Consider the following 57,671-nt stretch of genomic DNA (forward strand, 5'->3'; position numbering starts at 1 on the left):
CCGGTCGGCGTTCTCCCACAGGGTGATCCCGGACCAGTTGTCCTCCAGCACGTTCCGGTAGATGTCGAGCTTGTCCGTCCGGGCCCGGATCCGTGGTTCGCCGCCGGATTCGGAGACGTAGACCGTCGCGAAGGGGAAGGGGTCGCCGCGGTCGGCCGCCCTGCGGCCCTCGACCCAGTTGTTCCGCCGGATGGTGTTGTTCCGGATGACCGCGTTGTAGCTGGTCTCATAGATCAGCGCGGCGCCGTCGTTGGCCTCAAGCAGGTTGTCCTCGATGCGGAAGTCGTTGTTGTTGGTGTCCGCCCACAGCCCGGCTCCGCGGTTGCCGTGCACCCAGTTGCCGCGTACGTCGGCGCCGTCGACGGCCCAGAACTTGATGCCTCCGGTGCAGCCGCAGCCCTCCCGCCGCCGCTCCCAGTCGCCGGTGTTGTTGCCCGCGATCTCGTTGCCCTCGACGACCAGGCCGCTGATCCGGCCGTGGGCCTTGTAGGCGTTCATGCCGTACTGGCCGTTGCCGCGCAGGCAGCTGGCCCGGACCCGCTGGCGGGCGCCGGCCATCAGCCCGGCACCGGAGTTGTCCTGGATCGTCGCGTGCTCGATCACCCACCCGTCGGCCGAGTCGTGGTTGACCACGCCCTCGTCCTGCGGCGCGACGAAACCCTGCACCGTCAGGTAGCGGATCGTGACGTCCCTGGCGGTGCCGCCGAACGCGTACTGGTTCTTCTTCCGGCCGTCCAGCACCGCGCCCGGCGCGCCGAGATAGCGGTTGCCCTCCTTGGGGACGACCTGGGCGTAGCGGTCGGGAGCGAGCCGGTGCCTGCCGGGGCGGAGCCAGAACGTGGTGTGCGCGGGGCTGCTCCTGGTCTTCGCGGCCAGGTCGCCGACCACCGCGGGGTCGACCGGCACCGCGCCCGCCGGCGCCTTCGCCGGGCCTGCCGCGGGCTGGGCGCACACCCGGGCCACGCGCGGGGCGGACGCGCCGGACGGGGACGGCGCGCCGGCCGCGCCCGGCTTCGCCGGGGCGTCCGGCGTGCTCGTACAGCCGGTCGCGGACAGCAGGGCCAGTGCCAGCGGTGCCGCCGGCCAGGCCCAGTGTCGTTTCCTGATCCCCACGCGCCCTCCTAGCCGCGGAACCCGAGGACGGTGGTGAACCCCTGCCGGCCGTCGGTGAACCCGGTGCCGACCAGCGTGGTGGCGGGCTCCTTGCGCCCGAAGCCGGCCGAGTACCAGCCCAGCGGCGGGTCGGTTTCGCCGCGGTGCGCCCGCCAGCTCAGCTGCCCGGGCAGGTCGAGCACGGCGGAGCGGTCCTCGCCGTCCCGGGTCCAGGTGAGCGCGGCCCGGCTGCCCACCAGGTGCGCGGCGATCGCCGGCCCGAGGTGGAACGCCAGCTGCACGGCCCGGCGCGGGCCGCGCACCTCGTCGACCACGCGCACCTCCTGGCCGGCGGCGCTCAGTTCCACCCGGCGGCGGTGCACGCAGGGCCGGTAGCCGTCGTGTTCGGCGCACCAGCGGGCCACCTCCGCGTCGGAGGTGTCGACGGCCAGGACGCGGCTGCGGGCCTGCCGGGTCCACAGGAACGGGCCGCCGGAGACGGACTGGTCCGCGCCGTCCAGCCGCAGGGTGTTGTGCCCGAGGGTCGACCGGAAGTACTGCCGCCACTCGGGCTGCCCGTGGTAGCAGTACGTGCCCGGGTCGGCGAGCACGTCGACCCCGTCGTGCCGGACCTCCACCGACAGCGCGTCGGCGTGGGCGTGCGCGGCGATGGACAGGAAGCCGTGCGGTCCCCCGTCGCAGCGGCACCAGATCTCCCCCGGGCCGCGCAGGATCGTCATGCCCGCGTCCGCGAAATGCGCCGGGCGGTTCTCGGGGCGCGTCACGGACAGTCCACCGGGCTTGATGAGCGCGGCCAGCAGCGGGGTGCGCACATCGGTGCCGTTGACGTCCGGCCACCAGGCGAGCCGGCCGAACACGGCCTCCCCGGTGGCCAGCAGCGAGGCCCAGCGGTCGGTGCCGGCGCCGTCCACGACCAGACCGTGCCCGTCGTCCGCGTCGCCCTGGCGGGGCGGCCGCAGCCGGCTGTCCACGACGGCCGCGAGCGCGTCGGTCATCCGCAGCAGCACCAGTCGGACCGACGCGGGAACCGGCACGCCCGCGGTATCCGCCTCCGCCACCGCGGCCAGGCCGAGCTCCAGCACGAGTCCGTGGTACTCGGTGGCCAGCTCGCGGTTGAGGCCGGAGGCGAAGGTGTTGGCGCTGAGGTGCCGCTGCAGTGACCGCAGCGCGTCGGCGCGCCAGCGCGCCGAGGAGGGGAACCAGCCGAACGCGCAGGCCGCTGCCACCTGACCGGCGGCCTCGGCGATGACGTGGTTGTTCGCGGAGGACCCCCGGCTGGGGAACGCGGCCAGCCAGCGCTGGTGGTGCCAGATCTGCCGCAGCGCCACCGGGTTGTCCTCGAACAGGGCGGCCGCGCCCGGCCAGCCGTCGAGCAGCCGGCGGATCCACACCCAGGACAGCAGCCGGATGCCCAGTTCGATGCCGCTGATCCAGTGCACGCCGTGCAGCGGCGGGTTGGCCGCCCACCACGACCGCAGGTGCCCGGCCACCCGCTCGGCGTACCGGTCGTCCCCGGTGACCGCGTAGGCGGCGGCGAGGACGGTGAGGTACTGGTGCCGGGACGGTTCCCAGATCTGCTTGATGTCCCCGACCGCGTCCTCGCTGCGGTACGGCACGTCGAAGGCGTAGCCCGCCGGGGCCCGGCGCCCGGTCTTCGGGTCGTACCACCAGTCCGGGTCGGCCAGGTCGTCGCGGTGCACCCCGAAGTACTCGGCGTGCCCGGCCATCAGCCGGTCCGCCTCGGCCAGGAGGCGTTTGACGGCGTCCGGGGGCACCGCGGCGATCGTCCCGGCGGGCAGGACCGCGGTGAACCGGGCGCCGGTCACGACCGGGCCGTCGGGCGGCGCCGAGCGCCACCGCCGCCGGCGCACCGCGTCGCCCACCCGGCCGCCGACCTCCCGCGGTCCCATCCGGGACAGCCGCCGCAGGTACCAGCCCGCGCTCATGGTCATCGCGCCTCCGCCAGCGTCACCGGCGCGCCGCCGGCCAGGCCGGCCTGCACGGCGAGGGTGGCCGCCGTGGTGGCCACCAGCGATTGCAGCGGGACGGGCATCGGCCCGCCGGTCCGCACGGCCTTGACGAACGCGGCCAGCTCGGCGTTCTGGCCCTTGTCCCGGGCCTTGGGCAGCCGCGAACTGACCCACCGCTTGCGCCGGCCACCGTAGACGGAGGCGCGGACGAAGTCGTCCAGCCGCAGCACCTTGCCGTCGGCGACGAGGTCCAGCGTCTCCTTGGGGAAGCCGGGCGCGCCGGTGGTGACGTAGCTGAGGGTGGCGGTGGATCCGTCCGGGTAGCGCAGGACGACCTGGAGGTCCTCGTTGCCGGGCGAGGCGACGGCGTACACCGAGACCGGGTCGGCATCGAGCAGCCAGCTCGCCGTGTCGATGAAGTGTCCGCCCTCCCCGGCGAACCGCGAGCCCTCGGTGCCCTGCCGGAGGTACCAGCTGCCCTGCTGGAGCCGGCCCGCGTTGACCAGGTAGCGCAGGCTCGCCGGACCGGTCCGGGCGCCGAAGCGCTGCCGGGCTTCCCGCAGCAGCGGCGCGAAGCGGCGGTTGAAGCCGACCTGGAGCCGGTCGTTGCCGGACTCCTCCACCGCCGCGAGGACGCCGGTGAGTTCCTCCTCGGTGAGGGCCAGGGGCTTCTCGACGAACACCGCCTTGCCGGCGAGGAGGGCCTTGCGGGTCAGGCCGGCGTGCGAGCTGTGCCGGGTGACCACGAACACCGCGTCGATGGACGGGTCGCCGAGCACGGCGTCGAGGTCGGTGGTCGCCTGGGCGAAGCCGAACTTGCGCCGCGCGTTGGCCGCGGACAGCGCCGTGGTGGTGACGACCGTCGACAGCTCGACGCCGTCGCGCTGCGCGAGGTGCGGCAGCAGCATCGACGTCGCGTAGGTGCCCGCGCCGACGAACGCCAGCCGCACCGGTGGCCTGGCGGACCGGACCGGACGGGGCCGCACGGGCACGGTGGGCACGGTCACCACCGGGGCTGCCGCTTCCTGTGGCGTGTGTTCGGGGTAGCGGAACAGGACGGCCACGGCCTTCAGGTCGCCGTCCTTCAGGCTCCGGTACGTCTCCACGGCGTCGTCGAAGTCGGCGATGTGGGAGATCAGGGGCTCCACGTCGACGCTGCCGCGGGAGAGGAGGTCGAGGAAGCACGCCAGGTTGCGGCGCTCGGTCCAGCGCACGTAGCCGATCGGGTAGTCCCGGCCCTCCAGCTCGTACTCCGGGTCGTAGCGCCCGGGGCCGTAGGAGCGGGAGAACCGGACGTCGAGCTCCTTCTCGTAGTACGCGTTCCAGGGCAGGTCCAGGCGGCACTTGCCGATGTCGACGACCCGGCCGCGGTCGCGGCTGAGCTGGGCGGCCAGCTCGACGGGCTGGTTGCTGCCGCCGCCGGCCGCCAGGTACACCTGGTCCACGCCCAGGCCGCCGGTGAGTTCGGCGACGGCGGCCGCCACGGCCGCTGAGGCGGGATCGCCGCAGGCCGCGGCGCCCAGGCGTTCGGCGAGCTCGCAGCGCACCGGGTCGGGGTCGGCTCCGACAACCCGCACGCCCGAGGCGGCCAGCAGCTGCACCACCAGCTGTCCGATCAGCCCGAGGCCGATGACCAGCGCCACTTCGCCGAGCTGCGGCTCGCCCTGGCGGACGCCCTGCAGCGCGATCGAGCCGACGGTGCCGAAGGCGGCGTGCCGGGGCGCGAGGCCGTCCGGCACCGGGGCGTACAGGTTCTTCGGCACCCAGTTCAGCTCGGCGTGCAACGCGTGCTCGTTGCCGGCGCAGGCCACGAGGTCGCCGACCTTCACGTCGTCGATGCCGGCGCCGACCTCCTCGACCACCCCGCACAGCGAGTAGCCCAGCGGCGTGTAGGAGTCCAGCTTGCCCATCACCTTGCGGTAGGTGGCGGGCAGGCCGTTGGTGGCCACGCTCTGCACGACCTTGGCCACCTGGTCCGGGCGGGAGCGGGCCTTGCCGAGCATCGACATGCCGGCCTCGGACACCTTCATCAGCTCGGTCCCGGTGGAGATCAGCGAGTAGGCGCTGCGCACCAGCACCCCGCCCGGCTTGCACCCCGGCACCGGCACGTCGAGCACGGCCAGCTCGCCGCTCTTGTAGTTCTGTACGACCTGCTTCACCCGAACTCCTCAGATTCCTAAGCCGTCAACCGAGCGCTCTGGCCGGACCGGGAGGTCGCGTCGCGGTACCAGTACTCGAGGGTCAGCACGTGCCACAGATGCTTGGAGAAGTCCCGCTGCCCGGCGGCGTCCTCGGCGACCATCCGCGCCAGCGCGTCCCGGCGCAGCAGCCCGGCGCGGACGAGCTCTCCGTCGTTGACCACCTCGCGCACCAGCGGCGCCAGATCCCGGCTCATCCAGGCGCGCAGCGGGGCGCTGAACAGGCCCTTGGGCCGGTACACGATCTCCCGGGGCAGGACCGAGGTGGCCGCCTCCTTCAGGACGGCCTTGCCCTGCCGTCCGACGATCTTGCGGTCGCCGGGTACGGCGAACGCCGCCTCGACCACCTCGACGTCCACGTACGGCACCCGCACCTCGGTCGACGCGGCCATGCTGGAGCGGTCCGTGTACGCGAGGTTCAGGCCCGGCAGGAACATCCGGGCGTCGCCCAGGCACATGCGGTTGACGAAGTCGTCGAGGTCGTTGTCCTGGTAGGTGTCCGCGTGCTCGGTCAGCACGTCGTCGACCGTGTGGGCCAGGTCCGGGGCGATCAGGGCGAGCAGCTCGTCCTGGTCGTACAGGGTGTAGCTGCGCCGGAACGCGGTCTCCTCCGGCAGATCGGCGAAGGAGAGGAACCGCTTGGCGAAGCGCACCGAGCGGTAGCCGCGGCGGGCCGTGGCGACGGGCAGCCGGTCCACGGCCGCGGACAGGCCGCGCCGCAGGGGCCGCGGGACGCGCTGGTAGCGCAGCGCGAGCAGGTTGGCCAGGTGCTTGCGGTACCCGGCGAACAGCTCGTCGGCGCCCATCCCGGAGAGCATCACCTTCACCCCGGCCTCGCGGGCGGCCGTACAGATCAGGTACGTGTTGATCGCGGCGGGATCGCCGATCGGCTCGTCCAGGTGGTACGTCATCCGCGGCAGCAGGTCGAGCACGTCCGGGGCGATCTCGATCTCGTGCAGGTCGACGCCGAACCGTTCGGCGACCTGCCGGGCGTAGCGCAGGTCGTCCGGCATCGCCTCGAACCTGGCGTCCTCGGCGCGGAATCCGATCGTGTAGGCGGAGATGCCGGGCTGGTGACGGGCCGCCAGCGCGGTCAGGTAGCTGGAGTCGAGGCCGCCGGAGAGGAAGGTCGCCACGGGCACGTCGGAGAGCAGGTGGCGCCGGGTCGACTCCTCGACGACGGCGGCGATGTCCGGCCCCTCGCCGGCCCGGGCCCGCTCCCGGCCCTGCGCGGCGACGTCCTTCAGGTGCCAGAACCGGCCGCGCTCCACCCGGCCGTCGGGCCGGCACCTCAGCCAGCTCCCCGGCGGCAGTTTCTCCGCCTCGCGCAACGCGCACCGCGAGTCCGGCACCCAGTAGTACAGCAGCGAGGCCACCAGCGCCGCGTGGTCCACCTCCAGCGGTCCGCCGGTCGCGGCGGCGAGCGCCTTGAGCTCGGAGGCGAACACCAGGCCCTCGCCGCGCCGCAGCACGAACAGCGGTTTGATGCCCAACTGGTCGCGGACCAGCACCAGTTCGCCGGTGCGCTGGTCGAAGACGCCGAACGCGAACATGCCGCGCAGCCGGGGCAGGCAGTCGGTGCCCCAGCGCCGCCAGGCCTGCAGGAGTACCTCGGTGTCGGAGGTGCCGCGGAAGCGCACGCCGGCCGCCGCCAGTTCGGCGCGCAGCTCGGGCGCGTTGTACAGCTCGCCGTTGTAGGTCAGGGCGAGGCCGTCCGAGACCATCGGCTGCGCGCCGGTGTCGGACAGGTCGATGATGGCGAGCCGGCGGTGCCCGAGGTGTACGTCGCCGTCGCCGACGGGGTGGCTGAAGTGGCCCGCCCCGTCCGGGCCGCGGTGGGCGAGGGTGTCGGTGAGCCGGTCGGTGACGGCCTTCCCGTCCGGCCATCGGTACGTGCCCGCGATGCCACACATGTCCTACCGCACCTCCTGGTCGTTGTCCGCAACCGGTGCGGCCCACAGCGGCACCCGCTCCGCCCGCGGCGCGCCCTCCCCCACTGCCTGAACGGCCTGGGAGGTGCCCCCACCGTTGTGCCGGGCCGTCCGCTCCCTGTGGCCGCGCAGCGCGATGTGCAGCCCGTCCCACAGCGTGCCGTCGGTGCGGTCCCGCGGGTCGGGGTCGATCAGCACCACACCGATCACCGGTATGCGCTGGTCCGCTAGCTGGCGCGCCACGGTGTGCAGCCATGCGGCGCCGGCGTGCCCGGCCCGTACGACGAGCACGGTGCGGGTGCCCAGGTACCGCAGGTCGGTCCACGCGGTGCCGGGTGCCACCGAACCGACCCCCAGCCGGCGTTCCTGAGCCGCCACGGCCACGGTCCGCTCGCCGCCGACCACGGGCGGGTCTCCCGGCTGCGGGCGGCGGTGTGCGAGCTCCGGGCCGGGCAGGGCGTCGATGACGGTCACCGGCCCGTCCGCCGCCAGGGCCCTGGCGAGCTCCAGGGCGATCTGGCTCGTCGTGCGCGCACAGCCCAGTTCCAGCAGCGACACCGGTTCCGCGCAGCCGCGCACGGTCCGGGCGAGGGTCGCGGTGAGCCGTTCGCGTGCCACCCGGGTCCGCCGGCGCCGCCCCGGCCCGCGCGTCGTCAGGGCGGTGCGGGGCAGTTCCGCGATGACGGAGGCGCCCAGGTTCGCCGCGATGTCCCGGCGCAGCACGGGGCGGTCCGCCACCACCGTGCCGACCGCGGCCAGCGCGAGCCCGAGCACGAGTCCGAGGACGAGTCCGATCGCGGCATCGGTGGCGACGGCCTTGGGCAGGGAGTGCCGCACCGCGCGCGGGGCGTCCACGATCTGCGTACCGGCGACGACCTCGGGCGTGCCGGTGCGTGCCTCCGCGGCGCGCTGGTCGAAGTCGGCGATGCGGGAGTTGAGTTCGGCCCGGCGGGCGAAGAGCGACTCGATGCTCGCCGCCGCCTCCGGGTCGTCGTCCGGCGACCGGTCCCCGATCTCCTCGTTGACCTGGGCGAGCTCCTTGCGCATGCGGTCGCGCTGGTCGAGCAGGGCTTTGGCCTCGGCCCGCGCGGTGTCCCGCATGCGCCTGACGTGGTCGGTGACGAACGCGTCGGCCAGCGCCTGGGCCCGGGCCACCGCTTGCGCGTCGCTGTCGCCGGTGACGTCGATCTGCAGCACGTTGTTGGTCAGGCCGGTGCCCCGGTAGTCCCGCAGGAAGTCCTCGGGCTTCTCTGGGGAGCCGAGGGCCCGCAGGGCCATGCCGGCGACCCGGGTGGTCTGCAGCACCGCGACGTCGGTGCGGATCAGCGTCCCGGTGTCGTTCGGCTGGTCCTGCTCGTGCGCCACCAGCACCTTGGCCACCGCGCTCGGCGGCGGCGGCAGCAGCACCGCCACCGCCACGCCGGCCAGCAGGCCGAGGAGTGCCAGGCCGCCCCACAGGCGGCGGCGTCTGCGCACCGCCGCCACCAGCGCCTGCAGGTCGAGGAGCCCAGCGTCGGCCGGCGCCTGCGGCGTCGTGGTCGTCGTGGTCGTCGTCACGCCGAACCTCCCCTCGCGTGGCCGGGCACCGCGAGCGTCAGCGTGGCGTCGTCCGGAATCCGGCCGGCGGACCGCGTGGGACGGGCCTGGACCAGGCCGGCGACGACGACGCCGACGACCTCGTGCCCGCCGTCCGCGCACGCCTCGGCGACGGCGGCGAGCTCCTGAGCGGTCCAGCTGCCCGCGCTGACGACCACCAGGGCACCGGACTCGGTGTCGCGGTCCGGCACCAGCGGCCGCTCCACCGCGACCTCCACCACCCGCAGCTGCGGGCCGTTCCCGGCCTCGGCGGCGAGCTGCCCCGCGGCCCGGCGGGCGATCTCGTCGCCGTCGGGTACGACGGCCAGCAGCCGCCGGGCGCCCGGCAGCCGGTCCCTCAGTCGCCCGCACACCCGCCGGTGGCGGAGCCGTCTGCCGGTCTCGTCGCCGGACTTGTGCGCAACCGGTACGTTCCACCGGGTGTCGAGGCCGAGAAGGCGGCGGAACCTGGCGCGTGCACCCGCGCCTTGCGGCCGGTGCGCGTGGCGTTCAGCGGGCACGTCCACGGTGCCGAGGAGCGGCGAGCCGAGCGCCGCGGCGATCTCCGCTTCGGTGCGCAGCCGGCGGTCCGTCCGCGCGGCGACGAGATGGCCGGCGACCCCGAGCAGGAAGAACAGCAGCGCCCCGGCGGCAACGAGCTGCACCCTCGTCGGGGGCGCCTCGCCGGTCGGCCGGGCGGCCGGGCCCATGACGACCATGCCGGCCCTGTCGCTCGCCGGGTCGGCCTCGTCCAGCTTCTTCATGGCCTCCTCCAGCGAGGTGCGCAGGTGCTCCAGCGAGGTGCGGGCCTGCACGCTCTCCACGGTCCGCCCCGGGTCGGCCGCCTTGGCCAGGTCGGTGATACGGCGGTTGGTGTCCTCCACCTTCTGCCGCAGCGCCTCGGCTCGCGTGGCGGCTCCCGCGTCGGTGCCGCCGCCCGCGATCCGCGCCGCGAACCCGACGAACTGTTCGGCCAGCCGGTCGGAGAGCTGCTGGGCGCGCTCCGGGGTCTCTGCCGTGCCCGAGAGGGTGATGATGTTGCCGTCGGCGGCCTTGGCGCTGACGCGCTCGCGCAGCTCGGTGCCGCTGACGCCGGACCAGTCGAGGGCGGCGGCCGCGCGGTCGACCACCGCCGAACTGGTCGCGACGTCCACCTGGGTCAGCAGCTCGCGCTCCTCCCACTGCCCCGGCAGCAGGACCGACGCCGAGGCGGTGTACCGCGGCGGGAACAGCACCACCGAGGCGCCGTAGCCGGCGAGTGCGCCCGTCACGGCGAGGACGGCGAGAAGCCGCCACCGCCGTCGGAGAATCCGCCCGATCGTGAGCAGGCGGATCGTTTCATCGCTCAATGGTGCTGCCTCTTCCCTGTGCGGACCGGTCGCCCGTCACCGCGGTGCGGTCACCGCAGGCAGCGGCGTAGGCGGCGAGCAGCGACGCTTGCGAGTTCCGCCAGGACAGCGGCCCGCTGATCCGCTCCTGGCCGATCGCGCCCATCCGGGCCCGCTTGTCCGAATCGTCCAGCAACGACGCGACGAGCCCGGCGAACGCGGCCTCGTCGTCGGCGGGCGCGTAGACGGCGGCATCGCCGGCGGAGACGCGCGCCTCCTTCAGGTCGAAGGAGACGATGGGCCGGCCCATCGCCATGTACTCCAGGACCTTGTTCATGGTCGACACGTCGTTGAGCGGATTGCGCGGGTCGGGCGACAGGCACACGTCCGCCGTGGACAGGTAGCGCACCAGGTCGGCGTCCGGGATGCGCCCGGTGAACTGCACCTGGTCGGAGAGGCCGAGCTGCCGGGACAGCTCCACCATCGCCTCGAAGGCGTCGCCGGAGCCGACGAACACCGCGTGCCAGTCGGTGCGCCCCAGCTCGTCGCGCAGCTTCGCCAGGGCGCGCAGGGCGTAGTCGACGCCGTCCTGGGGGCCCATGACGCCGAGGTAGCACAGCAGATGGGGTTTGCCGCGCTTCAACTCCGGTTCGGGCGGCACCGGCCGGAACCGGTCGGTCGCGGGTGCGCTGCGCACCACGAACACGTCCTGCGGCCGCCGGCCGCCCCGGCGTATGGCGACGTCCCGGTAGCTCTCGTTCGTGGCGAGCACGATGTCCGCGGCCCGGTAGGTCCGCCGTTCCAGCGCGCACACGGCGCGGTAGAGCAGGTCCTTACCGCGGCCGAACCGGGAGAGGTACAGCTCGGGCACCAGGTCGTGCTGGTCGAAGACGAACCGCGCGCCGCGCCGCTTGAGCCACAGCGCGGGCAGGAACAGCAGGTCGGGCGGGTTGCAGGCGTGGACCACGTCCACGGGGCCGACCGTGCGGGCGAGCCTGGCGGTGTGCCACAGCGCCGATCCGTACTCCCGCAGGTAGCCGGCCGGTCCTCCGGTGGCCGCGCGCAACGGGTAGCGGTGGATCCGCACCCCGTCGATCTCCGCCTCCGGCTCCGTGTCCCGTTTGCTGCCCTGGGGACAGATGACGTGCACCGTCCAGCCCGCGTCGCGCAGCGTCGTGCACTCCTGCCACACCCGCCGGTCGAAGGGCACCGACAGGTTCTCCACCAGGATCAGCGCGCGCCGGCCGGGCCGGTCGCCGCTGGTTGCGTCACCAAGCAAGGCCTATGTACCCCGGTTCGGTCCGGCGCGTCTCGGCGTCGGGAAGGTGGACGAGATCGACGATCAGCGGGGCGTCGCCGTGGGGCAGCGCCGACAGCACATGGGGATCCCTGGTGCCGACCAGGCACACCTCGGCGTGGTCGAGCACCTCGTCGACGGACTCCGCGAGCAGCTGCGCGAGGTGCGGCAACCGGTCTTCGATGTACTCGCGGTTGGCGCCGAGCAGCCGGGAGAGGCTCACGTTGGCGTCGTGGATCTTCAGGTCGTACCCCTTGCCGAAGAGCCGCTCCGCCAGTTCGACGAGCGGGCTCTCGCGGAGGTCGTCGGTGCCGGGTTTGAACGACAGCCCGAACAGGCCCACCCGGCGCTTGCCGGTGCGCTCCACCAGCTCCACCGCGCGTTGCAGATGGGCGGAGTTGGAGGGCAGCACATGGGCCAGGATGGGCACCGAGACGTCGGCCCGCTGCGCCGCGTGCACCAGGCTGCGCAGGTCCTTGGGCAGGCAGGAGCCGCCGAAGGCGAAGCCGGGCCGCAGGTAGGCGGGGCTGACGTTCAGTTTGCGGTCGGCCAGGAACACGTCCATCACCTGGTGGGAGTCCACCCCGAGCGCCCGGCACACGGCGCCCAGCTCGTTCGCGAAGCCGATCTTGAGGCCGTGGAACGCGTTGTCCGCGTACTTGATCGCCTCCGCCGTCGGCACCGGCACCCGGAACACCTCGCCGGGCAGGCCGTCGTAGAGCGCCGCCACCGCGTCGCCGCCGGCCGGGTCGAGTTCGCCGATGACGGTCTTGGGCGGGTCGAAGAAGTCCCGCACGCTCGTGCCCTCGCGCAGGAACTCCGGGTTGACCGCGACCCCGAAGTCCACCCCGGCGGTGCCGCCGACGTGCTTCTCCAGGAGTGGCACCAGCAGGTTCAGGCAGGTGCCGGGGAGCATGGTGCTGCGGAACACCACGGTGTGCCGTCGCCCCTGCCCGGCCCCCTCGGCCAGCGCGGCGCCGATCTGCTCGGTGACCCGCTCCAGGTACGTGGTGCACAGGCTGCCGTTGGGCTCCGACGGCGTGCCCACGCAGACCAGCGACACCTCGCTGTTCTCGACGGCCTCGCGGACGTCGCCGGTGGCGCGCAGGGCTCCGCCGCGCACGACCTCGGCGATCAGCTCGCCGATCCGCTCCTCGACCACCGGGGCCTTGCCGTCGTTGACCAGGTCTACCTTCACCGGGTTGACGTCCACCCCGATGACCTCGTGCCCCAGGCTCGCCAGGCACGCGGCCGACACGCAGCCCACGTAGCCGAGCCCGAAAACGCTGACCCTCATTGCCCGTCCCTCCCCCCAGGCAGGCCCCTGTGGCCTGCGGTTCGCACGCCGGTCGTACGACGGTCCCGGCGCATCAGTAGGCGCCCTGCCCGTGGAGCACCGCACGCAGCGTCTTCCACAAGATCACTGTGTCCAGGGCGAGCGACCAGTCCTCCACGTACCGCAGGTCGAGGCGGACCGCCTCCTCCCACGGGAGGTCACTGCGTCCGCTGATCTGCCACAAACCGGTGAGTCCGGGCTTGACCAGCAGCCGTCGCCGGATCTCCGGGCCGTACGCGGCGCACTCCTCCGGCAGCGGAGGCCGCGGGCCGACGAGCGACATGGACCCGGTGAGCACGTTGAAAAGCTGCGGGAGCTCGTCGATCGAGTACCGGCGCAGCACCGCTCCCACCCGGGTCACCCGCGGATCCCGGCGGAGCTTGAACAGCAGCCCCGCACCCTCGTTGCGGTCGGCCAGCTGGGCGCGGGCCCCGTGCGCCCCGGCGACCATGGTGCGGAACTTGTAGATGGTGAACTCACGGCCGTCCTTGCCGACCCTGCGCTGGCGGTAGAACACCCCGCCCCTGCTGTCCACCACCACGAGCAGCCCGACGAGCACCATCAGCGGCGCGAACAGCACCAGCAGGAGCGCCGCGCCCACCCGGTCGACGACCCCCTTGACCGCCCGGCGGCCCCCGGTGAAGGCCGGCATGCTGACCCGCAGCAGCGGTATCCCCAGCACCGCGTCGACGTGCAGTCGCGGACCGGCCACCTCCATCAGGACAGGGGCCACGACCATCTCGGCGTCGCTGCCTTCGAGGTTCCAGGCCAGCCGCTGGAGCCGGTCCGGTGACCAGTGCGGGTCCGGTGTGACCGCGACGACCCGGTAGCCGTCGTGGCGCACGTGCTTGGCGACGTCCGCCAGCTGGCCGACGACCGGCACTCCGTCGAGTTGCTGCTCACCGTCGAGTCCGAGGCCGTCCGTCGTGCACACCCCGTCCACCCGCCAGCCGAGGTGCGGGAACTTGCGGGTGCGGGTGATCAGGTCGCGCACGGTGTCCACGCTCCCGGCGGCGAGCACCGGTCTCAGGCACCGTCCTTCCTTGCGCTGTCTGTGCAGCCACAGGCGCAGCAGATAGCGCGCGGGCATGGTGACCAGGGCGATCGCGGGGATCGCGACGAAGATCCAGAGCTTGATGTTGCGCGAGGTCAGGGCGATCCCACCGAGCGCCAGGACGACGGTCGCCATGAACAGGGAACGTCCGAGCCGGCGGAACTCCTCGGCGCCCTGGCCGAGCACGGCCGGAGCCCACGCCCGGCTCACCGCGAGCGCGCCCAGCACCAGCAGCTCGGTGCCGAAGGCGAGAATGCCCCACTTCTCGTGCCAGTTGGCCGCGTCCCGGGCCCCGAAGAAGTTGCCGATCGCCGCCACCACGAAGGCGGTGGCCACGGTATCGGTGGTGATCACGGTATGGCGGTACCGCTGCTCCCAGTCGAGCGTGGGCCGGCTGACCGCTCGGTTCGCCAGTGGTCCGCCCGCAGGCGGAAACGAGCTGGCAAGTCCCCCTCGCCGCACAGAACCCCCCAAGGTCCCCAGTGGTCAGGCGTGTTCGCCCCACCCTGTTTCGCCCCCGGAGGCCCCCGCCTCCGGCACTGTTGCCCGGGAGGCCCCCGCCTCCCGTGCCGCGCTCTTCCTCCCCGCGGGAGGTCCCCGCCCCCTCGGACAGGGCATCCCGGCTGTTCCAGAGCTATGTGAAGAACCCACCGCACCCTGGCGGGCAGCTGATGTGCCTGTCCCGCCCCTCGCGCCGGGGACGCGACTGCCGGCTTTCCGAAGCCTCGGAGCCATAGATCATCATTTGTCGCCTCGTGTCCCCGCATGTGAAGCATGGTCAATCTAGACCATCGACGCCCGCCTGAAGAGAGGGATGTGTGCAATTTGTGGTCGAAATTTGAAGCAGGGGTCACGGGTCGCTGACCGCCCGCGGGTGCCTCGGCGACGAGGAGGGGCCTTGTGACCTGTGCGGACGCGAGTGGTGCGAGCGGTGGGCAGCGGCCACGCCGGGGTGTCCCGGGCCCGAAAGGTGAGTGCTGTTCCGCGGTGGCCGGTGCCGGACGGCCGAAGCGATGCGATCCAGCCGATCTTCGAGGGGACCGCCGGACGGGAACACGCAGGCCCTGCGCGGTTCGTCCGGCGGTCCCCCCCGTGATCGGCTGCCGATGCGGCGGCCGGATCACACGCTCCGGGCGGGGTGATCAGGCCGCTGGGGCGTGGTCCGGGCGTGCGCCGCCGCGCACCGGCCCGGGTGCTACCTGAGGTAGGCGGCGAGCGGGAGGTTCTGCCGGCGTACGTCGCCGGCGACGAGCCCCGCGATCCGCTGGGCGCCGTAGGTCTCGAAGTGGGTGCGGTCGTTGCAGAAGAAGGCGCCCACGGGGCCCGAGCCGAAGTCGCCGTTGTGCGGGCAGAAACGCAGGCTGTTGTAGAGCGAGACGCTCAGCGACTGCAGATCGACGACGGGCGCTTTGGTGGCGGATCCGACGGCGAAGGTCTCCGTGACGAAACCGCGGTTCTTGGTCGCCGTGCTGCCGGAACAGGTGATCGCGGCCACCGGGGTCAGCAGCACCGGGTGCGCGCCCCGGGCCAGCGCGGCCTGGACCATCATGGTCAGCAGCTGCTGGTAGCGGGCCGGGCCGACGTGCCGGGGGCAGGTGGAGGAGGAGTCGTTGATGCCGAACTGGATGAAGAGGTAGTCGCCCGCCTTCATCCCGGTGCTCGTGTTCAGCATCGCCTGCCAGCGGGACGAGTACGTGGTGGACGTCAGGCGGCACTCACCGTCCGGGCCCTTGGTGCCGCTCACGTTCCCCTCGTACAGCCAGGTCTGGATGCTGCGGCCTCCCACCGCTTGGTTCCTGACGGTCACGTCGCTGTTGAACAGGGCGTCGAACTGACTGCCCCAGCCGACCGGGCAGGGGGCGGAGCCCGGGTTGGCCATGGTGGAGTCACCGGCCAGCCACACGGTGACCGGCGCGGCAGCCGCCCGGGAGGCCGGGGCCTGCGCGCGCGGGGCCGGGGTCCGGGCTCGTGCGGCCTGGGCCTGCGCGCGGGAGGCGCCGGTGCACTGCGGCACGGCGGCACCGCTCGCCGGAACACCGCCGGCCCCCAGAGCAGCACCGGTCGCCGAAGCACTGCCGGTCACGGAAGTCCTGCCGGCCGCCCAGGAACTGCCGGCCACCGCAGCACCACCGCCCGCGGAAGCCGCGCTGACGCCGAGGCTCGACAGGGCGATCACCAGGGCGGTCGTGAGGAGTGTGCGTCGTTTCTGCATGGGTCCCTCCCAGGGACGGGCGCCATCGCGCCGCGGTCAGCGCAGGTACGCGGCCAGGGGCAGGTTCTGTTCCCGGATGCTCTGCAGCACCAGCCCGCCCATCTGGGCCGCGCCGTACTGCGAGAAGTGGGTGTTGTCCGTGACGCCGTCCACGGAGGAGCGCAGGAAGAGCTGTGCGGAGGCGGACGGGCCGAGGGACTCGACCAGGGCCTTGCTTCGGGCGGTCAGGTCGATCACCGGCACTCGCTGGGCCGTTCCCACCGCGCGCACCTCGGCGGGCAGGTTCACGCCGACGCCGTTGACGTGCAGGGCCGTGGACGTGAGCCGGCTGCCGTCGAACAGGCGCCGGACCGGCGGTGTCACCAGGACGGGGACGCCGCCCTTGGCGCGCACCTGCGTGATCATGGAGGTGAGGTTGTTCCGGAACGCCGAGGCGCTGGTCTGCTTGTCGTTGTGGCCGAACTGGATGAAGACCGGGTCGTTGGCCTTCACCTTCGACAGCAGCGCCGGAAAGAGCGCCGAGTTGCTCAGGAAGCTCCCCGAACTCTCCCCCGAGTCGGCGTAGTTGGCGATGGACGCGCCAGGACGGACCGCGCTGGTGATCATCTGCCCCCAGCCGGTGTACGGGGCGGCGGGCTGGTCGCACACGGTGGAGTCGCCGGCCAGGTAGGCGACCAGCGGCTGGGACGCGGGTTTCACCGAGACCGCCGAGACCTGCGGGCTCGATCCCGTGAACCGGATGTCCAGGCCCGGGTTTCCGGTGCCGCCCTGCCCGGTCGGCTGCCCCTCCGGCTGCCGTACGTTGACCGTGAACGAGTATGTGGTGACGGCACCGGCCGCCGTCCGCGTGGCCGGAAGCATGAGCCGCCTGGCCTCCACCCACATCTCGGTCTGTCCGGTCGCGGCACCGCCGACGGAGACCGTCACGTCGTAGTTCCCCGGCGCGAGTGCGTAGTGACAGGTGATCGGCGAGGTGCCGGAACAGCCGGCGGGCAGGGCCTGCGGCGCCGCCGAACGGGCATGGGCCGGGCCCGTGGCGGCGAGCGCCGCGAGGGTCAGCAGGGCGGCTGTCGCAAGCCGGGCACCATGCTCACCCCGGCGCCTGTTTGCCATGCGCATTACAACCATGAGGGAGTCCATCCTTGACCACGAAGAGGTGCGGGTGAGGGCGGCGGCCCGTCGCTCAGGCCTGGGTGAAGCCGTTCATGATGGAGGTGGGCCGCCGGGTGGCGGAGTCCCAGGCACCCATGGCGTAGCCGGTGAACGGGGACATGCACTCCGGTTCCCAGTAGAAGATGCCCTGGCCTCCGTTGGCCTTGAGGGCCCTGATGTAGGCGACCAGCGCGGCCTGGGTGGAGGAGGCCCGGTCCACCCGGCCGCCGAACTCGCTCTGCAGGAAGGGTTTGCCGTAGGCGTCGGAGATCCGCTTCATGTTCGCCACGATCCCCGGGGCGACGTCGGCGCTGCCGTAGGAGGAGAACACCGACATGTCCCACTTGCCGCCGCTGGCCGCGTAGCGGCTGAAGAACGTCGTCATCACGTCGTACTTCTGCGGCTGGGCCAGGTGGATGCAGACCGTGGAGTTCGGCGACACCGCCTTGACCTGGGTGTAGGCCGCGTTCAGCAGCCCGGTCATCTGGGCCGGGCTCGAGACGCTGCCGACGGGGCGGCAGATCCCGCTGTTGATCTCGTTGCCGATCTGGACCCAGGTGGGGAGCACGTCGTTGTTCTTCATGACGGTCATCGTCTGGTTGACGTAGGTGCTCATCGCGCCGAGCATCTGGCTGTAGCTCATGTTCTTCCAGGCGGCGGGCGGGTTCTGGACCCCGACCGAGTTCCACGTGTCGCCGAACATGTAGTCGAGCATGATCGACATTCCTGCGGCCTTGACCCGCTTGGCGAAGGCGGCGACCTCGTTGATGGAGCAGTGCCCGTCGGTCGGGCTGCTGGAGGGGTTGACGAAGGTGCGCAGCCGGACGGCGGTGATGCCGTAGCCCTTGAGGATGGTCAGCAGGTCCTGCGTCTGCCCGCCGGCGTTCTTCCAGGAGTAGCCGCGCGCCTCCATCTGCGGCACCCAGCTGATATCGACGCCCTTGACGAAGCCCGCGGCGGCGTGGGCCGGTGTCTCCAGTTCGGCGAGCGCGGCGGCGGTGGCGAGCGCCCCGGCGGTGGCGGTGGTGGCCTTCAGCAGGGTCCGGCGGCTGATCCGCCCGGAACCGGATGCGTGGGTCGCGGACATGGTCGCTCCTCTCCGCCCGCCGGCCACGCGCGAGAACCCGCGGGCGGCGGACAGGGGTTGTGGGGGGTGGAGCCTCGGGGCAGGCCGGTGCGCGGCAGGGGCCCTACCTGCTCGTCGGTGTGTACGGGCATGTGCTGCGGTACGTGGCGATGCCGGTGGGGTCGGCCGGCGAGGGGCACAGGAACCTGGTGTACCGGGTGTCGTTGTCCACCCAGGTCTTCAGCCAGGGGATCAGGAGGCGCATCTCCAGGGTGTCGGGCTTGGTGGGGAAGAGGTGGTTCGCCCCGCTGAGCTGGAGGTAGACGCTCTCCGTCGTGGCCGGCAGGGTGGGGTACAGGCCGTCGAGGTAGGACGGGGTGACCGTGGTGTCCCTGGTACCGCCCATGATCATGGTCGGGACCCGGACCCTGGCCAGGTTCCCGGAGGGCTTGAACGGGGTGAGGCCGACGGCCGCCTTCAGCGACGGCCGCCGCTCGGCCGCGACCAGGGCTCCGCCACCGCCCATGGAGTGGCCGACCACCGACAGGCGGTGGGGGTCGACCCGGTCCCGTACCGGGCTCTTCTGCGTCAGGTAGTCCAGCGCGGCCAGCAGTTGGGCACCGCGGGCCGTGTCGTAGTCGGTGCGGCTGTTGGTCTCGACGCCGATGACGACGAAGCCGAACGAGGCGAGCCAGTGCCCCATCCACGCCTCCTCGTCGGCGAACCGCGCGGTGTAGCCGGGCACGATCGCGACCGCGCCCCACCTGCCGAGACCGGTGTCGGTCGGGTAGTAGATCGTTCCGCCGTGGAAGCCGTTGCCCGGCGCCACACTCAGCTGCGCGGTGGCGAACGTGCCCCGGGTCGCCGCGACACTGGCCGTCGTCGGGTCCGGGCCCCGCTGGTACGGGTTGCCGGCCGCCGGAGCCCGGGCCGCCGACGCCGGGACCGCCGCCCCGGCGGCCACGACCATCCCGAGGACGACCGCGACCACGGCGACGATCCACCGCCCCGGCCTGCCCGGCAGCCCCCGCCCCGACCGGGCGGTGCTGCCGATCCCCGGTGCCCGGGGCCGCACAGGTGCAACTGGCATGGGTGAACCTCCTTCGGCACGACTACCGACCCGACAGTGCCTGATGCGGGGGTGCGGCCAAGGGGAGCGCCGTCCCGGCCCTGGTCGAGCCGCATCCCCACGCTTGCGGACCGGACGCGGTCGAGCGTGCGCCGGCCCGTTCTGTGAACGCTCCCGGATCGGGGCGAGGTGACGCGTGAACAGCCGCGAGCCGACCCGACCCGGCTCGCGCTTCGGTGCTCAGCCGGCTGGGATCGTTCCCGAGGCGGCCATGAGGCGCATCACGCAGTTTCAACGGGTCAACTGCTGACTGTCAATCAGTCGGCACGGCCTGAACTCACGAATCCGAACAAGGGCGAACAGCCAGGTGCGACAGAATCCTTGACGAGGCATCAGCTCCTTCTTACGCTCCACCGGGTGGGAGCGTTCCCACACCGATCCGAGTGAACCGTCATCCGCACTCCGCCCCCACGGCGACACGCGGTCACTCGCACCCCCCACGCATCGGAGGTCGTCATGACCGACGCACACGGGCGCCCCCGCACGGCGCCGCGCTTCAGGAGATCGACGAGCCGGCCGAGGAGCCGGCTGCTCGGCGGCATGACGGCCGCCGCCACGCTGGCCGTCGCCGCGCTCACCGGACTGCCGCAGACGGCGCAGGCCGCGACCGCGCGGCAGGTGGAGCGTCTCGACCGGGGCCTGACCAGCGTCCACACCAGCAGCGGCAACCTGGTGTCATGGCGGTGGCTGGCCACCGACCCCAACGACGTGGCGTTCAACGTCTACCGCGGCACCACCAAGCTCAACTCCTCCCCCCTCACCACCTCGACCAGCTACTTCGACGCCGGGGCCGCCGACTCGGCCGAGTACACGGTGCGGGCGGTGGTGAACGGCACGGAGCAGCCCGCCTCCGAGCGCGCGCTGCAGTTCCGCTCCGGGTACCTGGACGTGCCGATCAGCCCGCCGGCCGGGGGCACCACCCCGGACGGGGTGGCCTACACCTACGAGGCCAACGACGCCTCCGTGGGCGACCTGGACGGCGACGGCAGGCTCGACCTGGTCCTGAAGTGGCAGCCCACCAACGCCAAGGACAACTCCCAGTCCGGGTACACCGGCAACACGATCGTCGACGGCATCAAGCTGGACGGCACCCGGCTCTGGCGCATCGACCTGGGCCGCAACATCCGCTCCGGGGCGCACTACACGCAGTTCCAGGTGTACGACTACGACGGCGACGGCAAGGCCGAGGTCGCCATGAAGACCGCCGACGGCACCAGGGACGGCACCGGCGCGGTGATCGGCAGCGCGTCGGCCGACCACCGCAACTCCAGCGGCTACGTCCTGTCCGGTCCCGAGTACCTGACCATGTTCAACGGGCAGACCGGCAAGGCCATGCAGACCGTGGACTACGTCCCGGCCCGCGGCACCGTGTCGTCGTGGGGCGACTCCTACGGCAACCGCGTGGACCGCTTCCTCGCGGGCACCGCGTACCTGGACGGCGCCCGCCCGTCACTGATCATGGCGCGCGGCTACTACACCCGTACGGTGATCGCGGCCTGGGACTGGCGAGACGGCCGGTTCACCCGCCGCTGGACCTTCGACTCCAACGCCAACAGCGGCTACGCCGGTCAGGGCAACCACAGCCTGTCGGTGGCCGACGTCGACGCCGACGGCAGGGACGAGATCGTGTACGGCGCGATGACCGTCGACGACAACGGCACCGGGCTGTGGAACACCAGACTGGGCCACGGTGACGCAGCCCACCTCGGCGACCTCAACCCGTCCCGCCCGGGCCTGGAGTACTTCAAGGTCTCGGAGGACTCCAGCAAGCCGGGGTCCTGGATGGCGGACGCGCGCACCGGCCAGGTCCTGTGGCAGACGGCGTCGGGCTCCGACAACGGCCGGGGTGTCGCCGCCGACATCTACGCCGGCAGCCCGGGCGCCGAGGCATGGTCGGCCTCCGACACCACGCTGCGCTCGGCCACCGGCGCCTCCCTCGGCCGGGAGCCGTCCAGCGTCAACTTCCTGTCCTGGTGGGACGGTGACACGGTCCGCGAACTCCTCGACGGCACCCGGATCGACAAGTACGGCACGTCCGGCGACACCCGGCTGCTGACCGGCTCCGGGGTCTCCTCCAACAACGGCACGAAGTCCACACCCGCGCTGTCGGGTGACATCCTGGGCGACTGGCGGGAGGAGGTCATCTGGCGGACCAGCGACAACCGGGCGCTGCGGATCTACTCCACACCCCACCAGACCAGTACCCGCATCACGACCCTGCTCCACGACACCCAGTACCGCACGGCGCTGGCGTGGCAGAACACCGCCTACAACCAGCCGCCGCACCCGAGCTTCTTCCTCGGCAACGGGATGACGACGCCGCCCCGCCCGGGCGTCTACACCCCCTGAGGCCCGGCGACCGCCCTGCCCGCGCGCCGGCCGCCGAGCCCCGAGAGGGCCGGGGGTCAGCGGCGCAGGGCGGTCTCCTGCCCCATGCGGGACAGTTTCTCGGGGTTGCGCACCGCGTAGAGCCCGGTGATGAGGCCGTCGTCGACGCGCACCGACACCACGGTGTCGAGGGCGCCGTCCAGCCGGAAGACCAGCGCCGGATGGCCGTTGACGTGCGCCGGCCGCAGCGACACCGCGCCCGCGGCCCTGCCGAGCCCGCCGACCAGCAGACGGGCGACCTTGTCGGCGCCGGTGACGGGCCGCAGGACGGCCTGTCTGACGCCGCCGCCGTCACCGAGAAGGACGACCTCCGGCGCGAGGACGTCGAGCAGGCCCTGCACATCGCCCGTTTCGACGGCCCGCCGGAACGCCTCCAGCGCGGCCCGGGTCTCGCTCGGTGACACCGTCCCGCGCGGTCGGCGCGCCGCGACATGGACGCGGGCCCGGTGCGCGATCTGGCGCACCCCGGCCGGGCTCTTGCCGACGGCTTCGGCGATCTCGTCGTACGCGAGGTCGAACACCTCGCGCAGCACGAACACCGCCCGCTCGGTCGGGGCGAGTGTCTCCAGCACCAGCAGCATCGCCATCGAGACGCTGTCGGCCAGCTCGACGTCCTCGGCCACGTCGGGGGAGGTCAGCAGCGGCTCGGGCAGCCAGGGCCCGACATAGGACTCCTTGCGGCGGCCGAGCGCGCGCAGCCGGCTCAGGGCCTGGCGGGTGGTGATCCGCACCAGGTACGCCCGCCGGTCCCGCACCGTGCCGAGGTCGACGCCCGCCCAGCGCAGCCAGGTCTCCTGCAGGACGTCCTCCGCGTCGGCGGCGGAGCCGAGCAGTTCGTAGGCGATGGTGAACAGCAGATTGCGGTGGGCGACGAACGCCTCGGTGGCCGGGTCCGCGGGTGCGCCGCCGTCCGGCCGTCCGGTCCTGTCCACTGCCCCGTGCTCGCTTCGCACCGGCTGCTCCCGCCTGTCGGCTGTCGACGATGTCACGCGCACAGGACGCCGTTCGCGGCGCCTTTGTGACACCCGTGAGCGGTGTCGTACGTCACAGGGCGGACCTGTCACACGGAGCACGCCACCGGCATCTTGTGGGCGTCAGTGCGCCAACGAGTGAGGACGAGGTCATGGACGCCCGCTTCCACCTGTTCGACAACGAGTTCGCCGCCCGGTTCGCCAAGCGGTTCGCCGGTGCCGGCCTGCTGATCCATCAGTCGTCGCTGCCGAGGTCCACCCAGGAGCTGGTGTCGCTGCGGGCCAGCCAGATCAACGGCTGCGGTCACTGCATCGACATGCACACCAAGGAGGCGGCGGCCGCCGGTGAGAGCGCGGTCCGGCTCCATCTGGTCGCGGCCTGGCGCGAGTCCACCGTGTTCACGGAGGCCGAGCGGGCCGCGCTGGCGCTCACCGAGGAGGGCACCCGCCTCGCCGACGCCCACCCGGGCGTCTGCGACGAGACCTGGTCCGAGGTGCGCAAGCACTACGACGACGACCAGGTCGCCGCGCTGGTCTGCCTGGTGGCCCTGATCAACGCGGCCAACCGGCTGGCCGTGATCACGCATCAGCGGGGCGGTGCGTACGAGCCCGGAATGTTCGCCGCCGCGTTCGACTGATCGGCGCACGCGCGGGTCCGGCCCGGTCGGGTGATCCGGGCCGGACCCGCGTCTCAGCGCATCTCCACCCGCGCCGGGCTGTCGTCGTCGAGGAAGCCGCCCGACTGGTGCTGCCACAGCTTGGCGTAGGCGCCGTCCGCGGCGAGGAGTTCCTCGTGGGTGCCCTGCTCGATGACGCGTCCGCGGTCGAGGACGACGAGCCGGTCCATGGAGGCGACCGTGCTCAGCCGGTGCGCCACCACGATCGCCGTCCGGCCTTCCATGAGCCGCCACAGCGCGTCCTGGACGAGGATCTCGCTCTCGGAGTCCAGGGCACTGGTCGCCTCGTCGAGCAGCAGGATCGGCGCGTCCCGCAGGATGGCCCGGGCGAGGGCGACCCGCTGGCGCTGTCCGCCGGACAGTTTGACGCCGCGTTCACCGACCAGGGTGTCGAAGCCGTCCGGCAGGGCGTCGGCGAACTCGGTGACGTGCGCCGCCTCGGCCGCGCTGCGGATCTCGGCCTCGGTGGCGTCCGGGCGGGCGAAGGCGATGTTCTCCCGCAGGGTGCGGTGGAACATGGCCGGTTCCTGCGGCACGTAGGCGATCAGTGCGCGCAGGTCCGCCTGGCGCATCCGGCTGATGTCCTGGCCCGCGACGAGGATCCGGCCGGAGTCGACGTCCGTCATCCGCAGCAGCAGCCGGGAGAGCGTGGTCTTGCCGCCGCCGGACCGGCCGACGAGACCGACCTTGGTCCCGCTGGGCACGGCCAGGTCGAGTCCCTCGAACAGCGGTTCGCCGCCCGCGTGGGCGAAGGTGACCCGCTCGAAGCGGATGTCGGGGGGCCGGGCGGGCGGAGGCTCCGGCACGGGCGGGTCGAGCACGGTGGGCGGTGTCAGCAGCAGCTCGGTGAACTGCGCGGCCTCCGTCATCGAGCTTTCCACGCGGCGGTAGATCTGGTTGAACTCGTACATGATCCGGGTCGCGTTGGTGAAGTACGTGAAGGCCACCACGACCGCCTCCACGCCGTGCCCGCCGGCGGCGAGGGTGACCGCGAGGAGCAGGCCGAGCGCGTTGGTCAGCACGGACAGCGGCGCGATCAGCGTGTCGATGCGCAGGTTGCCGTAGTCCCACGACCGCAGGGTCAGCCGCCGCGAGTGGGCGACGCGGGAGCGGTGTTCGGCGGCCTCGCGGTCCTCGGCGGCGAACGCCCGGACCGTGTCCATGTTCATCAGGCTGTCCGCGACATGGCCCGAGACCCGGGCGATGGCCTCCTCGCGCTGGTCGACGAGCGCCTGGCGGCGCCGGATGAGGGGCGCCACGCACAGCGCCGTCAGCGTGATCATCACCAGGAGTACGACCACGAGCAGCGGCTCGTAGCGCCACAGCACCACCGCGCCGAACAGCAGCGGTACGAGGTTGCCGGTGATCTGGAAGGCCAGGGTGTCGACGAAGTTCTCGAAGCGGGAGGCGAAGCTCAGCACCCGCTTGGTCAGCGACCCGGCGAAGTTGTCGTGGAAGAAGGCGGCGTCCTTGGCGAACAGTTCGTCCATGCCGATGACGTAGAGGTGCTCGATACCGAGGGCGTCGAGCCGGTTCAGGCAGTGGATGCCGATGCGCCACAGCGTCTCCGCGAGCAGCAGGACACCGACGAGGCCGAGGACGTAGGGCAGCGCCGCGTCGAGTCCGCCGCGCGGGTCGTCGGCGATCCGGCCGGCGAGCTTGGCGACGACCAGGGGCGCGAGGTAGTAGATGCCGATGTTGCCCAGCGCGGGGAGGAGCAGCGCGGGCACGGTGAAACGCCGGAGCCGGGCCAGCTCGCGGCCGTAGTAGCGGAGTGCGAGGAGCACGGAGCCCTTGCCTCGCACGCGTTTGCGAAATTCAGGCGATTCCATCCCAACCCTGTTTTTCTGGTCCGAGAGGAATCGCAGTGTCCCGTGACGGCAACCGCGCCGTCCAAGCGTTTTTCAGCGCATGTCACGCGGGGGTGGGCGCCGTACGTACGACGCCCACCCCACGGACCGTCAGCTTCAGCTGCACCTGCGTCCGGTGTTGATGCACTGCACCATCTTGTTCATCAGCCGTGCGTCGAACACGTTGATGAAGTCACCGTGGTCGGTGACCGGCTTGTGCGCCTGCTCGGGGAAGCCGTCCAGGGCGAAGAACGGACGGGTCTTGCCGTTGTCCTTCAGGCTGGGCGCGTCCACGTCGTACACCAGGCGCTGCACCAGCTGCGGAATGGCCTTGAAGCCGCTCGGGCACCTGCCGCTCGCGTCGGCGAAGGCCACGTGCGTGCGGTGGTTGGCGCTGTCGACGTTCCGGCCGTCCCAGCAGCTCTGGAACTTGAAGGTGCGCACCACGTCGCTGCCGGACGGGCAGAGCGGGTACTTGTCCTTCAGCTGCACCTTGTTCTCGAAGCCGGTGCAGCTCCAGGAGGCGTTGGCGTTGGCCGTGCCGTTGGTGAACGCCTTGGCGTCACCGGTGATGATGCGCAGGAACTTCGGCATCGCCACGACCTTGCCGCGCGGGCTGCCCACGAAGTTCAGCGTGGCGGCCTTCGCGGTCAGGATCCGGCCGGTGTTGCCCTCGGCGCCGCCGCCCAGCTTGTCCGCGTCGAACTCCTTGGTGCCGTCGCGCAGCCGCAGCACGGGCCAGTAGTAGGTCGACTTGTCGCCCTGGTTGCGGCAACTGGTCTTGCCGGCCGCCAGGGTCTGGTCGCTGGCGAAGGCGTTGTTGGCCTGGTTGCCGACGTAGTCGTGCATGTGGTGTGCGCCGTTGGTGACGCCGGGCGCGACGATGACGTTGTCGGAGTTGTACAGCTTGTTGGCGTTGACGCCGCACCGGGTGGTGAAGACGCCGGTGGAGGCGGTCCTCGCCTTGCGCGGGGCGCGCACGTTGGGGCGGACCTTGGTGATGTCCACGAAGTCGGCGGCGACGGGGCCGTTGCCGGCCTGACCGGCGTTGCCGTTGCCGGCGCCCTGGTTGCCGCCCTGGTTGCCGCCCTGGTTGCCGCCGCCGGCCTGACCGGCGGTGGTCTGGTTGCCGGTGGAGCGCAGGGTACAGGGCGCCAGGGCCTCGAGTCCCTGCGGTCTGGCGGACACCCGGCCGATGGCGATGGCGATCCGGTCGATCGTCGCCTGCCGCTTGTCCTTCAGCGGGTTGACGATCGCGTTCTGCGCGAAGCCGGGGTCCTGCTGGATCGCCCGCTGGGAGGAGGCCAGGCGCTGGTAGGCCTCGGCCACCTGCTTGTCGAGCAGCGCCAGTTCCCGGTCGACCTGGGTGCGGGCCTGCGCCGGAACGTTCGTCAGTTTCTGGCCCACGTCCGGGCAGTCGATGGTGGAGGAGGCCGCCTGAGCCTGGTTCTGGGTTCCGTTCGGCGCGCTGGTCTCGTCGGCCGAGGCGTAGATGTTGGCCGCGACCAGTCCGCCGGCTCCCACGGCCAGTGCGGCCACCGCGCCCACCATCCGGCGGGTGGTTTTTGATCTCTTCCGCGTGTTGCGTCTCATCAGGCCTCTCAGAGCATCTTGCGGAGCCGCTGGGGCTTCCGGCATGGGGGAACCTCTGTGAGATACGGATGTGGGCACGGAATGTTCACCGACCGCGTGAAGTCGTGGAAATTTCTCGACCGCGGGCCTCACCCGGTCGCGGATCAGGAGTGCCTTCCGGAGCCACCGAGCCGCGCCCGGGGGTGTTCCCGGGCGCGGCTCGGCCGTGGCGGCGGTGGGGCGGTGCGGTTCTAGCGCCGGTGACCGCCGACGCTGACCGTGCCGGTGATCCGCGTGCCGGTGCGGTTGTCGTAGACGACGTCGCCGGTGGACTTCTTCCAGATGCTGATGCGGTAGGTGTCCGGACCGTCGGTGGCGGTGACGCGGAACCCGTAGCCGCCCTTGCCGCCGACTGTCCCGGAGCCCTGGAGGACGGCCCGGGAGCCGGTGACCACCAGCCAGTCCAGGCCCGTCGAGCGGAAGGTGAACCGGGCGGGGCCGAAGACGAACCCGGCGTGCCCGCTGGGCACGGTGGCCCCCTTGCGGTAGCGGGCGTCGAAGAGGAACGCCGCCTTCCCGGTCAGCCGCGGCCCGGCCGGGAAGGCGCCGGCCGGCGAGGTGATCGTGCCGGCGCCGGCGGCCGGGCCGGCGGCACGGTCATAGGTGACCAGCTCCGGGAGCGTGGTGGTGGCCGTGCCCGCGTCGTCGTCCTCGACGGTCACCACCGGGCGGCGGACGCCCGCCGTGGCGTAGACGTGCTCGGCGCGGCACCGGTCGCCGGTGACCCGGCCGGTCGTCGGGCTGCTGCCGTCCTTCCAGTCGACCGCGCAGGTGTGGCGGTCGGCCGTGCCCGGATCGGTGAAGGAGACCGTGACGGCCGCGCGGCCGCCCGCCGGGACGGGGGCGTCGGGGACCGTCACGGAGGTGATCGACGGGGGCGCGTTCGACACCGTGACGAGCGCGGTGTCGGTGCCGCGCCCGCCGGTCAGGGTCACCCGGTAGGTGCCGTCGTCCGAGCAGGTCACGGTCGTCCGGGCCGCGGCGGGGTCGGCGACGGTGCACGGGGCGCCGTCCCGCACCGTCCACTTGGGCGTTCCGGCCCCGGACAGAGTGCCGGCGAGCATGATCGCCTCGCCCTCGGTGCCGGTGACGTCCGGGCCCGCGCGCACGATGGTGACCGGGTCGACGCTGGTGAGGGTGGGCACGACCGTGCGGATCAGCCCGTCGGGGCCGAACTCCAGCCTGTCGACGGTGGTTTCGCGATGGGTGCCGTCGCCTCCGGGGAGGGCGAAGCGGTGGTAGGCGATGTACCAGTCGTCGGTGTGGGGGACGTGGACGACGGAGTGGTGGCCCGGGCCCTTGATGCCGAGGGCGAGGTCCTTCTCCAGGATCACGCCCCGCTTGGTCCACGGACCGGTGGGCGAGGGACCGGTGGCGTAGGCGACGCGGTAGTTCTCGTCGCGGGTGTCGTTCTCGGACCACATGAAGTAGTAGGTGCCGTCCCGCTTGATGACGAACGACCCCTCGTTGTAGCCGCCCGGGGTGATGTCCTTGACCTGTGAGGTGTCCAGGGAGGTCATGTCGGCGTTCAGGGGCGCCACGTACGCGTGCCCGTTGCCCCAGTACAGGTACGACCGGCCGTCGTCGTCGGTGAACACCGCCGGGTCGATCATCTGGCCCGGGAAGGCACCGGCCTTGAGCAGCGGCTTGCCCAGCGCGTCCTTGAACGGCCCGGTCGGCGAGTCGGACACCGCGACCCCGATGTTGGCGTCGGCGCAGAAGTAGAAGTAGTACCTCCCGTCCTTCTCGGCGATCGTCGGCGCCCATGCCCTGCTGTCCGCCCAGGAGACGTCCGGCCCGAGGTCGAGGATGACGCCGTGGTCCTTCCAGTGGACCAGGTCCTTGGAGGAGTACGCCTTGAACCGCGTCCCGCTCCAGCCCTCGAAGCCGTCGGTCGTCGGGTAGAGGTAGAAGGTGTCGCCGAAGCGGACGATGTTCGGGTCGGCGTTGAGCCCCGGCAGCACCGGGCTCCTCATGATCTGCGCCGCCACCGTCCAGGTGCGCTTCTTGCCGTCGGCCCCGGTCACCTCGTACGTCACCGGCTTGGTGAAGTCCCGCACGCTGCCGGACGCCGGGCTGATCGCCGCGCCGTGGGCGAGGGTGAACTCCGGGGCGAGGGAGGTGAGGTCGGTGCCCTCCTTCATCGGCAGCGTGATCCTGCTGCCCGCGTTGTCGACGATCGCGTCGACCTTGAGCGCGGGATGGGTCGCCTTGGCGATGCCCGCGGTGTTGCCGCCGATCTCCATGACCTCCGCGGCCGTGAGGGCACGGTCGTAGATGCGGAAGTCGTCGACCTCGCCGCCGAAGTACGGGTCGGCCGCGTACAGGGACCGGCCGATGTAGCCGCTGTAGTCCTTGTGCGCGTCGTACAGCTCGGACGGCTTGATGCTGGTCGTCGTACGGGCCGCCTCGACACCGTCGACGTAGAGGACCATCCTGCCGGTCGTGCCGTCGAGGGTGACGGTGACGTGCCGCCACTCGCCGGGCGTGAGCTGCGAGCCGGCCGTCAGCTTCGACTCCGCCGACCAACTGGCCTTGGTGATGGCCGAGTAGAGACTGGAGCCGCCGTTGGAGGGGGTGGCGAAGAGGTACTTGTCGCTGTCGGGGCCGAGGCCGAACAGCCACTGGAAGCTCGCGCCGCCCTTCCACTTGGCGTACGTCGACACGGTCACGCTGTCGGCGCCCTTCAGCACGCCGTTCGGGATCTTCACATACGGCGAGTCGGAGCCGCCGGACATCTTGAAGGAGCCGCCCTCGACGCCGGTGCCGAAGGCGGGCGTACGGGCGTAGGTGCCGTGGTAGCCGTGGCCGCTGGTGTCGCGGGCGATGGTGCCGCCGGTCTCGTCGAAGCCGTAGTGCAGGAGCAGGTCGGCGGGGACGTCGGGGCCTTCCTCCGACACGGTGACCTCGGCGCGGACCGGGAGCGCGGCGCCGCCCGGCAGGCTGCCCGTCACCGTGAAGGTGCCGGCCTGGGCGTACTCCGACGCCGGGACGTCCTCCCAGGTGACGGCGACGGGCCGCTTGATGCCGTCGGCGTAGGTGGCGATCACGGTGGCCGGCAGCACCGGCGCCTCGCCGACGCGCGTCTTCACGGAGACGTCCTCGACGCTCTGTACGAGCTGGTCCGGCTGGTAAGTGCGCAGCAGGCGGTCGTACTCGGCCTGGGTGACCGGCAGGACCGTGCCGTGGCGGGGCTTGGCGGGCAGGTCGTACCCGGTGGCCGGGGTCCAGTTGCCGGAGGCGAGGTCCGTCGTCTCGAAGGGTAGGTAGCCGCGCCCGCCGAACTCGTCCAGGAACGCGTACCACTTCTCCTCGGTGTTCGACTTGAACACCAGCGGGCCCTCGGCGGCGCTCATCGCGCCCTTGCCGATGCCCTCGGCGACCGGGGTCCACGAGCCGAGGATCGAGTCGCTCTTCTCCTCGAAGATGAACTTGCTGTTGGGCGTGGAGGAGGTGTTGTTCCGCTCGTCCTTGGAGAGGCGGTAGTAGGTGCCGTCGTGCTGGATCATCGTGGAGTCGATGACCGAGTAGCCGCGGTCGATCCAGACCTTGGGCTCGCTGAAGGTGTAGAAGTCGCGGGTGGTCGCGTACATCATGCGGTTGTACGTGTCGCCCGAGTGCGCGTCGTTGTCGTACAGCTTCGACGCCCAGAAGACGACGTACTCGCCGCGCTCGGCGTCGTAGAAGGCCTCCGGCGCCCAGGTGTTGCCCGCGCTGTCCGGGGAGACCTTCACCAGCCGCTGGTTCGTCCAGTGCACCAGGTCGGTGGACTCCCACACCATGAGGGACTTGCTGCCGGTGCGCTGGGCTGCGTCCCAGTCGCCGTTGCCGTGGATCCTGAGGTCGGTGGCGATCTGGTAGAACTTGTCGCCCTCCGGGGAGCGGATGATGAACGGGTCGCGCAGGCCCTTCTCGCCGAGCGTGGAGGTCAGGACCGGCTTGCCGTCGTTCAGCTCCCGCCAGTGCAGCGGGTCGTTGCCCTTGCTGAGGGCGGCGTAGAGCTGTTCGCCGTCCGCGGTGCCCTCGCCGGTGAAGTAGCTGAACAGGTAGCCCTTGAGGGCCGCCTTCGCGGGCAGTTCGGGCACCTTGGCGGTGAAGGTGCGGGTCGTCCTGGCCTCGCCCTTGGTGACGGTGGCGGTCAGGTCGACGGTGGTGGCGCCGTCGCCGTGCGCGGGGCGGTGGACCACGCCGTCGGCGGAGACGACGTCCGGGTCGGCGGAGGTCCAGGTGACGTCCGTGCCGTGCTCGCCCCGGGCGGGCAGGGTGAGGTTGCCGCGTACGTCGTCGAGGTTGTGGACGGTGAGCGCCTCGGCGGCCTGCTCGGTGGCGGTCCTGTCGTCGAAGGCGGCCTTGACCGTGATCGCGAAGCTCTTGGTGTCGGTGACGGTGCCCTTCCTCAGGGTCGCCGTGAGCGTGGCGTGGGCGTCGGGTTCACCGGCGGCGGGGCGCGTCACCCTGCCGCTGCCGGACACCACGGACGGGGTGTCGCTGGCCCAGCTGATCGTGGAACCGCCGGCCGTGCCGGTCTTCGGCAGGTCCAGGTCGGCGGTGACGGCGCTGGTGTCGCCGAGACCGAGGGCCGCCTTGTCGTCGGCGACGCCCTGGGTGGCCACGGGGAGGGAGAGCTGCTCGACCTCGGAGCCCGTCAGCGCGCGGTCGTAGACCCGGAAGTCACGGATGCGGCCCTTGAAGAGCTTGTCGCCGGAGTAGAGGGACTTGCCGATGTGGTTGGCGGTGGTCAGGCCGGAGCCGATGGCGCCGGGCGTGAGGGTGACGGAGGTGGTGCGGCCCACCTCCACGCCGTCCTCGTAGAGCACGCCCGTGGTGCCGGTCTGGGTGTAGGCGAGGTGCTTCCACACCCCTCGGCTGAGCTGGTGGGAGTCGGCCGGCCTGGTGGTCTGCTCGGTGGACCAGTTGCCGGTGGCGATCGAGGTGCGCAGGGGCGTGCCGGTGGTGAACAGGTAGCCGTTGCCGTTGCCGCCGCTGGAGTTGCCGAAGCCGTACAGGAAGTACGGCGTGGACTGCTCGGGGTCGATCCGTACGTCCAGGGAGACGGTGATCGCGGTCATGCCCTTCATGAGGTTGTCCGGCACCTTGATGGAGGTGTCGGTCCCGTTGAAGGCGAGGCCCTGACCTGCGGGCGACCAGTCGGCGGTGCCGTTCACCGTGCCGTCGCGGCCGTGGCCGGAGGCGTCGGGCACGGTGCTGCCGGAGGGCGCGTCGAGCTTGTACCACAGGGCCAGGCCGTCGGTGAGCTCCGCGGCCGGGGCCGTCTGCGCGGCGCCCGCCGGGGCGGCGGGTCCGGCGAGGGCGAGCAGGAGCGCCGCGGCGGTCGGTCCGGCGAGATGGCCCGCCAGGCGTCGCGCGCGGCTGCGGAGCGGGGGGATGCGCGTCATGGTGGAGGTTCCCTGCTGAGACCCGGCTGGGGGCCGGGAGGAGCGGCGGAAGGGGGCGGGCACGGCGAGCCGCCGGCACGCTCTCGGCGGACAGCGGCCGTTACGGGGAGGTGACGTCGTGTGGCGAGAGTGTCAATCGGCGTACAGGGCAGCGTCAAGAGGTATCGAACAATGTCCGACCGACCGAACGGCCCGTGCGGGAACGGCAGTTGACAAGGACACACGAGTCGGGGCAGATGCCCCGTACGCCCGCCGGGTGGTGATCGGCGCACCGCTTCGGGTACCGGTAGCCGCATGGCTGATGTGGTGCAGGCGGGACTGTGGGGACTGGTGGCGGGATCGGCGCTGCTGCTCGGGGCCGCGCTCGGGTACGGGCTGCGCGTGCCGCAGAAGGTGATCGCCATGGTGATGGCGTTCGGTGCCGGGGTGCTGCTGTCGGCGGTCTCCTTCGAACTGGTCGGTGAGGCGTACGAGCAGGCAGGCCTCGCCCCGGCCGCGATCGGCACGCTCGGCGGCGCCGTCGCCTACACCGCGGGCAACCTGTGGCTGGCCCGCCGCGGCGCCCGGCACCGCAAACGCTCCGGCCACCAGCCGGCGCAGGCGCAGCCGTCGGAGGCGGAGCAGGGCGGCTCCGGGACGGCACTGGCCCTCGGGGCGCTGCTGGACGGCGTCCCGGAGTCCGCGGTCATCGGGGTCAGCCTGCTCGACGGCGGGGCGGTCAGCCTGGTGACGGTGGCGGCGGTGTTCATCAGCAACCTGCCCGAGGGACTGTCGAGTTCGGCCGGGATGAAACGCTCCGGGCGCGGCCGGGCGTACGTCTTCGGGGTGTGGGCGGCGATCGCCGCCGCCAGTACCGTCTCCGCCGTCCTCGGCTACACCGTCGTCGGGGCGTTCTCCCCGGCCGTGATCGCCGCGGTCACGGCGGTGGCCGCCGGGGCGATCCTCGCCATGATCGCCGACACGATGATCCCCGAGGCGTTCGAGGAGGCCCATCTGGCGATCGGCCTGGTCACGGTGTGCGGCTTCCTGGTGTCCTTCGCCCTCTCGCACGCCTGAGCGGCCGCCGTGGCGCCCGGCCGGGCAGCGCGAGTGCGGCGGGCGGGCGTCAGGTGGCCGGCCGGTCCTCGCCGGGCCGGTGCAGCACCGTGAGCAGGTCGTCGCGTCCGGCCACCGCCTCCAGGGACAGCGTGCGGTACCCGGCCTGGTCGAACAGCACGGTGATGCGGTCCTGGTCCTCGCTCAGCACGGTCCCCTCGCCCCACTGCTCGTGCCGGACCTGCGTGCCGACGGGGTAGGCGGCCGCGTCGGGGTGGGCGGGCCGCTCCCCGATCCCGCCGTCCCCGGCGTCCTCCTCGGCGCAGCGGTCGCAGTTCCCGCACGGCGGCGCGTACTCCTCACCGAAGTAGCCGAGCAGGAAGTGCCGTCGGCAGCCGGTCGTCTCGGCGTACGCCCGGGCCATCTCGACCCGGGACCGGTCGGTGCGGCGATGCGCCTGCGCGGTGCGCGCGGCCCGCTCGGCCGCCCGGCCGGGCGGCACGCCGGGGGCCGGACGCACCTCGCCGTCCTCCCCCGTGGCGACGGCGTCGGCCTCCTCCAGGAGGTTGACGGCCGCGGTGACCCGGTTCCTGGACAGGCCCGTGTCCTCCCGCAGGTCGTCCAGGTCGGCGGGGTCCGCGCGGTGCTCGTGCACGGCCTCGGCGACTTCGGACAGCGCGTCACGGCTCGGGGTCCGGCCCGCGAAGTACGTCTGCATGCCCGTGTCCTGCGGGCGGTAGTGCAGGACGGCCAGGGCCGGGTCCCCGTCCCGGCCGCAGCGGCCGATCTCCTGGTAGTAGGCGTCCAGGGATCCCGGCAGCGACGCGTGCAGCACGAACCGTACGTCCGCCTTGTCGATGCCCATGCCGAACGCCGAGGTCGCCACGACGACGTCGGCCGCGCCGGAGAGGAAGGCGTCGTGGATCCGGGCGCGTTCGGCCGCGCGCAGTCCGGCGTGGTACGCCTCGGCGGCCAGGCCCAGCGAGGCCAGTTCCTCCGCGTAGTACTCGCTGTCCTTGCGGGTCGCCGCGTACACGATGCCCGGCTTGGGTTCGGCGGCGGCCCGCTCGACCACCGCCCGGCGCCGCTCGTCGTCGTCCTGGAAGCGGCGCACCTCCAGGCGGATGTTGGGCCGGTCGAACCCGGTCACCATCAGCCGCGGGTCGCGCATGCCGAGCCGCTCGGCGATCTCCTTGCGCACCGGCGGGGCGGCGGTCGCCGTCAGGGCCAGGACCGGGGGCCCGCCCAGGCGGCGTACGGCCTGCTCCAGGCGCAGGTAGTCGGGGCGGAAGTCGTGGCCCCAGGACGACACGCACTGCGCCTCGTCCACCACGACCAGGGCCGGCCGGGCCTCGGCCAGCCGCTCCACCACCTCGTCCTTGGCCAGCTGCTCCGGCGACAGGTACACGAGCCGGGCCTCGCCCCGGCTCACCGCCTCCCAGGCGGCCCGGACGCCGGCGGCGCCCTGGGCGGAGTTCACCGCGACGGCTCCGGGCACCCGGTCGTCCTCCGGCAGGCCGGCCATCTGGTCCCGCTGGAGGGCCAGCAGCGGCGACACGACCACCACCGGTCTCGACAGGGTCATGGCGGGGACCTGGTAGACGGCGGACTTGCCGGATCCGGTCGGCATGACGACGAGGGTGTCCTCACCGTCGAGGACCCACTCCATGGCGGTGAGCTGCTCGGGCAGCAGGGTGTCCCAGCCGAACACGTCGGCGGCGATCCGGCGCAGCCGAGCGGCCCGGTCCTGCCCGGCCCGCGTCCCCTTCCGTCCCATGACCCGCTCCCTGCTGCTCGGCCGGGACACGGGTACGAGGCGCGCCCTCGGCGCCTGCTGAGTACCCCGGGGCAGCCGGACGAAAGCGGAAGCGGGCCGCCGGCCGGCGGGGGCCGACTGCCCCTCGCACCGGCCCGGTGAGAAGGCCTGCCGCCACCGCTACAGCCAGGACCGCAGCACCAGCCGGGGCAGGGAACGTACGAACCAGGCGGTGGCCAGGCCGAGGACGGCGCCGGCGGCGACGTCGGTGGGGTAGTGGGCGCCGCTCTGCACCCGTTCGACGGCCACGGCCGCCGCCGGTACCGCGCACAGGGCACCCACCGCCGGCCAGGTGGGGGCGACGGTCGCGGTGAACGCCACCGCGGCCGCGGTGTGCCCGGACGGGAACGACGAGGAGTCGGGACGGTCCTCGACCTCGTCGTGCGGGATCCACTCCTTGGGCGGCCGGGGACGCCCGGTGAGCTGCTTGCTCACGCCGTTGGAGACCAGCTGCGCCAGCGCCACCGCCGTCAGCCCGGCGGCCGCCGCCGTACGGCCGCGCCGGCCGCCCCACCAGGCCATCGCCGCGGCGGCACCGCACCACAGCTTGGTGCCCTCGGCCACTTCCTCCACCGCGGACAGGGCCCGGTGGACACCGGGTGGGGTCCGCCCGGCCAGCCGCTGCGTGATGTGTCGATCCGTCTCCCGCACTTCGGTCAGCAAGCCCATGACCTGTGAGTGTCCGCCGATCCGGGCGTCACACCCGGGACCGGCGGAGACGAGTACGGCAGACGGCGTACGGTCAGTCCGTGGCCAGCAGCCCCGCGCGCAGCCGGGCCACGATGCGCGCGGTGAGACGGGAGACGTGCATCTGCGAGATGCCCAGGCGGCGGCCGATCTCCGCCTGGGTGAGCTCCTCGACGAACCGCAGGTGGAGGATGAGCCGGTCGCGTTCGTCCAGGTCGGCGACGAGCGGGGCGAGGGCGTGGAGGTCGTCCACGCGTTCCAGCGCGGGATCCTCCGCGCCGATGAAGGCGGACAGGGGCGTGTCCTGCTCGTCGGAGTCCGCTCCGATCGCGGCGTCGAGGGAGGAGGAGGAGTAGCCGTTCGCCGCGACCTGCGCCTCGACGACCTCCTCCTCGGTCAGGTTCATCAGGGCCGCCAGTTCCGCGGCCTTGGGCGCGCGGCCGAGCCGGGTGCTGAGTTCCTCGGTGGCCTTGGCGAGTTCGGCGCGCGCCTCCTGCAGGCGGCGCGGCACGTGCACGGCCCAGGTGGTGTCGCGGAAGAACCGCTTGATCTCGCCGACGATGCAGGGCACCGCGAAGCTGGTGAACTGGACCTCGCGGGAGAGGTCGAACCGGTCGATGGCCTTGATCAGGCCGATGACGCCGACCTGGACGACGTCCTCCATGCTGTGGTTGCCGGCCCGGAACCGCCCCGCGGCGTACCGCACCAGGGACATGTTCATCTCGATGAGGGTGTTGCGGGCGTACTGGTACTCCGCGGTGCCCTCCTCCAGTACGGCGAGCCGCTCGAAGAACAGCCGGGACAGCTCCCGCGCGTCCTGAGGGGAGATGTGCTGGGGGTCGGCGATCCGCGGCAGCTCGGTGCCGGCTTCGGTCGCTGCGCCGACACTCGTCGTCGCCTTCACGGGCCCTCCCTGGTCCGTCCCGGCCCGCTCGGTCCCCCGGCGGGCTCTCCGGGCCGCTACCCAGGATGTCCGGCCCCATGCCCTGACCGGCCGGTCCCGATACCCGTGCGCGGCCCCCGCCCCTAGGGTGGGGTCATGTACACGACCCAGGTCTCCGGCCATGTCGACGCACCCCGCTCCGCCGTGTACCAGGCGCTGGTGAGCCCTCAGGCGCTCACCCAGTGGCGGGTGCCGCCCGGCATGTCCGTTCAGGTGCACGAGTTCGAGGCCCGGGAGCAAGGCCGGTTCCGCATCTCGCTCACGTACGACGCGCCGGACCGGGCCGGCAAGTCCGCCGCGCGCACCGACACCTACCGGGGTCACTTCGCCCGGCTGGTGCCGGACGAGCAGGTGGTGGAGGTCCTGGAGTTCGAGACCGACGACCCGGCGCTGCGCGGCACGATGACCATGACGACCACCCTGACCGACGCCGGCGACGGCGGCACCGACGTCCTGGTCGTCCACGAGAACGTCCCCGACGCGGTGCCCGCCGCCGACAACGAGACGGGCACACGGCTGGCGCTGGCGAATCTGGCACGGTACGTGGAGGCGAAGCAGCGCGCCTAGGGGTGCCCCGTTCTGTCCCGCGACCACGGTTCCCGGACACCTCGCTGTGACGCAGGTCATTGCCGCCGAAGCCGGGCATATGCCGACACTGAGGATCGACGGCACCGCACAGAGAGCTGAACCCATGAGTCAGCACGTTCACGTCCGCCTCAGCGACGGCCTCGCCGTGTCCGAGGACGGCGAGCTGGTCGAGCACTCACGCTGCCGCTGTGGAGCCACCTGGACCAGGACCTACCGCGCCGACGAGGACGGCGAGCCCGGAGCGGAGTAGGCACCCATCCCGACCCGGTGGCCGTGCCCCCGTGCTCCTCGGCCACGCCACCCCTGATCCTCCTGCGTGCCCCCGTGCGCCCCCTCGCAGGAAGGGTTCGGCACGTCGTCGCCGGGTTGGACTTGGGCAGGAAACGCTTCGCGCACCACTCGGTGGAACGTCACCGCATTCCGTGTGTCGACTGAGGCAGGTGGTATTCGATGAGCGAATCCGGTCCCGGACCAGAACGAAACTGGGCAGTGGGCACTGCTCCAGGCATATTCCCGTCCATCGGTCACGGTATCGCTCTTTTCCGTCGCCCGCTGGACTTCCTGAATTCCCTTCCGGCGCACGGGGATCTGGTCCGCATTCGCCTCGGCCCGCAGCACGCCTGGATGGTGTGTCACCCGGACCTGGTCCACGAGATGCTCAAGGACGCGCGCACCTTCGACAAGGGCGGCCCGCAGTACGACCGGCTGCGCCCGCTGATGGGCCAGGGGGTCGTCACCTGCCCCCACGGGGAGCACCGCCGCCAGCGCAGACTGCTGCAACCCGCCTTCCGGGCGGCCCGCGTCGCCGCGCACACGGAGCTGATGGCCGAGGAGGCGGAGGCGGTCTGCCGGACCTGGCGGGCGGGGGCGCCGGTCGACGTCAGCGCCGAGATGATGACGCTGACCACGCGGGTGATGAGCCGGGTGCTGTTCTCCGACTCGCTGGATGCCGCGACGGCGTCGGAGATACGCGACTGTCTCGGCGTCGTCGTCCGCGGTCTGTTCGTCCGTACGGTCGTGCCGCTCGACGCGGTGTTCCGGCTGCCCGCGCCCGCGAACCTCCGCTACCGGCGCGCGCTCGCCCGCCTGCACACGCTCATCGACACACTGATCGCCGAGCGGCGCCACGCGGGCACCGGCCGGGACGACCTGCTGGGCACCCTGCTGCGGGCCGCGGACGGCGGCGGAACGGAAACCGTCACCGAGCGGGTCACCGAGCAGGAGGTCCACGACCAGCTCCTCACGCTCCTGCTGACCGGCGTCGAGACGACCGCGCTGCTGCTGGCCTCCGCGTCGAGCCTGCTGGCCCGGCATCCGCAGGCGGAACAGTTACTGCACGAGGAGGTCGACACGGTGCTCGCCGGTCGGTCCCGGCCCGGGCCCGAGGACCTGCCGCACCTGGTCCACACCCGTTGCGTGCTCACCGAGACGCTGCGCCACTCGCCGCCGGGCTGGCTCTTCACCCGCGTCACCACGCGGGAGACGGAGCTCGCCGGACAGCGACTGCCCCGCGGCACGACCGTGCTGTACAGCCCCTACCTCCTGCACCACGACCCCGCGTCGTTCCCCGAGCCCGACCGGTTCCTGCCCGAGCGCTGGCTGCCGGGCCGCGGCGGCGCCGAACGCCCCGGCGCGATGATCCCGTTCGCCGCGGGAAGCCGGAAGTGCCTCGGTGACGCGTTCGCCATGGCCGAGGCCACCCTCGCCCTGGCGACGATCGCCGCGCACTGGCGCCTGCGCCACCGGCCCGGGCCCGTCCGGACACCGCGGCCCGCGGTCACCCTCGGCCCGCGGTCCCTGGTGATGACCTGCGCACCGCGGACGCCCCGCACAGCGGTGGGATCCCTGGTACCCGACTCACGAACGGCAGGTGGCAACGGTGTCGACGACGCATGAGAACCTCACGGCCGTCGCGCAGGGCGGCCTCTCCGCCGCCGGCCTGCGGGACCTGATCGACGCCGAGCTCTACATGCCCTTTCCCTTCCGGAGCAATCCGCACGAAACGCAGGCGGCGGCGGGGGTCGAGACCTGGCTGCGGCGGTGGGGGCTGACCGCCGACCCGGCGGTGGCGGCGATGATCCGCCGTACGCGGCCCGCGCAGTTGGCCTCCTTCAACAGCCCGGGCGTGGACGCCGGCATCCTGCAGATCGTGGCCAACCAGATCGCCTACCAGTTCGTCTTCGACGACCGGGCGGAGGAGGTGGGCCGGACCGGGCCGGAACGGCTGCTGCCGATGCTGTGCGAGAGCGTCGCGGTCCTGCGGGACGGCGAGCGGCCCGCCACGGCCCTCGGGGCCGCGCTGGCGGATCTCCACCGGCAGGTGAGGGAGCGGTGCACCCCGGCGCAGGCCGCGCGCTGGGCCTGGGCGAGCAGCGAGTACGTGCACGGGCTGCTGTACGAGGCGGTGGCGCACGCCGGCTCCGCTCCGCCGCGGACCGGGGTGTGCACCTCGATCCGTTCGCTCACCGCGGGCGTCGAGCCGTTCTACCCGCTGTACGAGGCGGCCCAGCCGTGTGAGATGACCCCCGAGGAGGTCCACCACCCGGCCCTGCGGCGCCTGCGGCGGCTGTCGGTCGACGCGGCCGTGTGGATAGCCGACCTGTTCTCCGCGCCGAAGGAGCAGCAGGCGGGCGAGATGATCAACCTGGCGCTCGCCCACCAGCGCGCCCACCGGTGCTCCCTGCCGGCGGCCGTCGCCTCGGCCATCGAGCAGATCAACGACACCATCCGTGAGTTCGAGCGGCTCCGCGCGCAAACCCAGCCGAGCCTGAGCCCGGCCGGCCTCGGTTACCTGGACGGCATGGTCGGCTGGATACGCGGCTGCTACTACTGGTCCCGTGCGGTTCCTCGCTACACGGAGACGGTCACGGCACCGGCGCTCCCCTGAAGCGAGCCCCCCGTGAACCCCACGGGTGAGAGGAGACCATTCGAGCAACGCTACCCGAGCGTCAGGCCGCCAATCCGCTCCGCGGTCTGATTCACCCTTATCTGTCGTCCTCCTGCCGCACAACGGCCTGCCGGCCGGTCCCGACCCTACGCTCGCCCTGCCCGAGAGGACCAACGACAGGAAGCGGTAGGGCACATGACGTACGGGTCACCACCCCTGTCCCCCGACTCCCGGCCCCTGCTCGAGCGCCGGCGGGAACTCCGGGCGCTCGACACCGCGCTGTCGGACCTCCGCGCCGCCGCGGAGGGCGGGCCGGGGGCACGGCACCGCGGGCTCCTCGCCTTCACCGGCCCGGCCGGGCGGGGCAAGACGGCGCTCATCGCGGAGGCACGCGCCCGGGCCGTGGCGCGCGGGTTCCGGGTGCTGTCGGGCAGGGGCGGCGAGACGGAGCAGGAACTGGCGTTCCGCGTGGTCCGCCAGTTCATGCAGCCCGCCCTCGCGGCGCAGAGCGAGACGGACCTGCGTTCCTTCCTGGGCAGTTGGTACGACATCCTCGCGGCGGCCCTCGGTCTGGAGGCCGCGGACACCTCCCCCGTGCCCGACCCGACCGGCGTGCGCGACGGTCTCGACTGGGTCATGACGCGCCTGGCACTGCAGAAGGAGCCTGTCGTCCTGCTGCTGGACGACGCGCACTGGGCCGATCCGGAGTCCCTCAGCTGGCTCGCCTCCTTCGGTCCGCGCGCCGCGGACCTTCCCTTGCTGATCGTCGTCGCCTACCGCCCCGACGAACTGCCCCCGGAGCCGGCCGCTTTCCGCTCTCTCGTCGAACGTCACCACAACCGCCCCTACAGCCTCGCGCCGCTGTCCGCCGCCGGCGTCGCGGAGATCGTGCGGGAACAGGTGGGGGACGCGGCGGAGGACGCGTTCTGCGAGGAGTGCTGGACGGTCACCGGCGGCAGCCCGTACGAGGCCGTCGAACTGGCGATCCGGCTCGGTGAGCGGAACCTGAAGGGCACGCGGGAGGACCTGCCGATGATGCGGGACCTCGCGGCGCAGACCAAGGGCCCGGGGCTGCTCGAGCGGCTGCAACGGCTCGGCACGGAAACCGTGTACTTCGCGCAAGCCGCCGCCGTACTGGGTGCCCCCTTCGCCCCGGACCTCGCCGCCGCCGTCGCCGTCCTCGGCAGCGAGGCGGCCGCCGAGGCCGTCGAGAAGCTGCGCGCGGCGCGGATCCTGGCCGAGGGCCGGGCGTCCGGCGGCGGTCTCGACTTCGTCCACCCGGTGATCGCGACCACGATCTACCGGAACATCCGTCCACGGTGGCGGGTGGGCTTGCACAACGCCGCCGTGGAGGCCCTCCAGGCGGCGGGACACGGCGCCACCGCCGTCGCCCGCCACCTGCTGGAGGTCCCCTGCGAAGGGAGGCCCGAAGCCGTGGAGTGCCTTCGGGAGGCAGCCCGGGAGTACCTCCGCGCCGGAGCGCCGGAGGCCGCCCGTCGCCTGCTGAACCGGGCGCTGCAGGAGCCTCCCCCCGCGGAGGAACGCGCCGCGCTGCTGCACGAGCTGGCCTGCGCGACGTTCCTGATCGAGCCCACGGCCACCGTCAGCCATCTGCGGGCGGCGCTGGCGGAGCCGGGGGTCGATCCCGAGCTGCGCGCCTCCATCGTCTACCGGCTGGCCCAGGCGCTGGCCCACACCGACCGGATGGCCGAGGCCGCGAGCGTGGCCGCCGACGAGGCGCGCAAAGCGACCAACCCGCGTGTCCGGCTGCGGATGCAGGCCGACCACTTCGTCTGGAGCATGTTCCGCACCGACGAACCCGGCTCCTCCGCCCGCTCCCGCATGCTGGCACGGCTGTCCGAGCGGCTGATCGCCCGCCAGGGCCGGGCCGGACGCGGGCTCGAGGAGCGCTGCATCCTGGGCCTGCGGGCGTGGGACGCGCTGCTGCGCGGCGAGCCGCGGGAGAGCGTTCTGCTGTTCGCCGAAGAGGCCCTGCGGGGCGGGATGAGCTGGACCGACGAGAACCGGGGCTTCGAGGTGCCCGTCTCCGTGGCCCTGGCCTTCATGTACTGCGACCAGCCGCGGCGGGCCGAGGACCTGTTCACCAAGGGCATGGCCGAGTGCGTGGCCAAGGGCTGGCGCGGCTCCCACCTGGCCGTCGGTCAGGCCCTGTACGGCTACATCCGGTACCGCAGGGGCTGCCTGGCCGAGGCGGAGAACTGGGTCTGGGAAGGCCTGCGCACCGCCGAACGAGTCGAAGGCGCCGTCCCCGCCCTGTGGTTCGCCGTCGGGGTCCTCATCCAGACACTGGTGGCCCGCGGCCGGCTGAACACGGCCCGCCGGCTCGCCGACCGGTACCACTACGCGGACCAGACCCCGAACGCCGTCACCTACCCCGACCCCCGCACGGTCTACGCCGAACTGCTCATGGCCGAGGGGCGCTACGAGGAGGCGCAGGAGAAGCTGTCCGCCGTCGGGGAGTGGCTTGAGTCGCGGGACTGGCGCAACCCCGCCTGGTGCCCCTGGCAGCTGAACCTGGCCCGGGTGCTGGCCCGTACCGCTCCGGAGCGGGCGGCCGAGCACGCGCGGGAGGCCGTCAAGCGGGCCCGGGACTTCGGTGCGGCGTCCGTGATCGGGCAGAGTGTGCACACCTTGGCCGAGGTGACGGGCGGGCCGTCGGCGCTGGAGCTGTACGCGGAGGCCGTCGACCACCTGGAGCGGTCACCGGCCGCCCACGAGCTGGCCCGCGCCCTGGTGGGCTACGGTGCCGCCCTGTCCCGCAACGGCCGGCTCACCGAGGCCGCTGACCGGCTGTACCAGGGCCTGGAGGGGGCCGTGCACTGCGGTGCCGAGACGCTGGCGGCGCGGGCCCGGGAGGAGTTGTCCGCGGCCGGGCTGCGGCCGCTGCCGTTGCGGTACGCGCAGACGGACACGCTCACCGCCGCCGAGCGTACGGCCGCCGAGCTGACGGCCCAGGGGCATCCGGTCGCGGTCGTCGCCAAGGAACTGCACCTGACCGAGCAGGGGGTGCGGCAGCTGCTGTCGTCCGTGTACCGGAAGATCGGCACGGATGCCGCCGGACTCGCCCCGGCCCTGGAGACCTATCCGCGGCCCCGGACCTGACCGGCGGTCTTCCGCTCCCCTTGTCATCCGGGGATGAAAGGCCGGAGCGGAAGGCTCAACTCCCCCACGCAGACGCCGTTTTGCTCCACCAGCACGTCCGGTCGCTGCCATATTCGACAACCACTTCGGAGGTGGTGGTGACCATGGAGGCGACGGCATCCGGTCCGGGGGACACGGCGCGGTACGCGCCCGGGGGCACCGCGGCCCGCATCGCGGGTCTGGCGCGGCGGCAGGAGGAGGCGCTGGCGCCGGGCGGGCCGCGCAGACGCGGTGAGTTCGGCGCCCGGGAGCGGATCGAACGGCTGCTGGACAAGGACTCGTTCACCGAGACCGGGCTGTTCGTACGGGCCCGGCCCTTCGGGGACACCTCCCGCCGGCCCTACGGCGACGGGGTGGTCACCGGGTACGGCACGGTCGACGGGCGCCCGGTGTGCGTGTTCGCGCAGGACTCCACGGTGTTCGGCGGCAGCATGGGCGAGGCGTTCGGCGAGAAGACCGTGGCGCTGATGGAACTCGCCCTGAAGACCGGCTGCCCGGTGGTCGGACTCAACGACTCCGGCGGGGCCCGCATCCAGGAGGGCGTCGCCTCGCTCGCGCTCTACGCCGAGCTGGTGCGCCGCAACGTACGGGCGTCCGGGGTGATCCCGCAGATCTCGGTCCTGCTGGGGCCGTGCGCGGGCGGCGCCGCCTACTCGCCGGCGATCACCGACTTCACGGTGATGGTGGACGGCGCCTCGCACATGTTCGTCACCGGCCCGGACGTCATCGCCGCGGTCACCGGCGAGCGCACCACCGCCGAGGAGCTGGGCGGCGCCCGCACCAGCAACACCGTCAACGGCAACGCCCACTTCCTGGCCGCCGACGAGGAGGACGCCCTCGACACCGTGCGGGACCTGCTGTCGTACCTCCCGGCCAACAACCTGGAGCGGCCCCCCGAGTACGCCCCCGGGCGCGCCGGGAGCGGGGAAGAGCTCGACGGCATCGTCCCGGACCGCGCCGGCGAGGCCTACGACATGCGGGAGATCCTGCGTGCGGTGCTCGACGACGGGGAGCTGCTGGAGGTCCAGCCGCTGTTCGCGCCGCACATCATCTGCGCCCTGGCCCGCGTCGAGGGCCGCTCGGTGGGGGTGGTCGCCAACCAGCCGCTGCACGCGGCCGGGGTGCTGGACATCGACGCCTCGGAGAAGGCGGCGCGGTTCGTGCGGTTCTGCGACGCGTTCGGCATCCCCCTGGTGACGTTCGCGGACGTGCCGGGCTATCTGTCGGGCGTCCGGCAGGAGCGGGCCGGCATCGTCCGGCGCGGCGCCAAACTGCTGTACGCCTACGCCGAGGCGACCGTGCCCAAGGTGACGGTGGTGGTGCGCAAGGCGTACGGCGGCGGATACGCGGTGATGGGGTCCAAGCACCTCGGCGCCGACGTCAGCCTCGCCTGGCCCACGGCCCGGATCGCGGTCATGGGCGCCGAGGGCGCCGTGGGCGTCCTGCACCGGCGCGAACTGGCCGCCGCCGCCGACCCCGAGGCGCTGCGCACCCGGTTGATCGCGGAGTACGAGCGCACCCACGGCACCCCCTACCTCGCCGCCGAACGCGGCTACATCGACGCCGTGATCGCCCCACGCGACACCCGTGACCAGCTCTGCCGTGCCCTGCGCGCGCTGCGCGGCAAACGCGCCCCGATGCCGGAGCGCCGGCACGGCAACATCCCGCTCTAGCGCCTCTCCGCCTCCCTGCGTCTCTCTTGCCCCCTCACCCTCGAGGAGTCACGCCAGATGGACAGCCGCCGTCCGCCGCTCGCGCCCGCGTGCCGGACCCTGCCGGAGTACGTGCGGCACTGGGCCGGCACCACGCCGGACCGCCGGGCGTTCACGTTCGTCGAGCACCCCGCACCGCACTCGCGCGGGGTGCACCGCACCCTGACCTGGCGCCGCCTGGACGTGCGGGTGCGGGCGCTGGCCGCCCGGCTCGCCGAGCGGGCCGGGCCGGGCGCGCGGGTGGCGCTGCTGTGCCCGCAGCGCCTCGAGTACGTCACCGCCTTCCTCGCGGCGCTGACCGCGGGCCTGGTCGCCGTACCGCTGTATCCGCCCGGGCTGCCCGGGCACGCCGACCGGCTGACGGGGGTGCTGGCGGACGCGTCGCCCGAGGTGGTGGTGACGACCAGCGGGGCGCTGCCGGAGGTGCGGGAGGCGTGCGACCGCGGTGACCGCGTGCCGGTCGTGGTCGCCGACCAGGTGCCCGACGAGGCCGCCGAAGACTGGAACCCGGTGGAGGTGGATCCCGGGGCCGTCGCGTATCTGCAGTACACGTCCGGGTCGACCCGGGCCCCGGCGGGCGTGGAGATCAGCCACGCCAACGTGGTCGCCAACGCCCGCCAGGCGCTGACCGCGTACGGCGCCGACCAGCACCCGGTGACCTGTGTGGGCTGGCTGCCGCTCTACCACGACATGGGGCTGGTGCTCAGTGTGGCCGCGCCCGTGGTGCGCGGGACGCTGTCGGTGCTGATGGATCCGGTCGCCTTCCTGCACGAGCCGGTGCGCTGGCTGCGGCTGCTGGCGGCGCATCCGCACGCGATCAGCGCGGCGCCCAACTTCGCCTACGACTACTGCGCCTCCGCCGTCACCGCCGAGCAGAAGGCGGAGCTGCGGCTGGACGGGATCACCGCGCTGATCAACGGCAGCGAGCCGGTCCGCCCCGGGACCGCCGACCGCTTCCACGCCGCCTTCGCCGAGCAGGGGCTCGCGCCGCGGACGCACTGTCCGTCGTACGGGCTCGCCGAGGCCACGGTGTTCGTCAGTGCCGCCCGGCCCGAGGAGCCGCTGCGCCGGTTCGCGCTGGACCGGGACGCCCTGGCCGCCGGCAAGGCGCTGCCCGCGCGGCCGGACGATCCGCGGGCTGTGCTGCTGGCCGGGTGCGGTACTGCGGCGGGACAGCGGGTCCGCATCGCCGATCCGGTGAGCCGGGCCGCCCTGGCCGAGGGGGAGGTCGGGGAGATATGGGTGCAGGGGCCCAACGTGGGGCGCGGCTACTGGCACCGGGAGCAGGAGAGCGAGCGGGTGTTCGGGGCCGTGTTCGCCGGTGAGGAGGAGGCGGGCCGGTGGCTGCGCACCGGCGACCTGGGGACCGTGCTGGAGGGGCAGTTGGTCGTCACCGGGCGGCTGAAGGACCTCATCGTCGTCGACGGGCGCAACCACTACCCGCAGGACGTCGAGGCCACCGTCCAGGACGCGCACCCGGCGGTGCGCCGGGACCGGCTCGCGGCGTTCCCGGTGCCCGGCGCGGCGGGTGAGCGGGTGGTGGTCGTGGCGGAGCACGCGCGGAGCGTGCGCCTGGCCGACCTCGACGTGCCGGGGGTGGCGCGGGCCGTGCGCGGTGCCGTCGCCACGCGGCACGGGCTGCGCCTGGCCGACGTGGTCCTGGTGCCGCCGGGCACGGTGCCGCGTACTTCCAGCGGGAAGGTGTCGCGGGCGCTGACCCGGGCGCGGTACCTGGAGGGCGCCTACCCGGAGGCCGCGCGATGACGGACGCCCGGGCGCTCGAGCGGCTGATCGCCGAGCGCGTCGCGGTCTGGTACGGCACGGCCGCGGAGGACGTCCCGATGGACCGGCCGCTCGCCGACCTCGGCATGTCCTCACGGGACGCGGTGGCCCTGGCCGGGGAGCTGTCCCGCGCCACGGGCCGGGACCTGCCGGCGACGCTGCTGTGGGAGACGCCGACGGGTGAGGCGCTGGTGGCGCGGCTGTGCGGGCCGGCGGCGGAGCCGGGAGCGGTTGCGGTGTCGTCCCGGGCGCCGGGGCACGCGGCGGGGCCCGCAGCGGGCTCCCGGGAGCCGGTGCGCACGGCGGAGCCGGTCGCGGTCGTCGGGGTCGGCTGCCGGCTGCCGGGCGGGGTGCACGGCCCGGACGGCTACTGGCGGCTGCTCACCGGCGGCGTCGACGCGATCCGGCGTGTCCCGGAGGACCGGTGGCGCGACTTCACCCCGTCCCCGCCCGCCGACGCGCTGCCGTACGGCGGGTACCTCGACGACATCGCCGGGTTCGACGCCGAGTTCTTCGGGATCAGTCCGCGTGAGGCACGGGTGATGGACCCGCAGCAGCGGATCCTGCTGGAGGTCGTCCACGAGGCGCTCGACCACGCCGCCGTACCGGCCGCGTCCCTGGCGGGCACGGCCACCGGGGTGTTCGTCGGGGTGTCCGCGCCGGAGTACGGGCAGCTGACCGGTGCCGATCCGGGCGCCGCCGATCCGCTGGCCCCGGCGGGCGCGGCGTTGAGCGTGGCCGCGGGGCGGGTGGCGTACGTGCTGGACACGCGCGGGCCGTGCCTGGCGGTGGACACGGCGTGCTCGTCCTCGCTGGTGGCCGTGCACCAGGCCTGTGTGAGCCTGAGGACGGGCGAGTGCGACACGGCGATCGCCGCCGGGGTGAACCTGCTGCTGTCGCCGGCCGTCACGGTCGCCTTCCGGCGGGTGGGTGCCCTGGCGCCGGACGGGCGGTGCAAGCCGTTCTCGGCGGCGGCCGACGGCATCGGGCGCGGCGAGGGCTGTGCGGTGGTGATCCTCAAGCGGCTGTCGGACGCCGAGCGGGACGGCGACCGGGTGCTGGCGGTCGTCCGCGCCACCGCCGTCAACTCCGACGGGCGCTCCAACGGCCTGCTCGCCCCCAACCCGGCCGCCCAGCAGGCCCTGTTGGAGACCGCGTACGCGCGGTCCGGGCTGCGTCCGGGGCTCCTGGACTACGTGGAGGCGCACGGCACCGGCACCCCGCTCGGCGACCCGATCGAGGCGGGCGCGCTGGAGGCGGTGCTCGGCCGGGACCGGGACCCCGACCAGCCGCTGCTGCTGGGTTCGGTCAAGGGCAACCTGGGCCACCTGGAGTCGGCGGCCGGTGCCGCCGGGCTGGTGAAGACGGTGCTGGCCCTGCACCACGACCTCCTCCCGCCGTCCCTGCACGGCACCCACGGCACCGCCCTGCCTGGCACCCGGCTGCGGCTGGTCACCGAGCCGGAGCCGTGGCCCCGCTACGGCGGTACGGCCACGGCCGGGGTCTCCGGGTTCGGGTTCGGCGGCACCAACGCCCATGTGGTGCTGGAGGAGTGGCGACCGGCCGTGCCGCCGCGCCGCCCGGCCGAGGAGCCCGCCGCTCGTCTCCACCTCCTGTCGGACGTCGACACCGTCCGGATCCGCGACACCGCGGCCCGGCTCGCCGACTGGCTGCCCACCGCCGCCGTGCACCCCGCCGACGTGGCGCGCACCCTCGCCGGGCGGATCGGGCGGGGTCCCGTGCGGGCCGCCGTCGTCGCCCGGGACCGGACTGAACTGGCCGACGTCTTGGGGGCGTTGTCGCAGGGCCGCGCCGACCCGCGGGTCGTCTCCGGTGACCGCGACCGGGTGGGGCGGGGCACGGTGTGGGTGTTCTCCGGGTACGGCAGCCAGTGGGCCGGCATGGGACGCCGGCTGCTGGCCGAGGAACCCGCGTTCGCCGCCGCCGTCGAGAAGCTCGACCCGCAGCTGGCCGCCGCGTGCGGCGGCCTGTCCCTGTACGGGCATCTGGCGTCCGGGGGCGCCCTGGACAGCCTGGAGGTGGCCCAGCCGGTCCTGTTCGGCGTGCAGGTGGCGCTGGCCGAGCTGTGGCGGTCGTACGGGGTCGAGCCCGCCGCCGTGATCGGGCACTCCATGGGCGAGGTGGCCGCCGCGGTGTGCGCGGGCGCCCTGGACGTCTGCGACGGGGCGCGGATCATCGCCGTACGGGCCCGGCTGCTGAGCCGGTTGCAGGGCGGGGCGATGGCCGTCGTCGAGCTGGCCGACTCCGAACTGGACGCCGTACAGCGGGACTTCCCGGGCGTGCAGGTCGCCGTGCACTCCTCGCCCCGGCAGAAGGTCGTCACCGGCGAGGAGGCGGCGGTGGCCGGGCTGGTGAGGTGGCTTCAGCAGCGGGGCCGGCCGGTCCGGGCCATGCGGGTGGCGGGTGCCGGGCACTCGCCCCAGGTCGATCCGCTGCTGCCGGAGCTGACCGAGGCCCTGTCCGGCGTGCGCGGCCGGCCGCCCCGGGTCCCCGTCTACTCCACGGTCCTGGACGACCCGCGCGGCGACAGCCTGTTCGACGCCGCGCACTGGGCCGCCAACCTGCGGCGTCCGGTGCTGCTGGAGAGGGCTCTGGCGGCAGCGGCGGCGGACGGGCACACGGCGTTCGTCGAGGTCTCGCCGCATCCGGTGCTGACGGGAGCCGTCGCCGACACCGTGCCCGGCGCCCTGGCCCTCGCCACGCTGCGCCGGGACGCGGATGGCGCGGCCGCGTTCGCCGGGCAGGCGGGCGCCCTGTACGCGGCCGGCCAGCGGCTGTCGCTCCCGCCCGGCCGGGTCGTCGACGTGCCCGGGCCGCGCTGGCGGCACGTCCGCTTCTGGTGGACGGACGGCCGGGCGGCCCCCGAACCCGAGCACTCCAAGGTGGCCGGGCAGCCGGCGGGCGACGGCTCGGTCGATCACCATCCGGTGGCCGGGCAGTCGGCGGGCGACGGCTCGGTCCTCGCCCGCCTCACCCACCACATCGCCGCCGTCACCGGGCACGCACCGGGCCGCATCGCGCCCGGCGCTCCGCTCACCGGCCTCGGCCTGGACTCGCTGATGGCCGTGCGCGTCCGCGGCGCGGTGGAGCGCGAGTTCGGCGTCGAGCTCCCGCTGCGGGAGCTGCTCGGCGCCGGCACCGTGGAGGAGGCGGCCCGTCGCATCGAACGGGGCCTGTCGCCGCTGCGGGCGCTGCGCGGCACCGGTTCCCGGCCCCCGCTGTTCCTCGTCCACGCGGCGGGCGGACCGGCCTCCGTCTACCGGGCGCTCGCCGACCGGCTCGGCGAGGAGCAGCCGGTCTTCGGCCTGGAGCGCCTCGAGGAGGCCCGCAGCGTCGACGAGAAGGCCCGCCGCTACGCCGAGTTCATCACCGCGGCCCACCCCGACGGGCCCTGCCTGCTGGGCGGCTGGTCCTTCGGCGGCTTCGTCGCCCAGGAGACCGCGCGGCAGCTGACGGCCGCCGGGCGGCGCGTGGAGCTGGTGGTGCTCATCGACTCCGTACGGCCCCTCCCCCGGCCCGGGCAGACGGATGCCGACCGGATCCGGGCCCACTTCGCGGGCTTCGCCCGGCATGTCGCCGACACGTACGGCGTGCGGCTGGAGCTGCCGTACGACGCCCTGGCCGCCCTGGCGGACGACCGCGACCGGATCGACACCGTGCTGCGGGCGCTGCGCGAGGCCGCCGAGGTGCCGGCCGCGGCGCTGGAGCACCAGCGCGCCTCCTATCTGGACCTGCGCATCGGTGAGGCGCACCAGCCCGGGCGGTACGACGGCCGGGTGGTGCTGTACCGGGCCACCGAGCCCGCTCCGCACACCGTGCGCGACCCTGCGTACGAGCGGCACGACGAGGCGCTGGGCTGGGACGAGGTGTGCCCGCGCCTGGAGGTCGTGCCGGTGCCCGGGCACCATCTGTCGCTGCTCGATCCGCCACATGTGGACGCGATCGTCGGCCACCTCGGCCGGCTGCTCGCCGAGCAAGCCCCCGAGCGGGCGGCGCCCCCGTCCGGAGCCGGCCGCCCGCACTGAACCGGAAACACCCCCGAGGAGCCGCCATGCCCACCCCCGCAGTGTCCCGGCGTACGGTCGCCAAGGCGGCGGCCGCCGCCGGGCTGGCCGTCCTGTCCGGCGCCGGGACCGCCACCGGCCGCGCCCGTGCCGCCACCCGGCTCGGACCGCGCACCCTGGACGTGACCGTGCCCTCCGCCGCGCTCGGCCGCAGCGCACCCGTGCGGCTGATCCTGCCGTCGGGCTTCGACGCGGGTGCGGCGCGGACGTACCCCGTGCTGTACCTGCTGCACGGCGCCCACGACGACTACACCTCCTGGACGCGGGAGACGGACATCGAGGCCTTCACCGAGGGCCGGGACCTGATCGTGGCGATGCCGGACGCGGGGCCGACCGGCATCCCGAGCGCCTGGCGCGGCGGCCCCGACTACGAGACGTTCCAGCTGAAGGAGGTCCCGGCGCTGCTCGCCCGCGACTACCGGGCCTCCGGGGTACGGGCCGTCGCCGGGGTCTCCACCGGCGGCTACGGCGCGATGGCGCACGCGGCCCGCCACCCGGGCGTGTTCACCGCCGCCGCCTCCTACAGCGGCGTCCTCGACACCGCCGCACCCGGCGTGCCGGCGATCGTCGACGCCATCGTGGCCCGGGAGAAGCTGCCGCCGAATTCCCTGTGGGGCCATCCGCTGCTGAACCTCCTCACCTGGCGGGAGTTCAACCCGCGGGCGCGTGCCGAGGGGCTGCGCGGCACCGCGCTGTACGTCTCGCAGGGCAGCGGGCTGGCCGGCGGCAGCGGCGATCTGCTGCCCGAGGCGCTGGAGAGCGCGCTGTGGCCCTCCGCGCACGCCTTCACCGACACGCTGGCCCGGCTGCGCATCCCGGCCACCACCCACTACTACGCGGGAGGAGCGCACGACTGGCCTTACTGGAAACGGGAGTTCACCGCTTCGTGGCCGATCCTGGCCCGTGCGCTGGGCGTGCCGGAATGAGGCCGGTGCCGTGGGGGCAGCACGGAACGGAACGCAGGAGCCGCACGTCCCAACAGGGCCCCGTCCGCCCCAGCGGCATCAGCCCGCGGGGCAGCCGCCTCCGGATGAAGGGAGTGTCCGCGATGGCCGTCCCCACCCCGCCCGACGTGCCGGCCGGCCGGGAGTCCGCCTCGGTGCCGCCCGAGCTGGCCGAACTGCTGCGCGCCCAGCTCGAGGCCGTCGCCGACGACGTGGAGGAGGAGGTCCGCCGCCAGGTCCCCGAGTACGCCCGGCCCGCCGACGACACCTACGGCAGAAACCTGCGGGCCGGAGTGGTCCAGGCGCTCACCCTGTTCGTCGACCACGTCGCCGACCCGCGCGACCACGGCGAGGCCATCGCCGCCACGTACTACGAACTCGGGCGCGGGGAGGCCCTGGAGGGCCGCAGCCTGGACGCGCTGCAGTCGGCGCTGCGCGTGGGCGGGCTGCACGCCTGGCGGCTGATGGGCCGTACGGCGGAGGACCTGGGGCTGGACTCCACGGTCGTGGCCGCGCTGGGCGAACTGGCGTTCCGCACCGTGCACGAGGTCGCGGAAGCGGCAGCGGCCGGGTACGCCGAGGCCCAGGCCCGCAGCACGGACGAGCTGGAGCGGCGCCGCAGACGGCTGCTCGACCTGCTCCTCGACGACGGGCCGGTGCCGCTGGACGCGCTGCACGACCTGGCGCACAGCGCGCGCTGGTCGGTGCCGCGGCACGTCGCCGTGGTGGCGCTCGCGGCCTGCCCGGACCAGCGGGAGGAGGAGCGGCCGCTGGCGGCGGCGGGTGCCCTGGTGGACATGGAGTCCCGGCCGCCGCGCATGCTGGTGCCGGACCCGGACGGCACGGGGCGGTTCGGCGGCCGGGCGTTCGCGCTGGCGCTGCGCGGCCGGCCCGCCGCGATCGGCCCGACGGTGCCGCTCACCGAGGCCGCGCAGTCGCTGCGCTGGGCGACCCGGGCGCTGGGCCTGATGGGCCGCGGAGTCCTCCCCCGGCAGGGCGTGGTCCACTGCGCCGACCACCTGTCCACCCTGCTGCTGCACGGCGACGAGCCGCTGCTCGGCCGGCTCCGGGCCGAGGCGCTGGCCCCGCTCGACACCGTCTCGGCCGGGCAGCGCGCCCGACTCGCCGAGACCCTCCTTGCCTGGCTGCTCAGCGGCAGCAACGTCCCGGACGTCGCCGCCCGCCTGCACATCCACCCCCAGACGGTCCGCTACCGGCTGCGGCAGCTGGAGAAACTCTTCGGGGACGTGCTGCAGGATCCCGAGAGGCGTCTGGACCTGATGCTGGCGTTGCGGGCGGAACAGCTCGCACCCGGTGAGGGATCTCGTCCTGGCCCGGGGGTGTGACGGGCTTCAAGGGGACTTTCCTCCGCTCAACTGACGACAAAAACCCGCGGCATTTCCATCATCCCGTCCATAACACTCCGGCTGATCCACGGAATACGTTCGGGCCGTCCTTTCTCGCAGGCGCACAGGCGCCTCACACGCGGAGGATCCCATGCGTATCCGTTTGTGCTTAGCTGCGCTCTCGCTGGTCGGCGGAGCCGGCCTCGCCACCCTCTCGGCCCCCACGGCATCGGCCGCGGCCTGCACGGACATCGAGGTGGTCGCGGCCCGGGGCACCTTCGAGCCGGGCACCCTCGGTTTCATCGTCGGCGACCCGGTGTATTCGGCACTGAAGAAGAAAATAAGCGGGAAAAGCCTGTCCAGCTATGCGGTGAACTATCCCGCTGACCTTTCCCCGACCTCGGCCGCCCAGGGCAACGCCGATCTGGTGAACCATGTCAGAAACCAGGCTGCGTCCTGTCCGAACCAGCGGTTCGTTCTGGTCGGCTATTCGCAGGGCGCGAACGTCGTCGACAACTCGATCGGCATCAGCAGCGCGGGCGCGGTGGTGGGCAGCCCGATCGTGGCCACCCTGCCGGCCTCGGTCGAGCCGAAGGTGGCGGCGGTGCTGCTGTTCGGCAACCCGATCCGGGCGCTCGGCAAGAGTGTCACCGGCACCTACCAGAGCCGCACCTTCGACATCTGCGCCAAGGGCGACCCGGTCTGCGAGCGCGGCGGGGGCGACACGCTGGCGCACCTGGGCTACTCGGACGACGCCGACGAGGCGGCCGCGTTCGCCGCGGGCAAGGTCTGAGCCGCACGCCGTACGCACGCCAGGGCCCGGGAGACACCCTCCCGGGCCCTCGGCGTGGGGACGGCTCGCGCCGGACGCGCCGCCCGTCGCGGTCGCCGCGCCGTCGGCTGCGGGCGCGCCGAGAGGTCCCACGAGGCCGGGAGAGGGCGTCCCGAGAAGGCCTCAACCGCAGCGGCAGACACGAAAGGGGCCCGGGAGGATCCCTCCCGGGCCCTGGCGTGGGGACGGTTCGCGCCGGACGCGCCGCCCGTCGCGGTCGCCGCGCCGTCGGCTGCGGGCGCGCCGAGCGGTCCGGGGACGACTCCCACCTCGGCCACTCGGCCGACGCGGTGGCCCTCACCTGGAGACGAACCGCCCTGGAGGACGTCCCGACAAGGCCTGAGCCCCGGCGGCAGGCGCGACAAGGGCCCGGGAGGTTTCCTCCCGGGCCCTGTTCGTCGTACGGCTACGGCTTGAGCGCGAAGCGCGCGAGGCTGGTCGAGACCGGCTCCGGGCGCCCGTTGTTCTGCGCCGCCGCCGCGGTCAGCACGTCGAGGTGCTGGTAGCCGTCGGCGATCACCGGGTGCAGGTCGGCCGGCGCCCGGCCCGCCAGCAGCCCGTCCCCCGCGAGCACCGTGAGGGCCGGGTTGGCGGTCAGTCCGCCGGGGTGCACGACGAGCTTCTTCACCTGCGGCGAGGTGGCCAGCTCGATGTCGGTGACCAGCTTGGCCGGGAAGTACTGCTCGGTGAAGTCCAGCGGCTGCTCGGCCAGGCTGCGGGCCAGTTGGCCGAGGTCGGTGACCTCCTTGCCCGCGTTGGTGAAGGGGGTGCCGTCGGCCGACCGGTACCCGGGGTCGTCGGGGTCGCCGACGCGGTCGTAGTTCCGCCAGGTGTACAGGGGCCCGTGCGGCCGGGCCGGGATGGCCTTGTACTCCGTACCGAGCAGGCCCGGCTGCTGTCCACTGCCGTTGGCGGCCGGGAAGTTCTTGTCGGCGACCGGGCCGCCGTCGAAGAAGCCGACGCTGGTCTGCAGGAACGCCAGCGGTACGGAGTGGTCGTCGAGGAGTGCTCCGAGGACCGCCGCGTTGGTGAGCCGGAAGTCCTTCACCCCGGGCGAGCCGGTGAGGAAGGTGGCGGTGTCCCTGGAGAACAGGAAGCGGTTGGTGGCCTCGATGTTGACATTGGCGGGCAGGTAGCGGGGCAGGTCGGCCTCGGTGTCCGGGTTCTTCAGGGCGCCGAGGCCGGCGATGGCGAGCAGGGTCATCGTCTCGGGGTTGAGCAGGACCGGCGCGGACAGGGTGCGCGGCAGCGCCCCGCTGTCGAGCCCGGCCTGCACCGCGCCGTAGCCGAGGCCGATGTCGGGCAGGGCGGTGTCGTCCGGGAGGGTGCCGCGCAGGTCGTCCAGCGAGGTGGAGACGGTGGTGTCGAGGGCGAAGTAGCCGGCGCACTGCTGGTACCCGGCGTCCCGGGTGGTGGCGCGGTCGCCGTCGAAGTCGGCGGCGGCGAAGTAACCGGTGATGACACCGCCCAGCGAGTGCCCGCCGCACAGCACCTTCCGCTTGCGCAGCCCCTGGTCGGGCAGCTCGGCGGTGAGCAGGTCGTACTGGTCGCGAACGGTCTGCTCGATGCCCTGCCGTGCCAGCCAGCCCAGCTGCCCGTTGCGGGCGTAGCCGTCGAAGGTGCGGCCGTCGACCCGCTTGCCCCGGTAGTAGTAGTCGACGGCGGTGTGCTGGTCGCCGGAGGCGATGCCGGTGCGGTCCTCCAGGCAGTTGGAGCGCCGGTCCAGCGCCCAGAACTCGATGTGCCGCCCCTGCTCGGCGGCCCGGGCCACGGTGTTGCGGGCGACGCTGTCGAACGCCCCGGCACCCTCCAGGATGCCCGGCTGGGCGACGAGGATCCGGTCCGCTTCGGCCGAGGCGTCCGGTCCGCCGGCGGCCCGGTAGCGCAGGTACGACAGCCAGTCGCACGCGGCCGGGTGCGGCCCGGCCGACTCCGGCAACGGCACCCTCACCCGCACCACCGACTCCTTCACCCCGGTGACCGGGGAGGTCGAGGCGACCGGCGTCTCGGTCCGGGAGCCGTCCGCCCGGGCGCCCGGCGCCGCGGCCGTGAGGGTCCCGGCGGTCAGCAGCACCGCGAGCGCGGTGCCGCACCACGTACGGCCTCTCCTGTTGTGCTGGCGATTCATGTCCATGCCACGGACGGTAGGGCGGTGACCGCGGCGGCCTCAGGCGGTGCTGACGGGAACTCAGGTTCCCGGCGGCACCTTTGTCACCAGCGCGCAGCGGCGGAGCCAACACCCGCCCTCCCGCACCTTGACGCGTCACCGACAAGGATGGCTTCATGGGAGCGCTCCCACCTCCTCACGGGAAGGGAACACCCATGCGCAGCACCCGCCGCTCAGCGCGCGCACCACGCTCGTCGCGCTTACGGATCACGCTCGTTCTCGGCCTCCTGGCCGCCCTGCTCCTGCCCCTCGGCCTGGCCACCGCCCCGCGCGCCACGGCGGCGGATCCCGTCCGCATCATGCCGCTCGGCGACTCCATCACCGGCTCCCCCGGCTGCTGGCGGGCGCTGCTGTGGAACCGGCTGCTGAATGCCGGGTACCGCGCCGTCGACTTCGTCGGCACGCTCAGCCACCAGGGCTGCGGGCAGCCGCACGACGGCGACAACGAAGGACACGGCGGCGAACGGGTCACCGACGTCGCCGACCAGAACCTGCTGCCCGCCCGGCTGGCGGCGACCCGTCCGGACATCGTTGTCATGCACTTCGGCACGAACGACGTGTGGAGTGCCCTGCCGCCCGACCGCATCCTGGCCGCCTACACCAAGCTGGTCGGGCAGATGCGGCAGAGCAACCCGGACATGAGGATCCTCGTCGCGCAGCTGATCCCCATGAACCCGGACAACTGCCCGGGCTGCGCGCAGCGTGTCGTCGACTTCAACGCGCTCATTCCCGGCTGGGCCGGGGCGACGAGCACCAGCCGCTCCCCCGTGACCGTCGTCGACCAGTGGACGGGCTTCGACACGGCCACGGACACCTACGACGGCGTCCACCCCAGCGCCGCCGGCAACGAGAAGATCGCCGCCCGCTGGTATCCGGCCCTGACCGCGCTCCTGGACACCTCGGGTCCCGGCGGCCCCGGCGACCCGGGCGGCGGGCAGCCCGGCTGCGCCGCGTCCTTCCGGGCGGTCTCCGCCTGGCAGGGCGGCTACCAGGGCGAGGTGACGGTCACCAACACCTCCGCCGCCGCCCTGGCGGGCTGGACCGTGACCGTCGTACCGGCCGGGGGCGCGCGGATCACCCAGGTATGGAACGGCACCCTCACCACGGCCGCCGACGGCACCGCCACCGTCGCGAACGTGTCGTGGAACGGCGCCCTGGCGCCCGGCGCGAGCGCGGCATTCGGCTTCCTCGCCAGTGCCCCGGCCACGGCCGGGACGCCCGCGGCGAGCGTGACCTGCACCGCGCGCACCTCCTGATGACCCCCACCTCACCTGGAGCCGCCATGAGATCCCCCACCCCCGCCCCCCGCCTGGCCGCCGTCGCGGCCGCCCTGCTGGGGCTGCTCGTCTCCCTGCTGGCCTTCGCCGCACCCGCGGCCCACGCCGCGGCCACCGGACTGCACGTCGACAA

The 57,671-nt window shown here is 73.2% G+C and carries 36 protein-coding genes and 1 pseudogene (2 of these 37 running past the window's edge); 16 read left to right on the plus strand and 21 right to left on the minus strand.

Going from position 1 to position 57,671, the window contains the following annotated elements; translation table 11 throughout:
- The 13 genes and pseudogenes from AB0K80_RS16500 to AB0K80_RS16560 all read right to left on the minus strand — a co-directional run.
- Nucleotides 1-1,113: the 5' portion of a right-handed parallel beta-helix repeat-containing protein gene (locus AB0K80_RS16500; protein WP_365670007.1), read on the minus strand. It extends 432 nt beyond the left edge of the window; only the first 1,113 of its 1,545 coding nucleotides appear in the window; its start codon is at nt 1,111-1,113; its stop codon lies beyond the left edge, outside the window.
- 8 nt (nt 1,114-1,121) lie between these two features.
- On the minus strand, nt 1,122-3,065 hold the full coding sequence (locus AB0K80_RS16505) for an alginate lyase family protein (RefSeq protein ID WP_365670009.1): 1,944 nt from the start codon (nt 3,063-3,065) through the stop codon (nt 1,122-1,124).
- Nucleotides 3,062-5,242 carry a bi-domain-containing oxidoreductase gene (locus AB0K80_RS16510; RefSeq protein WP_365670011.1) on the minus strand — a complete coding sequence of 727 codons (2,181 nt, stop codon included), beginning with the start codon at nt 5,240-5,242 and terminating at the stop codon, nt 3,062-3,064. Before AB0K80_RS16510 ends, AB0K80_RS16505 begins: the two co-directional genes overlap by 4 nt.
- Nucleotides 5,243-5,259: 17 nt before the next feature.
- Nucleotides 5,260-7,194 (minus strand): asparagine synthase (glutamine-hydrolyzing), encoded by a 1,935-nt coding sequence (gene asnB, locus AB0K80_RS16515; protein WP_365670014.1) that lies wholly within the window; start codon nt 7,192-7,194, stop codon nt 5,260-5,262.
- 3 nt (nt 7,195-7,197) lie between these two features.
- Entirely contained in the window at nt 7,198-8,769 is a 1,572-nt protein-coding gene (locus tag AB0K80_RS16520; RefSeq protein WP_365670016.1) for a Wzz/FepE/Etk N-terminal domain-containing protein, read from the minus strand.
- Nucleotides 8,766-10,136, minus strand: a complete 1,371-nt coding sequence (locus tag AB0K80_RS16525; RefSeq protein ID WP_365670018.1) for a Wzz/FepE/Etk N-terminal domain-containing protein — start codon at nt 10,134-10,136, stop codon at nt 8,766-8,768. The genes AB0K80_RS16520 and AB0K80_RS16525 overlap by 4 nt, the downstream gene beginning before the upstream one ends.
- Nucleotides 10,133-11,394, minus strand: a pseudogene (locus AB0K80_RS16530) (glycosyltransferase family 4 protein). The gene AB0K80_RS16525 and the pseudogene AB0K80_RS16530 overlap by 4 nt, the downstream one beginning before the upstream one ends.
- Nucleotides 11,384-12,709, minus strand: coding sequence for a nucleotide sugar dehydrogenase (locus AB0K80_RS16535; RefSeq protein WP_365670020.1), 1,326 nt, complete (start codon nt 12,707-12,709; stop codon nt 11,384-11,386). Before AB0K80_RS16535 ends, AB0K80_RS16530 begins: the two are co-directional and overlap by 11 nt.
- Before the next feature lie 73 nt (nt 12,710-12,782).
- Entirely contained in the window at nt 12,783-14,264 is a 1,482-nt protein-coding gene (locus tag AB0K80_RS16540; protein WP_365670297.1) for a sugar transferase, read from the minus strand.
- Nucleotides 14,265-14,997: 733 nt separating this feature from the next.
- Complete coding sequence (locus tag AB0K80_RS16545) at nt 14,998-16,014, minus strand: GDSL-type esterase/lipase family protein (RefSeq protein WP_365670022.1); 1,017 nt, start codon at nt 16,012-16,014, stop codon at nt 14,998-15,000.
- A gap of 36 nt (nt 16,015-16,050) precedes the next feature.
- Nucleotides 16,051-17,127 (minus strand): rhamnogalacturonan acetylesterase, encoded by a 1,077-nt coding sequence (locus AB0K80_RS16550; RefSeq protein WP_365670024.1) that lies wholly within the window; start codon nt 17,125-17,127, stop codon nt 16,051-16,053.
- A gap of 70 nt (nt 17,128-17,197) precedes the next feature.
- Nucleotides 17,198-18,253 (minus strand): glycosyl hydrolase 53 family protein, encoded by a 1,056-nt coding sequence (locus AB0K80_RS16555; RefSeq protein WP_365670026.1) that lies wholly within the window; start codon nt 18,251-18,253, stop codon nt 17,198-17,200.
- A 103-nt stretch (nt 18,254-18,356) separates the two neighbouring features.
- Complete coding sequence (locus AB0K80_RS16560) at nt 18,357-19,322, minus strand: dienelactone hydrolase family protein (protein WP_365670028.1); 966 nt, start codon at nt 19,320-19,322, stop codon at nt 18,357-18,359.
- A gap of 579 nt (nt 19,323-19,901) precedes the next feature.
- Between AB0K80_RS16560 and AB0K80_RS16565 the strand changes: the two genes are divergently transcribed.
- Nucleotides 19,902-21,710 carry a rhamnogalacturonan lyase gene (locus AB0K80_RS16565; protein WP_365670300.1) on the plus strand — a complete coding sequence of 603 codons (1,809 nt, stop codon included), beginning with the start codon at nt 19,902-19,904 and terminating at the stop codon, nt 21,708-21,710.
- Between the two features lie 56 nt (nt 21,711-21,766).
- Here the strand turns inward: AB0K80_RS16565 and AB0K80_RS16570 are convergent, their stop codons facing one another.
- Nucleotides 21,767-22,681, minus strand: a complete 915-nt coding sequence (locus tag AB0K80_RS16570) for an RNA polymerase sigma-70 factor (protein ID WP_365670030.1) — start codon at nt 22,679-22,681, stop codon at nt 21,767-21,769.
- 191 nt (nt 22,682-22,872) lie between these two features.
- On the opposite strand from AB0K80_RS16570, the gene AB0K80_RS16575 reads away from it, so the two are divergent.
- Nucleotides 22,873-23,358, plus strand: coding sequence for a carboxymuconolactone decarboxylase family protein (locus tag AB0K80_RS16575; RefSeq protein ID WP_365670032.1), 486 nt, complete (start codon nt 22,873-22,875; stop codon nt 23,356-23,358).
- Between the two features lie 53 nt (nt 23,359-23,411).
- Here the strand turns inward: AB0K80_RS16575 and AB0K80_RS16580 are convergent, their stop codons facing one another.
- The 3 genes from AB0K80_RS16580 to AB0K80_RS16590 form a co-directional block, all read right to left on the minus strand.
- Nucleotides 23,412-25,184 carry an ABC transporter ATP-binding protein gene (locus tag AB0K80_RS16580; RefSeq protein WP_365670034.1) on the minus strand — a complete coding sequence of 591 codons (1,773 nt, stop codon included), beginning with the start codon at nt 25,182-25,184 and terminating at the stop codon, nt 23,412-23,414.
- Between the two features lie 180 nt (nt 25,185-25,364).
- Nucleotides 25,365-26,840: a DUF1996 domain-containing protein gene (locus AB0K80_RS16585; protein WP_365670036.1), complete on the minus strand. Its 1,476-nt coding sequence runs from the start codon at nt 26,838-26,840 to the stop codon at nt 25,365-25,367.
- Between the two features lie 230 nt (nt 26,841-27,070).
- The gene (locus AB0K80_RS16590) at nt 27,071-32,275 is read right to left on the minus strand and encodes a family 43 glycosylhydrolase (protein ID WP_365670038.1); all 5,205 of its coding nucleotides are present in this window, start codon (nt 32,273-32,275) and stop codon (nt 27,071-27,073) included.
- Nucleotides 32,276-32,569: 294 nt separating this feature from the next.
- Here AB0K80_RS16590 and AB0K80_RS16595 point away from each other — a divergent pair, with 294 nt between their 5' ends.
- Complete coding sequence (locus AB0K80_RS16595) at nt 32,570-33,331, plus strand: ZIP family zinc transporter (RefSeq protein ID WP_365670041.1); 762 nt, start codon at nt 32,570-32,572, stop codon at nt 33,329-33,331.
- Nucleotides 33,332-33,380: 49 nt separating this feature from the next.
- On the opposite strand, the gene AB0K80_RS16600 is transcribed toward AB0K80_RS16595, so the two are convergent.
- The 3 genes from AB0K80_RS16600 to AB0K80_RS16610 form a co-directional block, all read right to left on the minus strand.
- Entirely contained in the window at nt 33,381-35,087 is a 1,707-nt protein-coding gene (locus AB0K80_RS16600; protein WP_365670043.1) for a RecQ family ATP-dependent DNA helicase, read from the minus strand.
- A 159-nt stretch (nt 35,088-35,246) separates the two neighbouring features.
- Nucleotides 35,247-35,795 carry a phosphatase PAP2 family protein gene (locus tag AB0K80_RS16605; RefSeq protein ID WP_365670046.1) on the minus strand — a complete coding sequence of 183 codons (549 nt, stop codon included), beginning with the start codon at nt 35,793-35,795 and terminating at the stop codon, nt 35,247-35,249.
- A 73-nt stretch (nt 35,796-35,868) separates the two neighbouring features.
- Complete coding sequence (locus tag AB0K80_RS16610) at nt 35,869-36,717, minus strand: RNA polymerase sigma factor SigF (protein ID WP_365670049.1); 849 nt, start codon at nt 36,715-36,717, stop codon at nt 35,869-35,871.
- Nucleotides 36,718-36,852: 135 nt separating this feature from the next.
- On the opposite strand from AB0K80_RS16610, the gene AB0K80_RS16615 reads away from it, so the two are divergent.
- The 11 genes from AB0K80_RS16615 (at nt 36,853) to AB0K80_RS16665 (ending at nt 54,055) form a co-directional block, all read left to right on the plus strand.
- Nucleotides 36,853-37,323, plus strand: coding sequence for an SRPBCC domain-containing protein (locus tag AB0K80_RS16615; protein ID WP_365670052.1), 471 nt, complete (start codon nt 36,853-36,855; stop codon nt 37,321-37,323).
- 124 nt (nt 37,324-37,447) lie between these two features.
- Nucleotides 37,448-37,594, plus strand: a complete 147-nt coding sequence (locus tag AB0K80_RS16620) for a hypothetical protein (RefSeq protein WP_365670053.1) — start codon at nt 37,448-37,450, stop codon at nt 37,592-37,594.
- 200 nt (nt 37,595-37,794) lie between these two features.
- On the plus strand, nt 37,795-39,240 hold the full coding sequence (locus AB0K80_RS16625; RefSeq protein WP_365670055.1) for a cytochrome P450: 1,446 nt from the start codon (nt 37,795-37,797) through the stop codon (nt 39,238-39,240).
- A complete protein-coding gene (locus AB0K80_RS16630; protein ID WP_365670058.1) occupies nt 39,224-40,231 on the plus strand; it encodes a (-)-alpha-amorphene synthase in 1,008 nt (335 codons plus the stop codon). The genes AB0K80_RS16625 and AB0K80_RS16630 overlap by 17 nt, the downstream gene beginning before the upstream one ends.
- A gap of 195 nt (nt 40,232-40,426) precedes the next feature.
- Complete coding sequence (locus AB0K80_RS16635; RefSeq protein WP_365670060.1) at nt 40,427-43,354, plus strand: AAA family ATPase; 2,928 nt, start codon at nt 40,427-40,429, stop codon at nt 43,352-43,354.
- A 143-nt stretch (nt 43,355-43,497) separates the two neighbouring features.
- The gene (locus AB0K80_RS16640) at nt 43,498-45,066 is read left to right on the plus strand and encodes an acyl-CoA carboxylase subunit beta (RefSeq protein ID WP_365670062.1); all 1,569 of its coding nucleotides are present in this window, start codon (nt 43,498-43,500) and stop codon (nt 45,064-45,066) included.
- 57 nt (nt 45,067-45,123) lie between these two features.
- Nucleotides 45,124-46,869 (plus strand): fatty acyl-AMP ligase, encoded by a 1,746-nt coding sequence (locus tag AB0K80_RS16645; RefSeq protein WP_365670064.1) that lies wholly within the window; start codon nt 45,124-45,126, stop codon nt 46,867-46,869.
- The gene (locus AB0K80_RS16650; RefSeq protein WP_365670066.1) at nt 46,866-50,933 is read left to right on the plus strand and encodes a type I polyketide synthase; all 4,068 of its coding nucleotides are present in this window, start codon (nt 46,866-46,868) and stop codon (nt 50,931-50,933) included. Before AB0K80_RS16645 ends, AB0K80_RS16650 begins: the two co-directional genes overlap by 4 nt.
- Nucleotides 50,934-50,959: 26 nt before the next feature.
- Nucleotides 50,960-51,898, plus strand: coding sequence for an alpha/beta hydrolase family protein (locus AB0K80_RS16655; protein WP_365670068.1), 939 nt, complete (start codon nt 50,960-50,962; stop codon nt 51,896-51,898).
- Nucleotides 51,899-52,020: 122 nt separating this feature from the next.
- On the plus strand, nt 52,021-53,262 hold the full coding sequence (locus AB0K80_RS16660) for a helix-turn-helix domain-containing protein (RefSeq protein ID WP_365670070.1): 1,242 nt from the start codon (nt 52,021-52,023) through the stop codon (nt 53,260-53,262).
- Nucleotides 53,263-53,413: 151 nt separating this feature from the next.
- Nucleotides 53,414-54,055, plus strand: a complete 642-nt coding sequence (locus AB0K80_RS16665) for a cutinase family protein (protein WP_365670072.1) — start codon at nt 53,414-53,416, stop codon at nt 54,053-54,055.
- A gap of 445 nt (nt 54,056-54,500) precedes the next feature.
- Here the strand turns inward: AB0K80_RS16665 and AB0K80_RS16670 are convergent, their stop codons facing one another.
- Complete coding sequence (locus tag AB0K80_RS16670; protein WP_365670303.1) at nt 54,501-56,222, minus strand: hypothetical protein; 1,722 nt, start codon at nt 56,220-56,222, stop codon at nt 54,501-54,503.
- A gap of 194 nt (nt 56,223-56,416) precedes the next feature.
- On the opposite strand from AB0K80_RS16670, the gene AB0K80_RS16675 reads away from it, so the two are divergent.
- Entirely contained in the window at nt 56,417-57,517 is a 1,101-nt protein-coding gene (locus AB0K80_RS16675) for a GDSL-type esterase/lipase family protein (protein ID WP_365670074.1), read from the plus strand.
- A gap of 26 nt (nt 57,518-57,543) precedes the next feature.
- Nucleotides 57,544-57,671, plus strand: the 5' portion of a protein-coding gene (locus AB0K80_RS16680; RefSeq protein WP_365670076.1) for a cellulase family glycosylhydrolase. Its footprint extends 1,504 nt past the window's final position; the window shows 128 of its 1,632 coding nt (coding positions 1-128); it begins with the start codon at nt 57,544-57,546; the stop codon falls past the right edge of the window.

Source organism: Streptomyces sp. NPDC052682 (genome assembly GCF_040678435.1).
Taxonomy (GTDB): domain Bacteria; phylum Actinomycetota; class Actinomycetes; order Streptomycetales; family Streptomycetaceae; genus Streptomyces.

Excerpts from the sequence above, each read along its gene's own strand:
- AB0K80_RS16600 (WP_365670043.1), bottom strand. The coding sequence starts at position 35,087 with ATGGGACGGAAGGGGACGCGGGCCGGGCAGGACCGGGCCGCTCGGCTG.
- AB0K80_RS16555 (WP_365670026.1), bottom strand. The coding sequence starts at position 18,253 with ATGTCCGCGACCCACGCATCCGGTTCCGGGCGGATCAGCCGCCGGACC.
- AB0K80_RS16665 (WP_365670072.1), top strand. The coding sequence starts at position 53,414 with ATGCGTATCCGTTTGTGCTTAGCTGCGCTCTCGCTGGTCGGCGGAGCC.
- AB0K80_RS16505 (WP_365670009.1), bottom strand. The coding sequence starts at position 3,065 with ATGACCATGAGCGCGGGCTGGTACCTGCGGCGGCTGTCCCGGATGGGA.
- AB0K80_RS16620 (WP_365670053.1), top strand. The coding sequence starts at position 37,448 with ATGAGTCAGCACGTTCACGTCCGCCTCAGCGACGGCCTCGCCGTGTCC.
- AB0K80_RS16545 (WP_365670022.1), bottom strand. The coding sequence starts at position 16,014 with ATGCAGAAACGACGCACACTCCTCACGACCGCCCTGGTGATCGCCCTG.
- AB0K80_RS16640 (WP_365670062.1), top strand. The coding sequence starts at position 43,498 with ATGGAGGCGACGGCATCCGGTCCGGGGGACACGGCGCGGTACGCGCCC.
- AB0K80_RS16670 (WP_365670303.1), bottom strand. The coding sequence starts at position 56,222 with ATGAATCGCCAGCACAACAGGAGAGGCCGTACGTGGTGCGGCACCGCG.
- AB0K80_RS16625 (WP_365670055.1), top strand. The coding sequence starts at position 37,795 with ATGAGCGAATCCGGTCCCGGACCAGAACGAAACTGGGCAGTGGGCACT.
- AB0K80_RS16660 (WP_365670070.1), top strand. The coding sequence starts at position 52,021 with ATGGCCGTCCCCACCCCGCCCGACGTGCCGGCCGGCCGGGAGTCCGCC.
- AB0K80_RS16650 (WP_365670066.1), top strand. The coding sequence starts at position 46,866 with ATGACGGACGCCCGGGCGCTCGAGCGGCTGATCGCCGAGCGCGTCGCG.
- asnB (WP_365670014.1), bottom strand. The coding sequence starts at position 7,194 with ATGTGTGGCATCGCGGGCACGTACCGATGGCCGGACGGGAAGGCCGTC.
- AB0K80_RS16605 (WP_365670046.1), bottom strand. The coding sequence starts at position 35,795 with ATGGGCTTGCTGACCGAAGTGCGGGAGACGGATCGACACATCACGCAG.
- AB0K80_RS16535 (WP_365670020.1), bottom strand. The coding sequence starts at position 12,709 with ATGAGGGTCAGCGTTTTCGGGCTCGGCTACGTGGGCTGCGTGTCGGCC.
- AB0K80_RS16635 (WP_365670060.1), top strand. The coding sequence starts at position 40,427 with ATGACGTACGGGTCACCACCCCTGTCCCCCGACTCCCGGCCCCTGCTC.
- AB0K80_RS16565 (WP_365670300.1), top strand. The coding sequence starts at position 19,902 with ATGACGGCCGCCGCCACGCTGGCCGTCGCCGCGCTCACCGGACTGCCG.
- AB0K80_RS16550 (WP_365670024.1), bottom strand. The coding sequence starts at position 17,127 with ATGGCAAACAGGCGCCGGGGTGAGCATGGTGCCCGGCTTGCGACAGCC.
- AB0K80_RS16560 (WP_365670028.1), bottom strand. The coding sequence starts at position 19,322 with ATGCCAGTTGCACCTGTGCGGCCCCGGGCACCGGGGATCGGCAGCACC.
- AB0K80_RS16615 (WP_365670052.1), top strand. The coding sequence starts at position 36,853 with ATGTACACGACCCAGGTCTCCGGCCATGTCGACGCACCCCGCTCCGCC.
- AB0K80_RS16595 (WP_365670041.1), top strand. The coding sequence starts at position 32,570 with ATGGCTGATGTGGTGCAGGCGGGACTGTGGGGACTGGTGGCGGGATCG.
- AB0K80_RS16675 (WP_365670074.1), top strand. The coding sequence starts at position 56,417 with ATGCGCAGCACCCGCCGCTCAGCGCGCGCACCACGCTCGTCGCGCTTA.
- AB0K80_RS16585 (WP_365670036.1), bottom strand. The coding sequence starts at position 26,840 with ATGAGACGCAACACGCGGAAGAGATCAAAAACCACCCGCCGGATGGTG.
- AB0K80_RS16575 (WP_365670032.1), top strand. The coding sequence starts at position 22,873 with ATGGACGCCCGCTTCCACCTGTTCGACAACGAGTTCGCCGCCCGGTTC.
- AB0K80_RS16645 (WP_365670064.1), top strand. The coding sequence starts at position 45,124 with ATGGACAGCCGCCGTCCGCCGCTCGCGCCCGCGTGCCGGACCCTGCCG.
- AB0K80_RS16655 (WP_365670068.1), top strand. The coding sequence starts at position 50,960 with ATGCCCACCCCCGCAGTGTCCCGGCGTACGGTCGCCAAGGCGGCGGCC.
- AB0K80_RS16590 (WP_365670038.1), bottom strand. The coding sequence starts at position 32,275 with ATGACGCGCATCCCCCCGCTCCGCAGCCGCGCGCGACGCCTGGCGGGC.